The following is a 55,055-nucleotide window of genomic DNA, read 5'->3' as shown; positions in this document are numbered from 1 at the left end:
CCGCCCCATAGCAGCCCGAGCGCGGGGACGGCAACCGTCACGAAGCCGAGCGCGACGGCCGTCGCGTCGAGCACGGACGCGAACCAAAGACTCCAGCCGAAAAAGAAAGCGAACGAGAGCGCGCCGAGGCCGCCGACGAGCCACGGCACTGTCGCGTCGGTCGGTCGCCGGACGGCGCCGCCGTTCATGGCAGTCTCGTCGATGTTGGCGTGATGTGCTCCCCCATACAGGGTAGCAACGGCTTTCCGTGATAATGGGTGTAACGGCCAGCGATCGACGCGAGAGTTCGCAGTCGTCCATTCGGCCGCGAGGCCAGCTTTTATCCCGCACGGCGACAGGCTACCGGTATGGGACCGGATATCGGCGACGTTCACGAGGTGACGGCCGGCGACTGTACGGACTGTTACTACATCGACACCGGCATGTACGACACGCCGGAGTACGGCGCGGCCTTCATCATCGACGACGAGCGACCCGCAATCGTCGAGACGGGACTCGGAACCAACCACGAGTTGCTCCTCGAGGCCCTCGACGACCTCGGGATCGAGCGAGAGGACCTCGAGGTTATCGCGGTGACCCACATCCACCTCGATCACGCCGGCGGAGCGGGCTTTCTCGCCGAGGCCTGTCCGAACGCGGACGTCTACGTCCCGGCGGCCGGTGCGGGGCTGCTCATCGATCCCGAGCGGCTGGTAGCCGGGACGAAAGCCGCCGTCGGCGAGCAGTGGGAGTACTACGTCGAGCCGCGGCCGCTCGACGAGGAGCGCGTCGTCGAGATCGAAGACGGCGACGTCGTCGACCTCGGCGACCACGAACTGCGCGTCCACGCGGCGCCGGGCCACGCGTTCCACCAGGTCGTCTTCGAGGATCCGGCGAACGACGCCGTCTTCACCGGCGACGCGGCGGGGATCTGGGTGCCAAGCACCGAAGAGATCCGGGAGACGTCGCCGCCGTCGGACTTCCACCTCGAGCAGTGTCTCGAGGACTGTGAAACGCTGCGATCGATCGACCCGGACGTGCTCTGCTACACGCACTTCGGCCCGCGGGAGGTCGGCGACGACCTCGACCGCGCGCTCGAGGAGTACGAGACCGTCCTCAGCGAGTGGGTCGATGCCGTCGAGACGAAGCGGGCGGAACTCGCGGACGACGACGCCGTGATCGAGCACTTCGCGACCTCGAGCGAGATGGTCGACGTCTGGGGCGAGGAGAAGGCTACCGCTGAGGCGGCGATGAACACGCGGGGCGTTCTGGGCTACCTCGACGGGCGCGACTGATCGTCGGCAACGGCTCGGTCGCCGAATAGCGGGTGAATCGCGGTTCTGACGGTCACCGAGTTCGGTTCTGCCAGTTATCGAGTGCGGTCGGACCGCGCCGCTGCCGATCGAACTGTACGAACGTTCGCTTCGTTCCGCATCTCCGATCGATGTCCACGTTCGGTGCCGCTTCCCGACGCAATTGTGTCGATTGTTACCATAAACCTCCGAACAGTGGGAAAACGACTCGGCTATTTTCGCCATAATGACCGATTTCGGGCGAGACAGATCCGTTGAGCCGTCCCGCGGAACGTAAATAAACGCAACTACAGATGAGTTCCGTTTCATCACGTTTTATCGCACGGGAGGTACTGTCACACGCATATGAACTGGCGGGATGCCGAACGAGAGTACGAGGACGAGGTAATCGGGGAGACGACGCTCGCGCGAATGTTCGAGGAGTCCGCCGAACGGAACGCGAACCGTCCGGCGCAAAAATACAAGGGCGGGATCTACGACCGATCCCTGACCGACTCGGTGCTCCCGGCCGCGACGCCCGGCGAGTTCCGGACCATCTCCTACACCGAGATGCGCGACATCGTCCGCAAGCTCTCGGCGGGTTTTCACGACCTCGGCGTCGAGCAGGGGGACCGCGTGGGAATCTTCGCCGACACCCGGATGGAGTGGGCCCAGTCGGACTTCGCCCTGCTCGGTGCCGGGGCCGCCGTCACGACGGTCTACACGAGTTCCTCGCCGAATCAGGTCGAGTACCTGCTCGACGACCCCGGCGCGTCCGCCGTCGTCGTTGAGAACGAGGAACTGCTCGAGAACGTCCTCGAGGTCGAGGACGAACTCGACCTCGACTTTATCGTTTCGATGGACGAGATTTCGGGGTATGACGACCGCGACGACGTCTACACCTTGGACGAGGTCTACGACCGCGGCGAGGAGACGTTCGACCTCGAGGCCTATCAGGAGCGCGTCGACGCGCCCGAGCTGGACGATCTGGCGAGTCTGATCTACACCAGCGGGACGACGGGCCAGCCGAAAGGCGTCCAACTGACCCACTGGAACTTCCGGTCGAACGTGAACGCGGTGCGCAAGCGGTTCGCGCCGCGGCCGGACAAACCCGACGACGTGCCGGCGCTCGACGAGGAGTCGCAGGCGGTCTCCTACCTGCCGCTGGCGCACGTCTTCGAGCGGACGGCGGGTCACTTCGTCCTCTTCGCGACGGGCGCCTGCGTCGCCTACGCGGAGAGTTCGGAGACGCTGCAGGAGGACTTCAGCCTCGTTCAGCCGACGACGGCGACGAGCGTTCCGCGGGTGTACGAGAAGATCTACGACGCGATCCGCGAGCAGGCCAGCGAGTCGTCGGTCAAAGAGCGGATCTTCGAGTGGGCGACGGACGTCGGCGTCGAGTACCAGCGGGCCGACTCGCCGGGTCCGATCCTGAACGCCAAGCGGTCGCTCGCGGACAAACTGGTGTTCTCGACGGTTCGGGAGGCGCTCGGCGGCGAGATCGAACTGCTGATCAGCGGCGGCGGCAGCCTCTCGCCGGAGCTCTGCCAGCTCTACCACGCGATGGGGCTGCCCATCTACGAGGGGTACGGCCTGACCGAGACCTCGCCGGTCGTCACGACGAACCCGCCGGAGGCGGTGAAGATCGGAACGATCGGCCCGGCACTTCCGGGGGTCGACCTGCAGATCGACGAGACCGTCGTCGATCAGGAGACGTTCGACGACGACCCCGGCGAGGTCGGCGAACTCCTCGTCAAAGGGCCGAACGTCACGCAGGGCTACTGGAACAAGCCCGGCGCGACCGAGGGTGCGTTCACCGAGGACGAGGACGGCGACCGGTGGTTCCGCACCGGCGACATCGTCCACATGCGCCCCGACGACTACATCGAGTTCCGCGACCGCGCGAAACAGATCATCGTCCTCTCGACCGGGAAGAACGTCGCGCCCGGCCCGCTCGAGGACGGCTTCGCGGCGAGCGAGATCATCGAGCAGGCGATGGTCGTCGGCGACGGCGAGAAGTTCATCGGCGCGTTGCTGGTGCCGAACACGGAACACGTTCGGGAGTGGGCCGAGGAGGAAGGCATCGACCTGCCCGACGACCCAGAAGCGATGTGCGACGACGAGCGCGTTCGGGAGTACGTCCAGCAGGAGGTCGACCGGGTCAACGAAAACTTCGAGAAACACGAGACGATCAAGCAGTTCGAACTCGTGCCACGGGAGTTCACCGAGGAGAACAAGATGCTGACGCCGTCGATGAAGAAGAAACGGCGGGTGATCTTGGACGAGTTCGAGGACCGTGTCGACCGGATCTACGCGGACGACTAGACGGTCGGTTGACCGACTCGTATCCCTCACTGGGACGCGCGTCGGGGTCGATCGCGGGCCCAGTTCGATCACCGGCGAACGAACGAAACGCTCGTCCGGTCCGCCGTTACCGATTCTCTTCTCGCCCGTCTCGATACCCGTCTTCGAAAAACCGTTGCAACGCCAGCGTCGTTCCGGCGTACGATGCGGCCACGACACCGAGGAGGAACACGACGGCGGCGACCACCGTAAAACTCAACAGTACTTGGACGACCATATTTCACGCTCACAAACTACTGTCAAAAACGTGACGGTCGTCCGACTCCTCTGCCGGCAGTGGTTCCTCGAGCGGTGCTTCGACGAAATCGGAGTCGGGCCTCGCCGGTCGTCCGTCGCGATTGACCGACGATTCGGATGCAAAAACGTCGGCTCTCACGCCGATTAGAGCACAACCCAGACCACGGCGAAGAGGATCAACACGCCCGTGATGTCACAGACGTTCGTGACGACGGGGATCGTCGTGTCGTCGGGATCGTAGCCGAGTTTGTAGGAGCCGTAGACCGACAGCGTGCTGACGACGACGACCCAGCCCGCGAGCAACATCCCGCTGACGATCGTAATGAACAGGAGCGTGCCGAGACCGAGCGTCCCGCCGAGCGCGCGACCGATCCCCCACGAGGCGATGCCGAGCAGGACGAAGACGGTCGCCGCCAGCCCGAAGACGGCCCCGATGTTCGCCCGGATATCGGGGTTTGCCGGCGAGAACTCGAGCGTCCCCAGGTGCATCTGCGTCGAGAGGCGCGAGCACATGATCGAGCCCAGGTTCCCCGCGGTCCCGATCATCACCGGCACCAACACGAGCAAGGAGGGGTTCTCGAGCAACTGGTCTTCGAACGTCTCGAGGACGGTGCCCGAGACCATCTGCAGGATCGAGAGCGCGATCAGGAGGGGGACGAGCGTCGAGACGATGTTGCCGACGGTCCAGTCGGCCAGCAGGTCGTCCTCCAAGTCCTCTCCGTGGAGGATATCGCTGCCGGCGCTCAGCAGGTCACCGCCCCCGTCAGCGCGCAACGGGTCGCCGTCACCGTCGCTGGAACTCACAGGACCACCCCGGCGACGGCGATACCGACGAGCAGGAAGGCGACGCCGAAGACGTCACCCACGGTCGTCACGACGGGACCGATGACGTTGTCCGGGTCGAGTCCTCGGCGATAGCCCTTGAAGATCACGGTGAGCAACACCCCGAGCATCGCGAACGCGCTCAGCAGTGCGGCGACGGACAGGATGATGACGAGTTCGATCAGGCTGCCGCCCCGGCCGAGCGCGAGTAAGATGGCCCACGCCAGCACCGCGATGAAGACGGAGACGATCATCCCGTTCAGAAACGAGGCGACGATCGCGTTGCGCAGGCGCTCGTTCCACTCGAAGCGGGGATCGATCAGCCCCTGGTGGAGCCCGCTCGAGAGGCGCGCTCCGAGGGAGCCGTAGACGCCACCGCGCGTCGCGAGAAATGCGGGGAGCAAGAGTAAAATTCCGGGGACGCTCTCGATCCCGTCGCGCATGGTTTCGGTGCCGAGCAGCGTGCCGGCGAACAGTCCTGCCACGAGACTGACGAGAATGACCGGTAACGCCTGTCTGTAGACGTCGGCGGCGGAGTCGTGGCCTACCATCTGTCCGTACGTGACGCTGCGGTACATTAGTTTTCGCGATTGTATCTGCACGAGTGAGGAAGTATCGTTTTACTCCGTACACTTGCCGTCGAGTCCGTCTCAGCGGTTTCCGAACTCGTTCGAATCGATACGGACGACTACGGCGGAGGTTCGTTTGCGGCCGTCCCGTCGGCTGCCGACGTCGAACGTTCGATTCGGCTCCCCGGTCGTTCAGTTCGGCTGGCGTCTCGACGGCGAGGTATCCGTTTGAGTGGCTGTCAGCGATCGCCGATCACTCGATTGCGCAGCCGAACGACGATCGGACGTTCACCGAAGCGAACGATGTACCGACTCCCGCCGCGATACAGCGGTTACAGGAGCACTGCCTGGGCCAGTCCGAGGAAGACGAAAAAGCCCAGCACGTCGGTCGCGGTGGTGATGAAAATCGTCGCGGAGGTGGCTGGATCGTAGCCGAGCCGATCGAGCAACAGCGGGGTAATCGCCCCGAAGAAGCCCGCGATCACCAGGTTTGCAACCATCGAGATACCGATAACGGCGCCGAGCAGGACGCCGAACTCGCCGAAGGAGAACGCGATCGCGATGACGGCGACGAGCGCACCCGTAATGAGTCCGTTCGCGGCGCCGGCGATGACTTCGTTGGCGACGACGCGCTTGCCGGTCTTGAGCGACACCTGGTCCAGAGAGATCCCCCGGACGGTGACTGCCATCGCCTGCGTTCCGGCGTTGCCTCCCATTCCGGCGACGACCGGCATGTAGGCGGCCAGGATCGCCACGGCGGCGATCGTCGACTCGAACAGCCCGACGACCGCGGCGGCCATAAACGCCGTTCCGAGGTTGAGGATCAGCCATTTGTATCGCCGCCGAACCTTTTCCGCCGGCCCGTCGAGGACGCTCTCCTCCTCGGCGACGCCGGTGAACTCGTAGAGGGTTTCGCCGGCGGCCTCCTCGATCATCATCAGCAGGTCGGCGGCGTGGATGACGCCGAGAATATCCTCGTCCTCGTCGAGCACTGCGACGTTCCGCTCGCGGTTCTGTCGGAACACCTCGAGGACGTCTTCGTCGTCTCGGTCGTACCGGATGTGTGGCGTCTCCTGGACGTAGTCTGCGATCGTCTCCGTCTCTCGGTCGGCCACCGAGAGCGCCGCCCCCGGGAGTTCACCCAGGAGTTCGTCTTCGTCGGTGACGAAAATCGTCGGCACCTGTCCCGTTCGATCCTCGAAGCGTCGAACGCGCTCGACCACTGCGGGGAAATCTCGGGTTTTGTCGACGGTGACGTAATCGAGGCTCATCAGCCCGGCCGCGCTCTCGGGGTTGAACGACAGCAGAAAGTCGATCTTCTCGCGGCGCCCGCTATCGAGCGTCGCGAGGACGGCCTCGCGGGTCTCCTCGTCGGCGTATCCGAGGACGTCGGTCACCTCGTCCGGATCGAGCCGATCGACGAAGCTCTCCAGCTCCGAACGGGTCAGCTCCGCAACGAGCGGTTCCCGCACGCTCTCCGGCAGCGCGAAGAACACGTCGCGCCACTCGTCCCGTGGTAACGATATAAACGGATCCGACGGATCCGGAGACATCGCGATCGTTTCCTGTACGTCCCGTAGCTGACTGCTCATACGCTGGGACTATAGAGCGGGTACTAAACGATACCGGAGCCGGTACTGGATTTCGTCCCCGCGCGTCGGCTTTCGGCTCCCGGCCGGTTCATCGAGTCCGTGTCCCAATCCTGATTAGTCAGCCCCCCAGATCAAGAGTCATGCGCGAAATCTCCTACGAGCCCCGGAACGTCCGGGAAACGCTCGTCGAACTCAAAGACTCCTCGGAGCTCGCGGTCGATCTCGCCTACTCCGCCGTGCGCTACGACGACGCCGACCTCGCCGACGAAGTCGTCGAACTCGAGGCCCGGGTGAACTACCTGCAGTACCACAGCCGGATCGCCCTGATGCTCGCCGCGAAACGCGCCGAGGAGGCCGAGCGCCTCGTCGGGCTCTTCCAAGTGGCCTCGAGCGCCGTCCGGATCACCGAGGCCGCCGGTGACGTCGCCCGGATCGTCCTCGAGGAGGACGGCGTTCCGGCCGCGTTCGAACACGCCTTCCCGGACGCCGACGAACGACTCGTTCGGGCGACCGTCGGCGAGGAGTCGGCGTTCGCCGGCAGTCGCCTCCGCGAACTCGAGCTCGACCTCGAGGAGGGCGTCCGACTCATCGCGATCCGACGCGACGGCGAGTGGTCGTTCTCGCCCGAGGGCGACGACCGGCTGCAGGCGGACGACGTCATCGTCGGTCGCGGTCCCCGTGACGGGATCGAGTCGGTCTATCGACGGGCGACCGGCGAGGCGTTTCCGGCCCCGACCGAGCCGCCGGAGACGACCGACGACCTCGAGCGTGCGGCCGACGCGGTCGTCGAACTCAAGGACATGGCCGAACTTGCGGTCGGGCTGGCCTACGGTGCAGCCCGATTCGACAGCGACGAACTCGCGCGGGAGGTCATCTCGCTCGAGGAGCAGTCCGACGCGCGGAAGGCCGACCTCGAGACGTGGGTCATCGAGACCGGCGGCGACTGGAACGCCGACGAACTCCGCGGGCTGCTCCACCTCGCTGCCGCCTCGGAGGCGATCTGTGACGCCGCCGTCGACATCGCCGAGGTCGTCCTGCGGGACGTCGAACTGCCGCCCGTGTTCGGCGCGGCGCTCGAGGACAGCGAGGAGGTCATCGCGGCCGTGACCGTCGTCGCCGAAAGCGATCTGGACGGGACGACGATCGCCGACCTCGAGTTCGAGGAGGGCGCGGGCGTCGTCGTCCTCGCGATCCGTCGGGGTGACGACAACGCGTGGACGTTCGATCCGACCGGGGAGCTGGTCTGTGCAGCCGGCGACTCGCTGCTCGTTCGCGGCCCGCCCGTCGGCGTCGATCACCTGCGCAAACTCGCCGGTAACGGAGACGGACTCGAGTGATCGTCGTCGATCGTCACGCTACCGTCCGTTTCTGGGCTTTCTCTCGCGTGAATCTGTTCTCGCTGCCGTCCGATCCCCCTCGCCGCGCAGTCTGGGGCGTGCTCCACAAAGGATATAATCGCCTCCGAACGTGCTCGCGTATGGACTTTCCCCGTCCGTTCCCCCTCCAAACGACCGCTGCGGCCCTCTTCCCCGGTACGACCGTCCACTACTCCTACCGAACCGGCGACTCGCTCGCAACCGTCATCGAGCGCACCGAGCGCTTCGTGACGTTCGTCGGCGCGGAGTGCGACGGCCGGTTCACCCACGAGCAGATCGATCGCTTGATCGACGACGGGCGGCTCGAGGTCGTGCTGGACGACGAGCTGCACGTTCCGGACCACGAGCTTCCGAAACTGCAGTCGACGGAGTAGGGTTCTCGAGCGATTCGCGTGCTCGCTCGTTTCTCGTACGATCCTCGGGTGGACGTGAGGGTGTCATAGAACTGGCCGCATACCTTCCCTGCAATTACGGAGAATCAAGGAGAAAGCCCCGCCCTTTAGGGCGGGGATGAATCCGACAATTGACGACACGAACCACCAGCGACGGCACGGCTGGATATTCCACGCTGCCCGAATGCCCAGTTATAAGTAGGTTTGTCTACATAGGTTATGTATGGCGAAACAGGTCGTTACCCGCACCTATACTGCTTCCATTCGGAACCAGTCACGGGTGCAAGACGACCTTGATTCGCTCGGGTTCGCCGCCTCGAAGCTCTGGAACGTCGGACGGTGGACGTGCAGTCGCGTCTGGGATGAAATCGGCCACATTCCCAGTCACGCAGAACTCACCGCGTACCTCAAAAACCACGAACGCTACGATGACCTGCATTCTCAGTCAAGTCAGCGAGTCCTTCAAGAACTCGCTGAGGGGTTCAACGGCTGGTACGGCAAACGGCGCACCGGAGACACGGACGCGAACCCGCCCGGCTACCGCAAACACGGCGACGACCACCCACGTTCCACGGTCACATTCAAAGCCGCTGGCTTCAAACTCGATACCCAGTACAACCGCGTTCGACTCTCCAAAGGGTCGAACCTCAAGGACTACTGGTCGGACTTCATCCTCTGTGAATACCAGACTCCCCCCGACGTTGACCTCTCAACCGTAGAGGGGGTTCAACAAGTCAGGGTCGTTTGGACAGGGGATGAGTGGGAACTGCACTTTGTGTGCAAAGTCAAAATCGAAGTGTCCGAAGCACCCGGTGAGAACACTGTGGGTGTTGATCTCGGTATCAACAACTTCGCCGCACTCGCCTACGAAGACGGCCACGCCGAGCTGTATCCGCTCAACTGCCTGAAGCAAGACGACTACTACTTCAGCAAGCGGATCGCACGGTGTGGCGACTCGAACTCCGAGCAGGCCACCCGGTTGAACCAGAAGAAGTCTCGGCGGCGCACCCACTACTTCCACACCCTCTCGAAACACATCGTCCAGAGATGTGTTGAGGAGGAAGTCGGGACAATCGTGATCGGCGACCTCTCCGGCATCCGCGAGGATGAGGAGAACGGTGAGGCGAAGAACTGGGGGACACACGGCAACCTCGACTTGCACTCGTGGGCGTTCGACCGGTTCACCGACCTGCTCGAATACAAGGCTGAGATGGAAGGCATCACGGTCGAAGAAGTGTCCGAGGAGAACACGTCGAAGTCGTGTTCCTGCTGTGGTCGCAGGCGTGACGCGAACCGTGTTGAACGCGGGTTGTACGTCTGCGATAAATGCGGGACGGTAGCGAACGCGGACGTGAATGGTGCGGAGAACATTCGACAGAAAGTATCTCCGAGTCCCGCCACGGATGGCGGTGATAGGAGTAACGGCTGGTTGGCACAGCCGTCGACGTTCCTGTTTGACAAGGAAACTGGTGCATTCGCGCCTCAAGATCAGGTCACGTCGTAAACCACAATATCCCAACGCGGGAATCCTCGTCCTCGAAAACGCTTCGCGTTTTCGGGTGCAACGAGACGCTTTGCGTCTCGTCATGCCCCTTCAGGGCGGGGAGGATGTCAACCGGTGAACGGTAAGTACAGGGGCTTCTTTGAACACACGAAAAGCAACATTGTGATGTGCCTCGAATATACATTCTATCTAATGACATCACTTCTAATTGCAGGGGGGCAAGTTCTTCGCCCCGATATGACAGTCTCTCAAGCAGATGTACTAATTGATCAAGATAGCGGTTTAATTGACAAGATTGGCTCTGGTCTTACAGCAGAGAACACTCTCCAGGCCTCCAACTCGCTAGTGACTCCTGGTTTTGTTAACGGCCATTCTCATGTTCCAATGGTATTGCTTCGAGGGTATGCAGATGATAAGCCACTGGACCGCTGGCTTGAAGAGGATATTTGGCCAGCTGAAAGCACAATGACCGCAGACGATGTTCATACCGGAGCAAAACTCGGCTTGTTAGAAATGATCAAGTCTGGAACAACTGGTTTTGCGGACATGTACTTTCATGTGCCCGAAATTGTTAATGCGGTTGATCAAGCTGGAGTGCGAGCCCTATTGGGACACGGAATTGTAACGACTGGGAAGGACGATAATAATGCATTAGCAGATGTCGAAAAAAGCCTTGAGTTCGCACAACAGTATGATGGTGCGGCAGAAGGGCGAATCTCAACTGCGTTTATGCCACATTCGTTGGTCACTGTGGGAAGTGAATACCTTGAGGAGTTCGTCCCTCGGGTCCGTGAAGCAGGTATTCCAATTCACTATCATGCTAATGAGACTCTGAACGAAGTCACACCGATAGTAAATGAGCATGGTATTCGCCCACTTGATTATGCCGCAGATCACGGGATGTTGGAACCACAAGATTTTGTCGCCCATGGAGTACATGTTGATGAGCAGGAGATCACCCTCTTAGCTGAGGCAGGAACAAGTGTGATCCATTGTCCGGCTTCTAATATGAAGTTGGCCAGCGGTATGGCTCCGATCCAGCGTATGATGGATGCAGGAGTGACGGTCGGTCTTGGAACAGATGGTGCAGCTGCAAACAATGACCTATCGTTATTAGATGAGGGTCGTGATGCTGCAATGCTCGGTAAAATTGCTGCTAATGACGCGAGCGCCGTTCCGGCAGAGATGGTAGTTCAAATGATGACTCAAGGGAGTGCTTCAGCACTTGGCTTTCATTCAGGAATGATTGAAGAGGGAGAACCAGCTGATTTAGCCGTCATTGATCTTGAGAAGCCACACTTGACGCCTCGGCACGATTTAGTAAGCCATCTAGCTTACGCAGCAGTTGGGGGCGATGTGAGGCATACAATCTGTAATGGACGAATCCTTATGCGTGACCGTGAAGTACTAACTCTCGAAGAGGAATCGATTGTAGAGCAAGCACAACAGACTGCAGATTCATTAGTCTCTCGCGTTTCAAACTGATGTTCAGTACACACGTGTAGTGAACGTTGCTCGTGACGGAATCGATCAGTCCTCGCCGGGAATGATGTCGCCCAGCGAGCCGCCGATCGCCATCGCGGTGAAGACCACGGACACCTGACAGAGGTTGACCCACGGTTCGTCCCAGGTGACTCGGCCCCACAGCGTCATCATCGCCGTTGCCGTCACGAACGCGATGCCCAGAACCCACACCGGTCGGCGCGGCACGAAGCCGAAGTAGGGGTTGTGGATCTGCACCTCGCGGAAGTCGGCGACGTAGAGGATGCCGACGACCAGCGAGACCGCGAGTGCGATGTTGACGGCGAAAAACGCCGGGGTCGTCGCGAGGAACTCGCCGATGTCGATGACGCCGTCCTCGACGAGCATCGGGAGTCCGATGATGACGCTGCCGACGAACGCCTCTGCCTTGTCTTTCCCGGTGAACTGCGTGATCACCCGGTTGACCATCCCATTGTGTGAGAGTCGGTCGGCCAGCCGCATCGTTCGCCGGACTTCCGTTCGCTCGTCGGGGTCGTCGACCGTCTCCGCTAAGGTCTCGAGTTGTTCGTAGAGATCGTCCAGCGTTGGGTCGTCGGGTTGACCCTCCGATCGTGACATTGTCGAGTGCTCACACCAGGACGGCTAAAGTTCGTCGGACTGTGCGTCCGCGTGACGGATGGGTAACCGGTTTCGGGCGAGACGGTCCCCCCATCGAACCGATATCGGGCGAGGTGGACCCCTGTCGATCACCGATCGTGACCTTGCGCCCGGGTAACAGGAACCGGTACCATTTTGCAGTCAGGGAGGGCATGATCCTGTATATGAAACACGTACAGGGGCCGCTGTGTACGGTCGATGTTGGAGCACGAACGAGCGAGACCGAGGACATCGACGACGTCCTCGAGGAGTTCCTCGGCGGGCGTGCGCTCAGCACGAAACTGGCACACGACCGCGTTCCGTTCGACGTCGACCCGCTGGGGGCCGACAACCGCCTCTACTTCGCGACGGGGCCGCTCCAGCACTCGACGATGAGCTTCACCGGCCGAATGTCGGCGACGAGCGTCTCGCCGCTCACCGACGGCCTGCTCTCCTCGAACGCGGGCGGGTTCCTCTCGCGGAACTTCACCGGGACGGGTTACAGCGCCGTCGAGATCACCGGCGCGAGCGACGACCTCGTTATCGTCCACGTCACCGACGAGGGCGTCGAGTTCGAGGAGGTGCCGGATCTCGAGGAGGCCACCGTCCCCGAGACCTGCGACTACATCGAGGAGGAACACGGCCTCGAGAACGAACACACGGTCGTCATCGGGCCCGGCGGAGAGAACCAGGTCCGCTTCGCCTCGATCATGACCTCGAAGGAGCGCGCGTTCGGCCGCGGTGGACTGGGTGCCGTCCTCGGCGCGAAGAACGTCAAGGCGATCACCTTCGACGGCGACTCGACTCACGAGATCGAGATCCCGCCGGTCCAGATGGAGATTCACGGCGAGGCCGCCCAGGCCGAGCACCCGATGAAGGAGTCGGGGACGACCTCCGTCACCGAGTACGCGAACATGGTCGAGGCGCTGCCGACCCGCTACTTCTCGGAGCTCTCGTTCGAGGGCGCCGCCGGGATCGGCGGCGACGCGGTCGCCGAAAAGAAGTACAAGAAGGGGACCTGTTCGGCCTGCGCGTTCGCCTGCAAACTCCCCACGAAAGACGAGGAGTCGGGCGTCGTCACCGAAGGACCGGAGTACGAGACCGTCATGGCCTTCGGTTCGAACTCGGGGATCGACGACGTCGTCGACGTGATGAAGTCGAATAAGCTCTGTGACGAACTCGGGCTGGACACGATTTCGGCCGGCGACGCCGTTGCGGCCTACCTCGCAAGCGAAGACGAGTTCGGCAACGCCGACCTCATCCACGAGACGGTCGAGAAAATCGCCTACCGAGAGGGAATCGGCGACACGCTCGCCGAGGGAATCGACGAGTTCCACGACGAACTCGGCGTCGAGAACTGGACCGTCAAGGGGATGGAGTTCCCCGCCCACGACGGCCGTACGCTGAACGGGCAGGGGCTCGCCTTCGCCACCTCGAACCGCGGCGCCGACCACATGTACGCCGAGTTCTACCCCTACGAGTACCCGCTCGTCGACGCCGACGACGCCTTCGACAAGGACGGGCTCGACGGCAAGCCGCCGAAGGTGATCGAACTCGAGAACGTCAACGTGATCAAAGACAGCGGCGTCCTCTGTAAGTTCTCGCGGGACTTCGTGACGCCCGAGCGCCTCGAGACGCTGCTCGACGCCGACTACGAGGACCTGCTCGAACTCGGCGGCGAGGTCGTCAGCCTCGAGCGCCACTTCAACAACCAGCGCGGCTTCGACCGCGGCGACGATGCGCTGCCCTACGAGATCCCCGACTTCGATCAGGGCCTCGAGGAGTACTACGCGGAACGCGGCTGGAACGACGACGGCACTGTTCCGGACGGTCAGTTCGGCGGCGACGCAACCGCGCCGGCCGACGACTGAGCGTCACAATCTCGGCGTCGGTCTCGACGCCGACGCGGTCGTCGTTCGTTTTTTCGACTCGCGCGTTCGGCTCGATCACTCCGCGGCTGGGCCAGCGGTCGGTGCGTGCGCCGTGCCGGTCCAGGCCCACGTTGCGCCGATCGTCACCGAGAGCGCAGCCGCCAGCCCGACGGCGACCCACAGTCCCCGGCCGATTCCGTACCACTCCGCGAAGACGCCCACGACGGCGGGGGCGATCGCGATTCCGGCGTACGTCGCGCCGGCGGTCAGTGCGGTGAGCGGCCCGCTGTACTCCGGTGCGGCCTCGACGGCGTACGCCGACAACGTCGGGAATCCACTGGAGAGTCCCGCACCGGCGACGAAGACGGCGAGAAATAGCAGCGGGCCGGTGATCCCGGAAAACGCGAGCGCGAGCGCCGGGATCGCGGGCAGCGTCGCCGCGAACAGCAACGCCAGATAGGGAACGCGCTCGACGGCGACCGTGTAGCCGGCCCGTGCGGGAACGTACGCCAGCAGGTACGCCGACAGCAGCAGGTTGGCCGTCCCCGTCCCGTAGAAGCCGCTCGCGTAGTAGGCGAGCCAGGTGAACACGATCCCCTCGACGCTTCCGACGAGGAACATTCCGATACAGGCACCGACGACGGCGGGTCGCCGAAGCAGGGTGCAGAGCGCGTCTCGAGAGATCGATCGTTCGGCGTCCATCGCGGGGAGGTCGACGCGGCCTGCGACGGCGACGACCGGCACGAAACAGCAGGCGATGACGAGGAAGACGACCCGCCAGTCGGCGACGGCGAGCACCGCGCTGACGAGTTGCGGGCCGAGGACCGCACCGATCGCCCAGACGAGCGCGTAGGCGGTGAAAATTCGCCCACGTCGGGCGGTGTGCAGGTGGCTCAACACGACCCGATCGAGTCCGCGAAACACCCCGGCCGCCGCCCCCTGTGCGAGTAGCGCGACAAGGAAGAGCGCGTATAGCGGCGCACCGGCCATCAGAACGAGTGCGACGCAGACGCCGGTCACGCCGAGCAGTAGGGTCCACCGCATCCGGAGTCGGCCGGCGAGGACGCCGGTCGCGACGACGGCGACGACGAAGCCGACCGTTCCGGCGGGTGCGACCAGCCCGAGTGCGGCCTCCGAGACGCCGAAACTCGACTCGAGGCTCGCGAGGAGCGGTCCGCGAGCCTGCATCGCCATCGCGTCGCCGAAGACGAACAGAAATATCGCTGCCGTCCAGATGCGGGCCCGGTCCATATTTTCTCTGCCGTCCCGCGAATAATGACGCTGGTTATCTCGACCGGCGCGCCTCGACCATCTTGCCGACGCGCGATCGGGTCGTCGTCCCGATCAGTGGGCGGCCGGAACGTCGACGAACGGGTGTCCTCGCCGCCCGCATCGCCGGCTCGAGTCGTACCGCTGGACCACCGGACCGGGGCCAAACTGTGAAGCCGGTTCGCGGTGTAGGTGTCGCTATCTGTGTCATGTCTATTCAAACCACACATTCGTCCGCCGGGGACCGGTTCGACTCCATCGTCGAAGTGCTGGCGAAAGCCAACGAGCCGAAGACGGGGGACGAACTGGCCGAAATCGCGGCCGAGTCGGACGCCGAACGGGTCGCCGCCAAACGGGCGCTGGCCGGGATGCGTCTCGAGACGCTCCGTGAGAACCCGGTCGTGCCGGCCGACGAGGACGAAGTAACGCGAGTTATCCAGGAGGCCGTCCGCGAGCCGATCTACGAGGAAATACAGGAGTGGACTGTCGCCGACCTCCGGGAGTTCCTCGTCGCCAGCGAGACGGGCGACCGTGAGATCGCGGCGATCCGACCCGGACTCACCAGCGAGATGATCGCGGCGGTGACGAAGCTCATGTCGAACATGGACCTCGTGCTCGTCACCTCGAAGATGGAGGTGACAGCTCGCTGCAACACGACCGTCGGCGAGGCCGGAACCCTCTCCTTTCGACTCCAGCCCAACGACCCCGCGGACGATATCGACAATATCATCGACGCGACTCGCGAGGGGCTGGCCTACGGCGCCGGCGACGCCGTGATCGGCATCAACCCGGTCACGGACACCGTCGAGACGACGACGCGGATCCTCGAGGCGACCCACGAGTTCATCGAGGAATGGGACGTCCCGACGCAGAACTGCTGTCTCTCCCACCTCACCACGCAGATAGACGCGATTCGGGAGGGTGCTCCGGCCGACCTCGTTTTCCAGAGTCTCGCCGGAACGGAGACTGGCAACGACGAATTCGGTGTCGATGTCGAACTGCTCGACGAAGCCCACGACCTCGCCCAGCGCCGTTGTACGTCCTCGGGACCGAACGTGATGTACTTCGAGACGGGACAGGGGGCGGAGCTCTCGGGCGACGCCCACCACGACGTCGATCAGCTGACCCTCGAGGCTCGCTGTTACGGACTCGCGAAGCGCTACGACCCGTTCCTCGTCAACACCGTGGTCGGCTTCATCGGTCCCGAGTACCTCTACGACGGCCAGCAGGTCATCCGCGCGGGATTGGAGGACGTGTTCATGGGCCAACTGCACGGCATCTCGATGGGGATCGACGCCTGCTACACGAACCACATCCAGGCCGACCAGAACGACATCGAGAACCTCGCCGTCCTGCTCGCGGCGGCGGGGACGAACTACTTCATCACGGTACCGATGGGCGACGACGTGATGCTCAACTACCAGTCGAACAGCTACCACGACGCCGCCGCGCTCTGGGAGATTTTCGACCTCGAGCCGACGGCGCCGTTCCGGGACTGGCTCGCCGAGATGGGGCTCTGGGCGAACGGGCGACTGACCGACCGCGCGGGCGATCCGACGATCTTCACGTAATCATGGCATCCGACTCCAATCGCACCCACGACGCCGACTCGACCGGCGAATCCGAGCAGGTAGACGACCGACGCGACGAGACGCTCCAGCGCATCGTCGACCGAACCCCCACGCGACTGGGCGTCGGCCGCGCCGGGCCGCGACCGACGACGGCGTCGCTCCTCGAGTTCCGCGCGGATCACGGCCTCGCACGCGACGCCGTTCACTCGCGGGTCGACGAGGGGCTCGTCGACGACCTCGAGTTGGTAACGCTCCGAACGCGGGTCGCGGACACGAACCAGTATCTGGCCCGTCCGGATCTCGGCCGGGAACTCGCCGACGAGAGCCTCGAGACGCTGCGAACCGAGTGCGAGCACGCGCCCGACGTCCAGCTCATCGTCAGCGACGGGCTCTCCTCGACGGCCGTCGAGGCGAACGTCCCGGAGCTGTTGGCGGTCCTGCGGGACGGCCTCGCCGACCGCGGTATCGACGTCGGGACGCCGGTCTTCGTCGAGTACGGCCGCGTCGACGTGATGGACGCCATCGGCGAGGAACTCGAGGCCGACTGCTGTCTCAATCTCGTCGGGGAACGCCCCGGTCTCAGAACCGCCGAAAGCCTGAGCGCGTACCTCGTTTACGGTCCGGAGCGCGGACTGCCGACGGCGAAGAAGTCGGTCATTTCGAACATCCACGACGGCGGCCTGCCGCCGGTCGAGGCCGGCGCCGAACTCGTCGACCTGGTAGCCGAGATGCTCGAGCGGGAGGCCAGCGGGATCGACCTCCGCGACGACGACCGTGAGTTCACGACGTAGCGGGGGCGGTCGCCGTGGCTGACGCCAGGCGAACGCTCACCAGCATCGGCATCGACGTGGGAACGACCACGACGCACGCGATCGTCAGCCGCCTGCGCGTCGAGACCCCGCCGGGCGGCGCTTCCACTCCCAAAATTACGGATCGCGAGGTCGTTCACCGGGGGACGGTTCGAGAAACCCCGCTGCTCGATTCGGAGACCATCGACGTCGATCGCGTCGCCGCGTTCATCGACCGCGAGCTCGAGGCCGCGGGCGTGACGGCCGCCGAGATCGACACCGGCGCGGTCATCGTCACCGGCGAGACCGCCCGCCGGGCGAACGCCGAACCGCTCGTCCACCGACTGGCCGCCGACAGCGGCCAGTTCGTCGCCGCGGTGGCCGGCGCGTCGCTCGAGGCCGTCCTCGCGGGTCGGGGCTCCGGTGCGGCGGCTCGCGCTGCGGAGACCGGCGGACTCGTCGCCAACGTCGACGTCGGCGGCGGGACGACGAACGTCGCGATCTTCGACGGGAGCGACGCCGCGGGGGACGGGACCGGCGCCGAAAGCGACGGCGTCGCGGTCAGGGAGACCCGCTGTCTCGACGTCGGCGGTCGACTCGTTACGTTCGACGATCGGCGACGCGTCGTCTCCGCCTCGCCGCCCGCTCAGACGCTCGTCGAGGCGTTCGAGTTGCCGATTGCGACGGGTGAGTCACCGCCTGCGGACGCGCTGGAGGACCTCGCGGCCGCGATGGCGGATCGGGTCGTCGATCTGTGCGCGGGACCGCCGTTCGACGACCTTACTCGCACCCTCGCGATCGGTCCCCTTCCCGACGAGTCGCTCGAGTTCGACGGCGTCGTCTTCAGCGGCGGCGTCGGTCGGCTCGTCGCCTCGCCGCCGGACGACCCGTTTGCCTACGGCGATCTCGGCGGTTCGCTGGCCGCTGCACTTGCAGACCACGCGGTCGTTCGATCGTGGCCGGTACTCGAGCCCGCGGAGGACATTCGGGCAACCGTCGTCGGCGCCGGGACCGAGACGACGACGCTCAGCGGCCGGACCGTCTCGCTCGAGCCCTCGACGTTACCCCTGCGAAACGTGCCGGTTGTGGCGGTTCCGGGGGTTTCGGAGTGTTCGGGTGCGGCGCTCGAGCGGCGCTTCGAGGCGGGCGTTTCACGGCTCCTCGAGCGCCACGATCCCGACGAGGTGGACGCGGTCGCGCTCTTGATCGACGACGTCGGGCCGCTCACGTACGACCGACTGCGAGCGGTCGGCGGCGCGCTCGTGCCCGCGCTCGAGGCGCTTTCGCCGTCGCTCCCGGTAGTCGTGGTCACGCGACAGAACTGCGCGAAGGTGCTCGGGCAGGTACTCCGCAGGCGAACGGAACGATCCCTCCTCGTTCTCGACGAACTCGTCGTCGGCGACGGCGACTACCTCGACGTCGGCGAGCCAATGTCGGGCGGCGAGAGTGTCCCCGTCGTGGTGAAGACGCTGGCGTTCGGGGAGTAGTCCCTGCTGTTATCGATTCTCTCGCGTCTCCTCTTCGTCGGGTTGGGTTCCCCAGCCCTCCCCGGTGTCGCCCCACTCTTCGTCGCTCGTCTCGTCCCAATCGTTCGGTTCCTCCCAGTCGTCGGTACCGCCCCAGTCGGCGTCGTCCGGGTCCGGTCTGTCGTCTCCGCGGGATCGCAGCGGCGCGTCGTCGGCTCTCGAGGGGTGGATGTTGTAGTTGTGTCCTCGGTAGGGGTCCTCCTCGGGCTTATAATCGAGTTCGCTGCGCTCGAAGAGGTAGATGAAGAAGCCAAAGATAGGGATACAGAAGGTGATCGCCGCCCACTTCTTCGGGGGCTCGAGGCCGACCTTCTCGGAATCGTAGTAGACGAAGGCGGTGAGGGCGAGGTGCCAGGCGAGCGGGATTCCGATGATCGCCGCCAGCAGGAGGTTACTCATACGCGTTCTTCGGGTTCTGGCTATCTAAATTCCCGGCCAAACTGGGGGTTCGGGCCCGGTTCGTCGTGAGGACTCGAGTCGCCGTTACCAGTAACTGGTAAGATGGACTCGTTCTATAGAACGCTGATGAATCAGTTCTCGAGGAATTTATTCAGTTCACTGAACTCGTCGGGTGAGAGAATAATCTCGGTATCAAACGCATCGAACCGTTCGAAGTCGCTGTCGATAGTCAATACGGTGTTCACCCCTTCGTCGATCGCCACCTGCGCATAGTAGCCGTCCCATCCACCCACGTTCGCCTCACCCGCACGAGAAAACCCACCCCGAACGACGGTTTCGGGCATCTCGTCGTACCACCGGATTCGTTTCGCGTCCATAAAATTCTGTAACAGTCGAGACGCGTCTGCATTTGACCGCCCGTAGTACGTCGTCAGGACGGTATGCGCTCCGAACAGCGCGGGATACGGAACGACGGCAGCTATGTCGCCAGTGATAGCGTCTCGGACGTACGAGAGCGCACTCTCGCGAACGGGTGTCTCCGTGTGTGCGAGGGCAATCACTCCAACGTCGAAAAGATACGGGCCACCAGCGTCACTCATCGCTGTTTGTCTCCGCGCCTCGCCGAACAGCAGTTCGATGCTTCTGGGCGATCGGGTCGACCTCGTTATCGAGCGGTGTCGACTGTCCGCGGTCCGACGGTGTGTCCTCGAGGAGTTGTTCCATGCGTTCGATAATCCGTTCGGGGTCGTCTTCGGGCTCAACGATCGCTTTATCGCCCTCTTTGCGAATCTCGACTTCCGTACCGGGAGTGAGACCGAGACGCTCTCGCACCTCCTGTGGGAGGACGATTCGCCCTTTCGAATCCACCGTCACCATAATCCCACGTAGAGTGGGACCAAGTATATCGGTTTCGGTGAGACTACTTCTTCTCGCCCTCGATCTAGCGAGAGAAGCTGATTCCGCATCTCCTGTCGAACTGTTGTCTCGGCTGCTTTGCTCACTTCGTTCGCACGCAGCCTCGCAAAACCTGGACCAAAAAACCAAGATTAACCGTCTTAGTTGACGTCGAACTCGATCGCCGCACCCTGCCCGAAGCCGACACAGAGCGTCGCGAGACCGAGGCCGCCGCCGCGCTTCTGGAGTTCGTGAATCAGCGTGACGGGGAGGCGCGCACCGGAGGCACCTAACGGGTGGCCGATGGCGATAGCGCCGCCGTTGACGTTGAAGATCTCGGGATCGATGCCGAGTTCGTCGCGCGAGTAGACCGACTGGCTCGCGAACGCCTCGTTGAGTTCGACCAGATCGTACTCGTCGATGTCGCGGCCGTTGCGCTCGAGCAGCCCCTCGGTCGCCGGCACCGGGCCGATTCCCATGACGGTCGGGTCGACGCCGGCGACGTTGTTCATGCCGACTTCGGCCATGATCTCGAGGTCGTGCTCCTCGGCGAACGCCTCGCTCGTGACGAGCAGCGCGGAGGCGCCGTCGGAGATCTGGGAGGCGTTGCCGGGCGTGACGGTGCCGTCGGATTTGAAGACGGTCGGCAGCTCGGCGAGCTTCTCGGCGGTCGTTCCCGGGCGGATACCCTCGTCTTCGGAGACGGTGCCGTCCTCGGTCTCGATCGGGACGATCTCGTCGTCGAAGCGGCCTTCCTCGGTCGCTTCCTCGGCGTTCTGTTGGCTGCGGGCGGCGTACTCGTCCTGTTCCTCGCGGCTGACGCCGTACTCCTCGGCGACCTTTTCGGCGGTCATCCCCATCTGGAGCTCGCCGATATTGTACATCTCGGCGAGTCGCGGGTGGACTTCCATCGTGTTCTCGCCCATCGGAACACGGGACATGCTCTCGACGCCGCCGGCGATGACGGCGTCGCGGTTACCCGCTGCGATGGCGTCGGAAGCGGAGATAACCGCCTGCATGGAGGAGGCACACCAGCGGTTGATCGTCGTCGCCGGAACGCCCTCGCCGAGTTCCGAGAGGAGGGCGATGACGCGGGCGACGTTGTTGTCCTGTTCGCCGCGCTGCTGGGCGCAGCCCCACATCAGGTCGTCGACCTCCTCGCCGGAGAGACCAGTCTCGGCGAGGATCTCGTCGATCAGCGGCACCGAGAGGTCCTCGCTGCGGACGTCGGCGTACACGCCGTCTTCTTTCCCCTGCGGAGTTCGTACTGCCTTCACCACGACTGGTGTCTGTGACATATCGTAGCGAACATCCCTCACGAACTTAAATCCGGTAGAACTCCTGTACACACATCAACTGTTTACGATGCCGACGAGCCTCCTCGACGCGGATTTGAAACTTGAGTCTCTCGCCGGCGGGATACACGCTCGAGAACAATGCTTATCCCGAGTTGCTCGCAATACGCGGCCATGGACGACGACGGACTGAACGCCGCTCGAGTCGACGCCGAACGCGAGTCGGCGTCCGACGCCGATCACGACGCCGAATCGCCCTCCGAATCGGAGTCTCGCTCCGAGACGCGCGAAACGGATCCCGACGCCGAAGGTGACACCCTCGACACCGACGACGGTGTCGAAGAGTCGAGTAGCGACGGCCCGATGCCGAACGTCCCGGACCCCGAACCGGCGGAATCCGACGTCCCGGAGGATGTCCAGAAGTACGCCCGCTTTACGAAGATGGACGGCGCGCAGTACGACCGGGTCAACGAGTTCCTGCGCGACAGAACCTACATCACCGCCCGCGAGTGGGCCATCGCCCGCCTCTGTTCGGACTTCCGCACCGAGACCGGCGTCGAGATGACCAAGATCGGCGAGAACCTGCCCGAACTCGTCCCCTTCATGACCGACACCTACACGCCGCAGGCGGTCAACCAGGCCCGATCCTCCTTCGAGGACAAGGTCCGGACCGCCGGCGCGACCTTCCTCTACGGTGCGATGTGTGACTTCTTCACCGCCGAGGAGCTCGACGACGTCATGTACGAGTCGACCGAGGTCGCGAAGTTCTTGCTGGAAGTCGAGGGCGTCGACCTCTCCGTCGAGGACGAACTCGAGGCGGAAGAACGAATCTCGAGTGTCATGCGCGAAGTTCGCGCGGCCAGCGAGGAGCTGCGGGAGCAGGAAGACGAGGAGTAATCGGCACCGTTCACGCCTCGATATCGCTGATAACGGAGTGGCTGTCTACTGTTGTTCGTGTGCAAACAGTCAACCACGGCAGTAAGCTGGCCGTTCTCGTCGTGTATACTGACCGTCTCGATGTCCATTATTCGGCTTGTTCACCCTGCACGTGCCGAACGGATTTTGGATGCTGTCGTCTGTAGCCCACCGGTACCGAATATCGACTGAACGGGCGAAGTAGTCATTGCACTATGATTGTTCTGCGCTCAACAACTATTCGCGTGGTAACCTGACAGCGATTCGTATATTCGTAGCGAATTCGATACAATTAGCGACGATCACCCAGCGGAGAGTGGATGTCTACGAATACTACGGACGCGGAGAACCGCGCGGCTGAAGACGCAACTGAACACGAATCGAGCGAGAAGACGACCAACACCAACGTCACCCGACGTCGGACGCTGCAGCTTGGCAGCCTCCTCGGTGCCGGCGGTCTGCTCGGCGTGGCCGGGCTCGGAGCCGACACTGCGGCTGCGAGCTGTAACCGTCCGGATTCGATCGTCCACCTCGACTACGACGACTACGGTAGCTGGGAGGAACTCTACCGCGTGTCGAACGGCGACCCCGACAACATGACGATCGTTTCCGACCCGACGGCGTCCGGAGAGAGTGCTTTGCAACTCCGGGTCAACGAAAACGACCACTGGGGCGTGAGTACACACTACGACTTCGAGGGCGGACTGTTCGAACTCAACGGGCGCGTCAACTTCGCGCTCAACACCAACTGGACGATGGGCGGCCGCAACGCACCCTCGAACTGTCGGCTCTGGAACTGCGCAATCGCCCGCGGTGAAGGGAGTGCCGGCGGCGGGACCCCCGACGGAACGAACGGCTGGAGTAATCGTATGTACGTGACCGATAGAGGCACTGATCCGAACGGTCCGTTCCGCCTCCTCTCGAACACGTACCACATGGGGAACGGCGACGGTACCGGGGATCACAATTACCTCCTCGACGGCGAGGAATATGCGCGGGGATCGCCCGCGATCGAACCCGGCGTGTGGTACGAGTTCGAGTACTACGTGTGCGCGAATACGGTCACCGACGGCGAGGCGAACGCCGACGGTATCGTGCGATACTGGCTCGACGACGAACTCATCTTCGAACGTGAGGACTTCAGGTTCACAACGGACCACGCCGATAACATCATCGACACGAACGGTCCGGTCGGCCACTACGGCGGGCGATACACCGCGCCACAAAATCTCTACGCGTACTACGACGACCACTCGATGGCGCTCAACGGTGAGTTCGAGTTCGATTCGTGCTGAACAGTTCCGGCTAGCCGGAATAGTTGCCGGCCGAGCGGGAGCCGTTCCTCACTGACTCCACTCCCGGACGTCGGATTCCTCGAGGAACAGCGACGGATCGTCGTGCGAGAAGCTGACCCAACCGTCGTCGGCCGGCGCGTCGGTCGTCACGTGAAGGAGGAGCTCCTCCGCCCGCAGCGCCGTCTCGAAGACGGCTCTCGAGTCGTCGAGATCGTATTTCAGGGGGACGAACACGGCCGTCTCCGTCTCGTCGTCGCGCTCGACCGCGAGGGCGATCCGCGGATCGGTGTCGTTCTCTGGCGGCCGGTAGTAGACGTCCGCCGTCGTGACGGTGACCTCGCTGCTCTCGATGAGCCGCTCGAGGAACTCGTACTCGTCGGGCGACACCTCCACGTCGAACCCGGTCCGTTCCTCGGCGTCGACCGGCGAAACGGCGTCGGGTTCCAGGACGATCGCGTCCCAGCCGTTCTCCTGGTACTCCTCGGCGATGGCCGTCGCGTCCTCGAGGACGGCCGTCCACTGCGAGTCGGCTGCGTCCGTTGTCATCGCGCTTCCTCCACGGTTGGTCGGACTCGAGTCATACTCGACTCCGACGGCACCGAGAGGAAAAACCTTGTCTCATCGCCACGATGCCGGGCCGTCGATAGCCGTCAGTCGCCCAATATTGCCCGCTGAAGCCCGGTATTGGCCGCCGCTCGATCGACTCAGTCGCTTTCGAGGTCGGGTACGGTGTCGATCGTCACGGTCGATCGCTCGTCGCCGACGAGGGCGTCTTCGAGGGCTGACCGAACAATCGACGGCTCGGATGGCCCGCCCGCCGCCGCGACGGAGCCGACCGTTTCGGGATCGAACGGCACCGCGAGCGCGTCGTAGACCGACTCGAGGACGGCCGCGAGCCCCTCGCGGTTCGAGACGAGGACGCAGCCGGCGACCACGGCGGCGTTCTGGCGGACGCGCTGGGCGATGCCGACGACCTTGCGCCGGCGGCCGTCCGCTCCCTCGAGCGACAGCGAGTGCGTCCCGGGACAGAACGAGTCGTCGGGTTCGCCGCGGGTCGGCTCGAGCGAGTCGGTGTCGGACTCGAGGCCTCGAAGCGCCTCCTCGACGGCGGCCGTGGCACGCTTGTACCGATCGTCGGTCCCGCGACGAAAGTCCGCGACCGGTTCCGCGCGGGCGAACGCGAGCGCCGCCTCGCCGTCGTACGCCACCGCTCGGCCGCCGACGTCGCGATCGACGGGTGGGAAGCCACGCTCACGAGCACGCTCGCGGGCCAGTTCGTAGCCCTCGAGTCGCTGGTCCCGACGCCCGAACGCGACCTGTCGGTGGGGTGTCCAGACGCGAACTGCCGGCTCGCCGTCGGCGGCCGTCGAGAGCAGACGCCGGCTGACGTCGCGGTCGGTCTCGATCGTCGCCGCGCGGCCGCGAAGGACTCGCATCGATACGCGGTTGGTCCCGACGGACCTAAACGCTCCCGCTGCGCAGACGGTACTGACAACTGATGGCCGTGACGCTCCCCGAGGCGCTGCTTGGGCAGTACCAGCGCTTCTCGCTGTACAACTCGCCGTACCCCGCCCACGACGAGGGCTGTGCGATCGATTGCTACCCCGGCACGCTTCGAGACGGCCGCACGACCGACGCGCCGAGTCCGGTCTCCGGAACCGTCCTCGAGACCAGAGCCGTCCGCGCGCCGCCGAAGCCCTACGCGCCCGAGCACGACTATCTGATTCTGGTCGACTGCGACGGCCCCGGCGACCTCGCTGGACTGACGGCCCGTATCCTTCACGTCGAGCCGTCGGTCGAGGCCGGAGAACACGTCGAACGAGGGGAGTCGCTGGGAACGCTCGTCCGCGCGGGCTTTTTCGCCCCCTGGGTCGACAACCACCTCCACGTCGGCGTTCGGGGTCCCGACCAGAACCCACATCGGGCGTCGGGATCGCTCCCGCTCGAGGTGGGCGTCGAGATTCGGCCGCTCGAGTGGGACGGCACCGGAACGGTGGTTGCGACCGGCGAGACCTACGCCGTGCTCGATGCGCCGACGCATCCTAACCCGGGCGAGGAGTTCGCCGGGGTCCGTGTCGACGACGGTGGTGTGATCGACGGGGGGCTACCGCACTACGACGGCGGTGGCGTCCACGGCCGAGACGAGGCGCTCGAGCGCGAGGTGACTGCCGTCAGTCCGACGCCGATTACCCTGAACGGCGACCGAGTCGGCGTCGCTCGAGGTCACACGATCGACTGGGACGATGTCATCGTCACGGCGAACGGCGAGCCGATTACCGGGCTCTCGCTGTTCTGCGCTCAAGACGCCGACTTCGGGATGAAGCTGATCTGCCCGGATACGGAGCTCGAGGTCGGTGAGGCGGTTCGAGTGCGGGTTCGCTCGAGCGCCGATGTCTGATTCTCCGTTCGAGTTTGCGCGTCGGTCGCTGCAGTTCGTTCCCTCGATCACTTCGTGGGCATGCTTGCCGGTGACGTGTTCGTCGTGAATGCGATGAAAGTGAGCGTTCTGCGTCGCTGGCAGCAGTGATTTCCACGTCCTCCCCAGCCGATTCGCTCATTTCATTCGCTCATCCACAGGAAGACGCGAGCGTCTTCCCCGCTGTCACTCACTTCGTTCGCGACAACCTCGAACGACTACGAGCCGCGTCTCACTCTCTGTTCGCCGCGGCTCAGCGTGCGCCACCGCACGCGGGTCGTCAGTTCCAGCGGTATGTACGTAACCTATCTCGAGCGCTGCACGCCGTCCACTCCTACTTCGTTCGCGGTCGCTCTCGGTGGGCGTCTTTCGCCTCGAGATAGGCTTGATCCTCCCGAACGCGCTCCCAGTAGCGCTCGAAGACGAGCGCGGCGTCCCGTTTCTCCGGGTCGGCCCAGCGCTGGGGCTCGCGCTCCTCGCCACTCGCGGACGCTGTCCGCTCGTCATCCGAGGCGCTACGCGCCTCGCTCCCGTCCTCGTACTTCTTCCCGCCGGGATACTTCGCGTAGCGCATCGCCCGCGTGTACCCCATCTGGAGGTACTTTCGGGCCATGTCCATCCCGGGAAAGTCGTCGTCCTCGAGGTAACGTTCGTACCGCTCGTAGATCGCCTCGGCGGACTCGCGAGCCGCCGCCTCGTCTTTGTACGACCACAGTGGGAGGAGTTCGCTCTTGTACGGTTCGATCTTGAACACGCCCTGCTCGCCGCGGCCGATTTCGTACTGGTCGGGGTGTGCTCGAAAGTCGACGTCGTACTCGGGGTCGGTGTCGGACACTGAGATCACCACGAGACCTGCGAGGCAGGCTCGTTCTCGTCTACAGAGCGATAAACGGGTGAGGTCACTGCTTGCGACCGGCGGTATGAACAGTTGTCAACGGGCAAACCCTGAAACGCAGGCGTAAAGAGCGTCGGTCTGGGAGCAACGGACATGACCGAGGACATGCGGGCGATGATGGAGGAGTTCGACGACCTCGAGAGTCTGATTCAGTACTTTATCGACGAAAACCAGGAGTTCCTCTCGTGGATCGGGACGCGCGTGGACGACGTCGGCGACGGCACGATGACGCTCGCGCTTCCCTACGACGAGAAGCTGAGCAACACGCGCCCGAACGCGCCGTCGGACGAGCGCGCGGATCTCCACGGCGGCGTCGCCGCGACGCTGATCGACACCGTCGGCGGGCTCGCGCTCCGGACGGAGATGGACGAGCCGTTCGGCGCCCGGATCGCGACGATCAACCTGAACGTCAACTACCTTCGGCCCGCGGTCGGCGACCTCTCGGCGACGGCGAACGTCGTCCGTCTCGGCGGCAGCGTCGGCGTCAGCGAGATTACGGTCGAGAGCACGACGCCGGACGGCGAGACGAAGGAGGTCGCGACCGGTCAGGGCGCGTATCGGGTGTTTCGGCCCGAGTAGAGCCGTCCTCGATTTTCCTCGAGGCCGTGGTTCATCACCGATCAGCGGTTGCTGCCCTCCGGCTGTTGTAGCCGTCTGTCGACCGCGCGCGGTCGCCCTCGGACCGGGATCGACGCTCCAACCGGCCTAACCGGCGTTCGTATCGGAGAGAATGTTGATGAACTCAACTGTACTAGTAGCCCCATCTCTACTTTATCCCGAACCGGTTCGTGCCCTTTTCCACTTCTCAGGAATCGCTGCCCCAGCTATAACCCGCTGTTTCCGAGGGCCAACTGTGACGGGGAGTCGATCGACGCGTCGAACCGCGTTGGCGACTCCGACTGCCACGTCACGCCGGCACAGCGTGGTAACCAGCACGCGGCCTCGGGCCGCACCGCAGATCCAGACCGATGACACAAACACACGACTCCGACGACGGACCGACAGACACGACCCACTCGACCGACGTCGATCTCGAGATCGACGCCGCGTCGGAACGCGATCCGCTGTTCGCGCGGATCCCGCGGCGCGACTTCATGAAAGCGGGCATGGCCGCCGGCGCGGTCGGTGCGATGGGGTCGCTAGCCGGCTGTACGGGTATCCTCGACCGCGACGGCTCGGTTTCCATCGACGACGTCGACACCGACGTGGCGCCCGGCGACCTCGACGAGTACTACGCGTTCCTCTCCGGCGGCCACTCCGGCGAGGTCCGCGTCTACGGCGTGCCGTCGATGCGCCAGCTCATGCGCATTCCGGTGTTCTCGAAGGAGAGCGCACGCGGCTACGGCTACGACGACGAGACCAGGGAGTTGCTCGAGGAATCGGGCGGCTACACCTGGGGTGACGTCCACCACCCCCGCGTGAGCCAGACGGACAACGAGTACGACGGCCGGTGGCTGTTCGTCAACGACAAGGCCAACGGTCGGCTGGCGCGGATCGATCTGACGTACTTCGAGACCGACGCCATCGTCGACCTGCCGAACCAGCAGGGGACACACGGTGCCTGCGCGCTGATGCCCGACACGAAGTACATCTTCGGCGTCGGCGAGTTCCGGGTGCCGATGCCGAACGACGGCCGCGACCTCGACGACCCCGAAGAGTACACGTCCGTACTGTCGGCGGTCGACCCCGAGACGATGAACCCCGTCTTCGACGTGCTCGTCGACGGCAACATGGACAACGCCGACTCCGGAAAGGACGGCCGGTGGTTCTTCGGGACCTGTTACAACAGCGAGGAGGCGGTCACCGAGAGCGAGATGACGCGGTCGGACACCGACTACGTGCAGGCGTTCGACATCCCCGCAATCGAGGACGCCGTCGAGAACGGCGACTACGAAGAGATCGACGGCGTCCCGGTCGTCGACGGGACGAAAGACAGTTCGCTCAACGGCGGCGACAGCCCGATCGTCCACTACATCGACGTTCCCTCGAACCCCCACGGCGTGACTGTCACGCCCGACGGCAGCTACGCGATCGCGTCCGGGAAACTCGACAACACCTGCTCGGTGATCGATATCGCTCGACTCGACGAGGTGGACGATCTAACGGACGCGATCGTCGGCCAGCCCGAACTCGGGATGGGGCCGCTGCACACCCGCTACGACGACCGCGGCCACGCCTACACGTCGCTGTTCATCGACTCGCAGGTCGTCAAGTGGGACATCGAACGAGCGGTCGACTCCGAGCCGGGATCCGACGAGGCGGTCGTCGACCGGATCGACGTTCACTACAGCCCCGGCCACCTGAACACGTCTCAGTCGTACACCGCGGACCCGCGCGGGGATTGGCTGATCTCGCTGAACAAACACTCGATGGACCGGTTCCTCCCGGTCGGCCCAACGTTCCCCGTCAACGACCAGCTGATCTACATCGGCGACGACGAGGAGGGGATGCAGCTGGTCAAAGACACCCCCGGTCACCCCGAACCTCACGACGCAACGATCGTCCACCGGGACAATATCGAGCCCGCGTCGATCTACGACCCCGACGACCTCGAGCTGGACCCGATCGGACTCGACGAGACCGGCATCGAGCGCGAGGACGGTCGCGTCCACGTCAAGATGTACAACCAGCGAAACCACTTCGGCCACGATACGGTCACGGTCGAGGAGGGTGACGAGGTCACCATCACGACGACGAACATCGAGAGCGCCGAGAACATCGTCCACTCGCTGGCGATCCCGCAGTACGACATCAACGTCAAGACCGCCCCGCAGGAGACGCGCGAGGTGACGTTCACGGCCGACAAGCCCGGCGTCTACTGGATGTACTGTGCGTACTTCTGCAGCGCACTGCACCTTGAGATGCGCTCGCGGCTGCTCGTCGAACCGACGGAGGACTGAGTCGCGATGGCCCGGCTTCGACGAGCGGTCGAACTGCGGCGGCTCCTCCCCGTGGTAGCGGCCGGGCTGTTGCTGATCGCCATCGCGTTCCCGATGTGGCGAATCACGCTGTCCGCGCCGCAGTACGCCGGCCGAGTGCTCCCGGTCGAACTCTACGCCTACCCGCGGCTGGGCGGGGAGTACGCGGAGGTACAGCTACTCAACCACTACGTCGGGTTCTACTTCCCCGACCCGGTCTACGTCGAGCCGAACTACGAGGTTCACGAGAACGCGATCGCGGTTCCGGAGTGGTCGCTCGGCCCGCTCCCGTTCGTCCTCGCGGCCATCGGGAGCGTGTTCGTCGCGCTGGCCCCGACCGCGGAGGCGCTCGCCCGCCGGCTGCGTTACCACCTGATGGCGACGGTTGTTCTCTTCGCGGGGACGCTCGCCGTCGTCCAGTACCGACTGCACCAGGCCGGTCACGCGCTCGACCCGAACGCCCCGCTTCGGGGTGTCGAGGGCTTCACGCCGCCGGTAATCGGACCCTACGAGATCGCCAACATCAGCGGCTACGCGTGGCTCGGCTCCGGCGGCTACCTGACGCTGACGGCCGTCGCCCTGCTCGCCGTCGCCTACCTCCTGCGGGACACGGACGCGACCGTTCGTGACGTGCCCGCGCTGGTCCGCTCGAGCGGCGAGCGGGCTCGAGCGTACCTCCGCCGTCGACGCGGCGGGGACGACGGCGCACAGCGGGACAGCAGTGACGGCGAGAAACGGGAAATCGACCGTCCGACCGCGGCCGAGCCGACCCGAGCCGAGACGGCCGACGACGAGCAGGTCCGAGCCGAGACGGCCGACGACGAGCGGTTCCGAACCGAGACGACCGACCGACCGCCGATCTCGAGAACCGAAAACGATCGACTCGAAACCGAGGGGCACCGATCATGAGTCCACAGCTAACAGAGGGCTGGTTCGCCGCGCTCGCAGCGGCGATGTTGATCGCCTCGCTCGCCGGAGCGGGGTTCGCCGCGAGCGCCGACACCGGGTCGGCGTCGGACGCCGTCGCCGTCACGCCCGACGTGCCGGATCCCCACGGCGTCGAGGAACCCGACGAGCCGGGCGTCGCCACGGTCGACGGCGAGGCGTTCGATTCGCTCCAGAGCGCCGTCGACGCCGCCGACCCTGGTGAGACGATCGTTCTCGAGGGGCGGTTCGACGAGCACGTCGTCCTCGAGACCCCCGAGCTGACGCTCGAGGCGACCGATCCCGACGCCGCGGTACTCGACGGCGGCGGCGAGGGGACGGTCCTCGAGATCGGCGCGGAAAACGCGACCGTCGACGGGCTCTGGATTCGCGACTCCGGTCTGGACCGGAGCGGCGAGCACGCCGGCGTTCGCGTCGCCGAAACGGCGGCGGGAGCGACCGTTTCGGACGTCCGAATCACCGACGTCTCCCACGGCGTCTGGATCGACGGGGCTACCGGAGTCACCGTCGAAGACTCCGTGATCGCCGGCCACGCGGACGTCACCCCGCGCACCGATCGCGGAAACGGCATCCACCTCTGGGAGGCCGACGACGCCCTCCTGCGGAACAACGCGATCACGGAGACCCGCGACGGGATCTTCTACCAGTGGGCCGAGAACGTCGTCACCGAGGACAACGTCCTGTGGAACGTCCGCTACGGCGTCCACTACATGTACTCGGACGACAACCGGCTCGAGGGTAACGTCGCCTTCGACAACGACGTCGGCTTCGCCCTGATGGTCTCGGCGGGGCTCGAGATCGTCGACAACGCGGCGATAAACAACCGCGGCTCGAGCGCCCACGGGATCCTGGTCAAGGACATCGACAGGAGCGAGATCCGAGGGAACGACGTCGTCGGCAACGGCAACGGGTTCTACGTCTACAACGCCCAGAACAACGAACTCACGGACAACCTCGTGCTGGGGAACGACCTCGGCATCTCCGTCACGGCGGGGACGAGCGGGGAACTGGTCGCCGGAAACAGCTTCGTCGACAACGACCTGCAGGCGTACGCCTCCGAGAACGTGCAGGTCGCCTGGAACGAGTCCGAACGGGGCAACTACTGGTCGGACGCCAGCGTCGTCGATCTGGACGGCGACGGCTCCAGCGAGATCCGCCATCAGCCCGCCGGCGCGGTCGAGCGACTCGTCCACGAACAACCACAGGCGGCGGTCTTCGCCGACAGCCCGGCGTTCGACGCGGTTCGGCTCGCCGAGAGCTCGTTCCCGGTCCTCGAGACCGGCGGCGTCGTCGACCACCGACCGCTCGCGGAGCCGCCCCACGACGACTGGAGGGACTACTATGCAACTCACGATCACTGACGTACACAAGCGATACGGCGACGTCGTCGCCCTCGACGGCACCTCCTTCGAGGTTCCCTCGGGGTCGACGTTCGGCGTCCTCGGGACGAACGGCGCGGGAAAGACGACGCTGTTCGAACTGCTCGTCGGTCACGACCGACCCGACAGCGGCACGATCGAGGTCGGCGGACTCGACGTCGAGCGGGCGGGCCACCGCGTCCGCGAGCGCGTCGGGTTCCTGCCCGAACACACGGGATTTCCGGCGGCGCTGACGGGTCGGGAAGTCCTCTCGATCCACGCCCGCATCCGCGGACTCGAGGATCGACACGCGCGCACCGAGGACTGCCTCGAGATCGTCGGCCTGACGGACGCGGCCGACCGCGCCGTGGAGGGCTACTCGAACGGGATGGGGCGTCGACTCGGTCTCGCGGCCACGCTGCTCGCGGAGCCGCCGGTGCTCGTCCTCGACGAGCCGACGGCCGGTCTCGATCCTCGTGGCGTCGCCGCGTTCCACCGGATCATCGAACGAATCGACCGCGAAACCGACGCCACGGTCGTCCTCTCCTCGCACGTGCTGAGCGAGGTCGAACGCCTCTGTGACGAAGTCGTCGTCCTGCAGGACGGAACACTCCGCGCCGCGGGAGCCGTCGACGACCTGCGATCGAACGACGGTCGCGTGACCGTCGCCGTCCGCCCCGCGAGCGAGGGCGATCATCCCACGCTGCTGGCGGCCGTTCGACGCTACGGTGACGTTACCGACACCGATGGCGCACTCGAGGTCGCCTGCGACCGCGAGGCGGCGTTCGACCTCGTCGCCGCGCTTGGAGAATCCCATCGAGAGCTCGTCGATCGGTTCGAGGTTCGAGAGCCAGGACTCGAGGCCGCGTTCCACGAGGCGCTCGAAGACGAGGACGGTGACGTCCCTGCGGAGACCGCCACCACGGAGGAGATCCCATCATGACCCACGACCACCGACGAGACGATCGCCGATCCGCACCGCCCGACCGAGAGCTGGAACCCGACGGCGGTTACGAGACTGACCCCGTCTCGAGCGTGGATTACGCGCCAGAGTCCGGCACCTCGCTCCAGCAGGTGCTCGTCATCGCGACGACGGAGTACCGGTTGGCGCTGCGGAGCCGCTGGGCGATCGCGATCGCGGCAATCTTCGCGGCGTTCGCCCTCGGGCTGACGACGTTCAGCGGCTCGGCGGTCAGTCCCGCCGGCTTCGAACGCGTCGTGGCGAGCCTCGCGGTGCTCGCCGTCTATCTCGTCCCGCTGGTCGCGCTCGCGTTCAGCTACGACGCGATCGTCGGCCGCGAGGAGAGCGGCTGGCTCCACGCCCTGTTCGCTCTCCCCGTCTCGCGGTCGTGGATCGTCCTCGGGGCCGCCCTCGGTCGCGCGGCCGTTCTCGCGAGCGCGACGGTCGTCGGTTTCGGACTCGCGGGGGGAGCGCTCTTACTCGAGTACGGGTTCGACGGCTTCGAGGCCTACGTCGGCTTCCTGCTCGGCGCGGTCGGCCTCGGCCTCGTCTTCCTCGCGCTCGGCGTCCTGCTGTCGACGCTGGCGCGGGAGAAGACCCACGCGCTCGGCTTCGCGCTGCTCGCGTGGGCCTGGTTCGTGCTGGTTCACGACCTCCTCGCACTTGGCGTAGTCGCGGCGTTTCGGCTGCCCGACGCGGCCATCTCGGCGATGGTCCTCTCGAATCCGACGGGCGTCTTCCGGGCGCTCGTCCTCGGCGCGCTCGGCGCCGGCGGCGACGCCGGATTCGCCGCCGTGCTCGCCGAGGCGGGACTGTCGACGGGCGTGCTCGTCGCCGCGCTGGTCCTCTGGATCGCCGTACCGATCGCGCTCGCGGCCGTAGCCGTCAGGAGGCGACGGCTATGACCGCCGCGAACTCGATAGCGAGACCTCACCCTACTCGGCGACGGATCCTGCTCAGCACAGGCACCCTGGCGACCGCCGCGCTCGCGGGCTGTCTCGGGTCCGGCGGGCCGGACGACGAGGCCGCCGAGCCCGTCGACCTCACCGAGGGCCAGGAGTGCGACGTCTGCGGGATGACGATCGCCGACCACTTCGGCCCCGCCGGGCAGGTGTTCTACGCCGACGGCGAACCCGAGGATCGAGACGGCCCGGCCCGGTTCGACAGCGTCGCGGAACTCCTCGTCTTCCACGCGGAACGCGAGGCTCGAGGCTGGGAGAAACGAGCTACGTTCGTTACGGACTACTCGAGCGTCGAGTACGATCTTCTCGAGGGCGACGATCGACTGCACATCTCGACGCACGCGGCCGCCGAAGACTTCGCGGACGCGACGGAACTCCACTACGTCGCCGACAGCGAGGTCCACGGGGCGATGGGCGAGGATTTCCTGCCGTTTTCGGATCGAGAAGAGGCCGAGGCGTTCGCCGAGGAGTACGGCGGTGAGGTGCTCGGATGGGGTGAACTATCGTAGCCACTGCAAGTCGGTGCACACCTGGCCGTACAGCGGTCGTGCGGTCAGCGTGTAAATCGTTGCAGTTGTTCGTATAACGGGGCGGACCTAACTCTCGAGACCGGGCGTTTCATCGGCTAACTCGTCGCGATTCCGGCTCCGCGCACTGACCCAGAAGCGTCCGTAGAGGTAACAGCCGATCGCCGCGACGAGGAGGAAGTAGCCGTAGATCACCGTTTCGACGAGTGGAGGGACCGACTCGAGCATCGATTTTCCGTACAGTCTCGCCGTCGATACTGTTGTACCTGAACTGCGACACGCTTCTTAGGCGGTCGCGGTCAGTTACGTGTTCGAGACCATCCAATATCGCACGCCGAGGTAGATCATGACGATGCCGAACGTGACTGCGAACAGCGGCGAGCCGTCCATCGCCGCGTAGATCAGCGCGACCGCGTTCAGCGCGATCCCGACGACGTACATCGTCTGCATTCGTCGCTCGTTCATGCGGTCTCACCCGCGTCGTCAGCGAGGCGTTCGAGCACCCCGTCTCGAGGTCGCCGAGAGCGTCTCATACCACGCTCTTGGGACGGGGGGTAGAAAACGCTCTCACTTCGGGTCGATCGGTGACCGATAGCCAGATCGACCGTCGGTCGTGGCGTCAGTCGTCGTCGAATGCGAGGGCGTCGCTGTCGACGACCTCGCCGAACAGCCAGTCGGCGTGGTCGATGGCGTACGCCTTGTGGTCGTCCTCGATCGCACCGATGCAGTCTTCGACCATGAGCGGCCGAAAGTCCCGAAGCCCGGCGCTGCCGCCGGTGTGAAGCACGCAGACGTTCGCGAGGGTGCCACAGATGACGAGATCGTCGATACCGCGGGCGTTCAGCCAGCCCTCGAGTTCCGTGTTGTAGAATGCGTCGTAGGTGTGTTTCTCGACGACGTGGTCCGCCGCTTCGACGGGGAGTTCGTCGACGATCTCGGCCTCCCACGATCCCTCGAGGACGTGTTCGCCCCACTGCTCGAACTCGTCGTAGTAGTGGGCGTCGTCGAACTGTTCGGGCGGGTGGACGTCTCGCGTGTAGACCACCGCGGCGTCGGCCCCGGCGGCCCGCTCGACGAGGTCGGCGATGGGCTCGATGACGGTCTCGCTGCCCGGCGCGTACAGCGAGCCGTCGGGGTGACAGAAGCCGTTTTGCATGTCCACGACCACGACCGCGGTGTCGTTTGGCTCGAGGTGCATCACTACCGTTTCGTACGAACTCGCGACCAAAAACGTTCGTGACGGAACGTCGTCGGGGACGCTATCTCGCAGGGAGAGCCGACGAGTACGGCACCAACCAGCGGCCTTTTTACACTCCTCTCCCTACTGCCTGTCAACTTGTCCAAATGACGGCCACACTGACGCGAACGCGGTTCCTCGCTGCCCTGGTCGCGGTGTCGATGCTCGCACTGCTGTTCGTCGCGGCCAGCGGCGCGGTTCCGCTGTTGCCCGCGGGCGACTCCGCCGACCGGCCCGACGATCCCTCCACCGAAGACACCGTCGGCTACGTCGAGGGCTACTGGCACGACGACGAACTAGACGTCGACGACCGTGACGACGCCGCCATCGAAGACGAGGACGAACTCGAGTCGGTGATCTACCGATCGATGGCGCGCGTCGAGGAGATCCGCGGACTGACGTTCGAGGACGACGTTCCGGTCGACGTCATCTCCCGCGAGGAGTTCCAGGACGACCACGAGGAACTGTTCGTCGAACTCTCCGCGGACGAACGGGTCCAACAGAACGTCACCTACGAGGCGCTGTTCATGGTCGACAGCGAGACCGACGCGGAGGCGGCACTCGAGGCCATGTACGGCGATAGCGTCGGCGGCTACTACGACCCAGGTGCCAACGAAATCGTCCTCGTCTCGGACAGTCCGGAGTCGCCCGAGGTGGACGAGGTGATCCTCGGCCACGAACTGCTTCACGCCTTACAGGATCAGCACTTCGATCTCTCGGGGTACGACCGTGAGACCATCGATCAGGATAACGCGAAGAACGGCCTGATCGAGGGCGACGCCGTGACGGTGGAGATGGAGTACGACCGCAACTGCGGAGTCGAGTGGGACTGCCTCCCCGAGACTGAGGTCCAGCCGACTCAGCCGAGCGACGTCAACTGGGGACTCTACACATTGCTGTACCATCCCTACGACGAGGGGCCGACGTACGTCGACTTCCTGCTCGAGGCCGACGACGGCTGGTCGGCAGTCGATGCGGCCTACGACGACCCGCCACAGCATTCAGCCGAGGTAATTCACCCCGACGAAGACCGTGAACTGGCCGACGTCAGCGTCGCGGACGAGTCCGACGAGGCCTGGGAACCGTTCGAGGTCGACGGTGAGGTCGCGACCGAGACGGTGGGCGAAGCGGGAATGGTCGCGATGTTCGGCGGGAACGCGCTCGATCCGAACCAGCCGTCGGTGATCGAGAACGAGGACTTCCTCACCCCCGATCTCCGCATCGACTATGATCAGCCGTACACGGACGGCTGGGCGGGCGACCAACTCGTCACCTACGTCGATTCGGCCGCGGCGGCGAACGGAACGCCCGCGACCGAGGAGACCGGCTTCGTCTGGCAGACCGAGTGGACCTCGAGCGAGGACGCCGACCAGTTCGCCGACGGCTACGGCGAGTTGCTCGAGCTCAATGGTGCCGAATCTGTCGACGGCGAGGCTCTCTACGAGATCGATGACGCCTATCCCGGCGCGTACGCCGTTCAGACGGACGGCGAGACGGTGACGATCGTTCGCGCGCCGTCGGTCGACGACTTAGACGCCGTCGCGGCGGGCGTCACCGCGGACGCGGACGACGCGGAGGACGGGGACACGAATGACGCCGAATCCGGCGAACCGAGTGAACTGAACGAGACGGCGGACGAGGATGACGGGGCGGCGTCCGACGACTCCATTCCCGGATTCGCCGCCCCCGGTGCGGTGATCGCCATTACGGTCGCCGTGCTCGTGGCACGGCTCCGGAACTGAGCGCCACGGGTAGTCGACGGCTGCATTCGAGTCGCGACGAGCGATGAACCTATGACCTCGCCGTCGAAAGAGGGGATCGATGCAACGGGGCCACCTCGGACTCCTCGCGGTCGTCTCTCTTCTCGTGCTCTCGGGCTGTGCCCTCCCCGACTCACCGGATCGGTTCGATACCGACCGAGAGCTCGGCTACGTCGGCGGCTACGCGCACGACGACGCTTTCGAGTTCGACGACGCGGACGCGCTCACCGAGCGCCAGCTCGAGGCCGTCAAGTACCGCTCGATGGCCCGGATCGAGGTCGTTCGCGGGCTGCAGTTCGAACACGACGTCAGGCTCGAGGTGATCTCCAGAGACGAGTATCGCAGCCAGCGCGGCGCCCCCCGATCGGCGTCGCCGTTCGTCAACGAGGTCTGGCGCGGCGCGTTCATCGTCGACGGCGAGACGGACGTCAGTCGGGCGATGAACACCCTCTACGGCGGGGCCGTCCAGGGCTACTACACGAACGACCGGATCGTCATCATCACGGACGACACGAACGAGATTCGGATCAACCGTAACACGCTGGTCCACGAACTGGTCCACGCGCTCCAGGACCAGCAGTTCGGCCTCGACCGGAGCGGCCAGTCGATCGACGAACAGCGAGCCGAGATCGGGCTCACCGAGGGTGAGGCGAACTACATTCCGTACCTGTATGACCAGCGCTGCGGCGAGGAGTGGCAGTGTCTGGCCGAGTACGAGCGGCCCCCGGCCACGAACCTCGGCGAGACCCCGTTCAACGCCGGGCTCTTTCTCTCGATCTACGCGCCGTACTCGGAGGGCCCGCCGTTCGTCGACCACCTCCGAGATCGGGGGGGCTGGGCCGCCGTCGACGACGCCTACGACGACCGTCCGGCGAGTACGAGCCAGCTGATCCACCCCGAAAAATATCCGGACGATCGGCCGGTCGATGTCGAAGTGCCGGACCGCTCGAGCGACGACTGGGAGCCGTTCACCCGCGGGAGCGAGCCCCGCACGGAGACGGTCGGCGAGGCGACGCTGTTCGCCGCCCTCTGGACCAACGACGTCGTCGACCGGTGGCTCACCGACGGGGCGACGGAGCTCTCGCCGTACAACTACTCCTACCCGGCGACCGACGGCTGGACCGGCGACACCGTGCAGGTCTACCACGACGCGGACGACGAGGACCGCACCGGACACGTCTGGAAACTCGCCTGGGAGAGCGACGACGACGCCGCCGAGTTCGCCGACGCCTACCGAGCGCTCCTCGAGAACCGGGGGGCGACGGCGGTCGAAGGTACGGACGACGTCTACCGAATCGAAGACGGCGAGGCGTTCGCTGGCGCCTACCGCGTGACCGTCGACGGGGATCTCGTCGAACTCGTCGGCGCGCCGACGGTCGACGATCTCGAGGCGATTCACGGGTCGGGAACCGCCTCTGCGACGCTCGAGCGCCCGGTCACGGCGCCAGCGACGGCGACGAATGTCTCGGGGTCGATTGTCGCTGCGCGACCGTAACGCAACTGTGGGACCGATCGACGCGGAGCGGTGGGCTCTCGAGGAACGCGGAGTTCGGTGTATTCAAGCGGCGGTGCCGATAACATCCGGTTCGTGAACCGATATCGGAACGGCGGCCTGTTTCTCACCCTCTGTCTCATCTGGGGAACGACGTTCGTCGCGATCAGCGCCGGGCTGTTGCACTTTCCCCCGGTGCTCTTCGCCGCGTTTCGATACGATCTCGCCGCGGTACTCCTCCTCGCGTACGTCTATGTCACGGCGGACGTCTGGCGTCCGCGGGGGCGAACCGAGTGGACCGAGGTCGCCATCGGTGCGGTGTTTCTCATCGCCGCGTATCACGCCTTTCTCTTCGCCGGCCAACAGTACACGACGGCCGCGACGGCCGCGATCATCGTGAGTCTCACACCGATTCTCTCGGCCGGCTTCTCGCGGGTGTTCGTCCCGGAGTATTCGCTGACCCCGGTCGGCATCGTCGGCCTCCTCTGCGGTGTGGCCGGCGTGGTCGTCATCGCCCGTCCCGATCCGGGGAATTTGCTGTCGTCGGACGTGGTCGCGACGGCTCTCATCTTCTGTGCCGCGTCGGCGATGGCGCTCGGAAGCGTCCTTTCGCGCCGAATCGAGTCGTCGCTTCCCACGCTCACGATGCAGGCGTGGGCGATGCTCGGCGGGGCGATGCTCATGCACGCGGTGAGCGCGTCGATGGGCGAACCGATCAACGTCGGCGCGTGGACGAACCCGCAGGCGATCGGCTCGCTGGCGTTTCTGGTGATCGTCTCGAGCGTGCTCGGCTTCTTCCTGTACTTCACCCTGCTCGAAGCGCTCGGTCCGGTCGAACTCAACATGGTTTCGTACGTCGCACCGGCCATCGCTGCGGTCGTCGGCTGGCTCTACCTCGGCGAAACGATCTACCTTTCGACCGTCCTCGGATTCGCCCTCATCGCCGTCGGATTCGTCCTCACGAAGCGGCGGTTTATCGCACGGGAGCTTTCGGCGCTAAAAGCCGAATTGGCGGCCGAGTAACGTCCGCCGGAACCAGAACCGCACGTTTGAGGGAGCCGAAACGGACGCGCTCGCGGCTCCGGCCGCAGACGAATGACATCCTCCCCGGCGTAAACGCCGCGGTTTCCCGACCGCAGTTGGGATATTAGGGTTTGCAGTCCACGACCTGTTCTCGCGGGGCGAAACGGCCCTCGCTACGGTCGAACAGGCGGACTGCTGGCTGTGCCATCCAGCCGTTATCCCTATCTCCCCCATCACAGGCGAGACTCGGGAGTACCTTTTCGCGGATGTTCTCAGCGCCGTTGATGTCGGCGTTTGATACCGTGCCGCACGACTCGCAGATGTATAGGCCGCGCTCAACGCGCTGACTGTTGTCCTCGGTGCCACACGCCGAACACGTCTTCGACGTGTCGCGTTCGGAGACGCGCTCAACGTCGATTCCTTCGGCTTCGGCCTTGTATTCGAGCATCGACGTGAAGCGGTCGAACGCCCACCCGTGTAAGTCGAGATTGCCGTGGTCGCCCCAGTCTTTGCCGTCGCGGATACCGCCGAGGTCACCCACGACGATGGTTCCGACGCCTCGGTTGACACACTCGGTAACGATGTCTTTCGACAGCGCGTGCAAGAAGTGCATCCGGCGGTCGGTCCGCTTGCGGTTAAGGCGGTCTGCCTCGGTCGAGGACGAATCGTCGCACTCGGCGCACTTCTTGGCGAACCAGTATTCGTCCTCTTTGAGTGCCCCGCCGGGATAAAGAACACCTTCGCCACCGAACGACACGGCGGCGATATTCGAGATACCGAGGTCGATACCCGCCGTTCCATTGCCGGATGGGTCAGGGTCGATTTCGTGGCGACAGACGAAGTGAAGTCGCCACTCGCCACGGTCGTACACGGCCCGGACCTGTTGAACGTTCTCAATGGCCGCGTCGGGGTCGGCCTCGTACTCGCAAAGGATGAAGTCCGACCACGACTCTTTGAGGTTGCGGCCTTTCGAGAGACGGATGCGACCGTTCTCGGGGTCGTGTTTGAACCCGTCTTCTTTGAACGTGACCGTCGAACGTGGATGGGTGTCGTTGTGCTTGCGGTATGCTGGCGGGTTCGCGTTTTGGTTCCCGTTCTGCCGATGGCCATACCACGATTTGAACGCTTCAGCGAGTTCTTGGATAACTCGCTGACTGGACTGTGCGTTGAGGTCCGCGTAGCGTTCGTGTGTCTTGAGGTACGAGGAGAGTTCGGCGTGGCCGGGAATACGGCCCGTTTCGCTCCAGATGCGGTCGCACGTCCACCGTGCAACGCTCACAAGAGCGAAGCTCTTGTGCAGCCCATCAGAAATCTTCGATTTCTGAGGACGTTCCAGAGTTTCGAGGCAGCGAACCCGATCGAATCGAGGTCGTCTTGCACCTGTCGCTGGTTGCGGATAGACGCGATGTGGGTGCGGACGACCCGCTTCGCCATACGTAGCCTATGTCGGCGAACGTACGTATAGGCTGGCCGTCCGTAGTGAAAGTGAATATCCGGCCCAGTCATTGTCGCTGGTTGCGTCATCGAGTGACGCGATTCACGCCCGTTGAGCAAACCGAAGGTTTGCGAGGCCCATCAGAAATCTCTGATTTCTGAGGACGCCGTAAACGGCGGGACTCTTTCGCTGTTTCAGGTAGCTTTTTTGTCCGCCCCGGAAAGTCGTCGGTATGACAAACCCGTTCGGAACCGTCCCAGCGGAGGCGATTCTCGAGGGTCGCGCCACCGACGCCTACTTCGAGCGCACCCGGGACACCCTCGAGCACGCGGGGAAGAACCCCCACGTCGTCGCCGAGGTGACGGCCGATCAGTTCCCCACCGGCGCCTTCGAGGTGTTCACCGGCGTCGCCGACGTCGCGACGCTCTTCGAGGGCCGCGACGTGGATATCGACGCGCTGCCCGACGGCCAACTGTTCGACGGCGGCCCCGTAATGCGAATCGAAGGCTCCTACCTCGAGTTCGCCGAACTCGAGACCTCGCTGCTCGGCTTTCTGTCCCAGCCCAGCGGGTTCGCGACGGGCGCACTCGAGGTTCGGCGGGCGGCGCCCGACTCGCTCGTCCTCTCGTTCGGCGCGCGTCACGTCCACCCCTCGATCGCGGCGACGGTCGAGCGCGCCGCGTTGCTCGCCGGACTCGACGGCTTCTCGCACGTCGCCGCGGGCGATATTCTGGGTCGCGAAGCCGGCGGGACGATGCCCCACGCGCTCATGTTCTGTTTCGGCGAGGGCAACCAGGCCGAGGCGTGGACGGCGTTCGACGAGGCCGTCGGCGAGGACGTCCCGCGGATCGCGCTGACCGACACCTTCTGGGACGAAAAGAGCGAGAGCCTGCTGGCCGCCGAGACGCTCGGAGACGATCTCGAGGGCGTTCGACTCGATACCACGGGCTCGAGACGCGGCGACTTCCGACACATCGTCCGCGAGATCCGCTGGGAACTCGACGCGCGCGGCCACGAGGACGTCGATATCTTCTGTAGCGGCGGGCTCACCCCCGAGTCGATCCGCAATCTTCGGGATATTGCGGACGGCTTCGGCGTCGGCAGCCACATCACGGGCGCCGACTCGGTCGACTTCAGCCTCGATATCGTCTCCCTCGAGGGGGAGCCGGTCTCCAAGCGGGGCAAGCTCTCTGGCGTGAAGGAGGTGTACCGAACGTCGGCGGGGGGCCACCACGTCGCGCTCGCCGACCGCGAGGGACCCGAGGACGGAGAGCCCCTGCTCGAGCCGCTCGTTCGCGACGGCGAAGTGGTTCGGGAGTTCGACCTCGAGGCGGCGAGCGAACGGTGTCTGGCCGACGCGGAGCGAGTCGGCTTTGACGAATCAACGGATTGAACTCTCTGCCGTCGGCAGACGCGGTATGGAGTCTGCAGCGACGCGGCGCCGTCTCGCAACGCGATCGTGAACCTGTTGACGCTCAAATTGGTCGGAATTGGTCTCTTTGCAGCCGTCGTCAACTGGTCCGCCATGATGGTCTCGGGTCCGCTCGGCTCGGTCCGGATCGGTCTCTTCGCACTCGGCAACGTCGTCGTCTGTTGGCTCGTCGTCGACGCCGTCTTCGCCGCCCTCGACCAGTTGCTCGAGTCGAAACTCCACGAGCGGGAGTAACCCACTCCCGGTCACAGCGCCGCGGTGGGTGGGAGTCTCGTTCAGTTCAGATCCGCTCGCTCGAACCGCCAGTAGCCGATCGCGAGCGGGATCACGATCCAGCACAGCAGGACGACGGCGGCAAACCAGTCGCTGAGGTAGAACGGCAACTCGCCGCTCACGCGGTTCGAGACCAGGAGTGCGTTCGGGTTCTCCATCGTCTCCTCGGGAATGTCCTCGACCATGGTCTGCCAGCCGAGCATCGGCCAGATGAACTGGTCGGCCAGTTCGCTCGAGACCGCGCGGTAGGCCTCGAGCGGGTTCAGCTGCAGGAGGAAGAAGTACCACTCGGGGGCCTCGAGTCCCGGCAGTTCGCCCTCGAGGAGGTAGTGGACGGCCGTGACGGCCGGGTGCCAGACGAGCGTGAAGACGACGTAGCTCCCGATCGCGCCGCCCATCGCCTGCATCCTCGAGGACGCCATCGCCGAGACGCCGACCGCGATGGCGGTAAAGGCCATCCCGAGGAGGATCGTCAGCGCCGAGAACCAGAGGAAGGTCCCGATCGGCACGTCGTCGAACAGCGCGAGCGCGATCACGATGGCAACGAGACAAGCCACGATCGATGCGACGGCGATGACGGCCAGCCGGCTCAGGAATTTGCCGGCGAACACGTCCCAGCGGCTGTGGGAGAGGCCGAACAGCACCCGCAGGCTGCCCGACTGTCGCTCGCCGACGACGGCCATGTAGCCGACGAGCAGGGCCAGAATCGGGATGAGGAGGAGTCCGCCGATGTTGGCGACGACGCCGATGACCTCCGTTGGTTCGGTATCCGAGAGGTTGTCGGTCGCGGCGCCGACCGCGATGATTCCCATCAGGAAGACGAAGACGCCCATCACCGCCCAGATCATCCGCGAGCGAATCGCGTCCTCGAAGTCCTTTCGGGCCAACAGCGTGGTGCTCATCGACCCACCTCCTTCTCTGCCACACCACCGTCGGCCGCCGTTCGCTGCGCGACCGTCGAGTCGTCGGCCCCCGTCGCCCGCTCGTGGTCTGACGCCGCGTCGACGCCGGTGAACGCAGAAAAGAGGTCCTCGAGCGTCGCCTCTTCGATCTCGAAGTCGACGATCGGCGTTCCGGACTCGACGAGGCGGTGGATCGTGCGGGCCTTGGCGGCCGGGTCGGCGTACGTTATCCGGAGCCGACCGTTCTCTTCGGCCGTCACCTCGCTTACGCCGTCGATATCGACGAGTCCGGTGCGGTCAACTGCGGGCTCTCCTGCGACGTCGACGACGAGACTCGAGCCCACGCCCGAGCGCTCGCGCAGTCCGGCGATGGTGTCGACGGTGACCAGTTCGCCGCCGTCGAGGATGCCCACGCGGTCACAGACCGCCGACACCTGCCCGAGGATGTGACTCGAGAAGAAGACGGTCGTCCCGTCGGCGGCCTCCTCGCGGATGATCTCCTGAAAGATCCGGATTCCGTGGGGATCGAGGCCGCTCGAGGGCTCGTCCAGCACGAGGAGGTCGGGGTCGCCGACGAGCGCCATCGCCATCGCGAGTCGCTGTTTCATCCCCTTCGAGTAGTCGCCGACCGGCCGCTCGGCGTCGGCAAGGTCCAGCCCGACGCGTTCCAGCAGCGCCTCCGGTGACTCGGTTCCGCCCTTCGAGTCGAGGGCGAACTCGAGGTGTCGGGAGCCCGAGGAGCGCTCCCAGAGGTCGAAGCCGTCGGGGAGGATGCCGACGCGGTCGCGAACGGCGTCGGTCTCCTCGTGGGTGTCGTAGCCGAGCACCGTCGCCGACCCCTCGGTCGGCCGGATGAAGTCGAGCAGGAGGTCGATCGTCGTCGTCTTCCCCGCGCCGTTCGGCCCGAGAAAGCCGAAGACCTCGCCCGCCTCGACGGTCAACTCGAGGGCCTCGAGGGCCGTTTCCTCGCCGTAGCGTTTCGTCAGCCCGGTCGTTTTGATCGCGGCCATCGTCACACCACCCCCGTGGACCGTCGGCGGTCGTCGTTCCAGTCCGCTCGCTCGGTTCGATGGCTCTGGCCCGCTCGCTGCGGTGCCGTGCCGTCCGTCAGTCGGGTTTCGGAATCGGTGTCGGTCTGCGTGTCTCCCATCGCGTTTCGACCGTCGACCGGGAGCATCCTATAAGCAGATTCACAGTTGTCGGGCCGGCAGTCGTGGCGAACAGTTATATACTGGTTCCGCCGGGCGGGCGGTTAGCTGGCGGTGCGCTCGCGCATGTACTCGAGTGCGTCCCGTCCGGCCGTTCCCAGAAACAGTCTGCTGACCTGCCCGTTGAGCCACGCGAACGCGTTCAACAGCGCGAGCGAAGCCACCAGAACGACGACTCCGACGACCGAAACCGCCAGCGCCTCGGGGAGCGTCGTCGCCTCCCACTCGGCGATCGTGATGGCGAACTCGACCCCAACGAGCAGTTCGTTCCACGGGAGTTCCAGCGACGGCGTGAGATGGATCGGTTCGCCCCCATTGATCAGGCCCACCTGCACGTTCGGCTGGTCGTAGTACAGCGGCGTCAGGAGCAGGGCGATGGCAGTAGTGAGCAACGTCGTCAGCAGCACGAACGAGACGATGCCGACGACGAACTTGAGAAAGAGGTAACAGATCGCCGCGTACGTCTCGAGACCGAAGACGAGCAGTCGAGCGCCGTCGATCCCGTCCTCGCCGTCGAGAAACGGGTAGCCGGGCGAGTCGATCTCGATCGACAGTAGATGTCGGGTCGTCGCGCGCTCGAAGGCCGCGAAGACGTGGCTCGCGGCGAGCACGAGGAGCAAGATCGGTAGGCCGACCGCGATAATCAGCAGCCCGAACCCGAGCGAGAAGCCGGTCACCAGAAAGACGAAGTAGATGATGCCGAGCGGAAACGCGAGGAGCAGGTACAAGAGGTTCAGATAGGTCTGCGGACGAAACGGACTGAGTGCTGCGGTCCGCATCGTCCGCCCGACGCCGTCGATGCGGATGGATCCCGCTCGAAGACTCACAGCAAAACTCTCGTCGACCACCTAAGATAAATCTTGGTGGGGCCTCGAACCCGGGCGTGGCGTGCCGTGCCGTGACCGCCGTCTATGCGAACGCCGTCGCGAACGTCCCGTAGATCCGAACGATTATTGCCTTTCGAGCGGGAGTCCAGAGGGACGTGTCGGACCGGCAACTGGAACCCGTCGACGGCCTGCAGTCCGCTACCGGCAGGACTCGCGGCTCCGTCGCGACGAACGTGCGACTCGAGCGCCGTTCGGACTCGTCCGACGCCGTCGACACTCGAGGGAGGGACCAGCGATGACGACCGTCGTCGACGCCGACACCGAGGAGCTACTCGCCCTGCTCGAGGACGAGTACGCGCGGACGATCATCCTCGAGACCTACCGCGACGCACAGTCCGTCGAGGCGCTGAGCGACGCCTGCGACGCCGATCCCTCGACCGTCTACCGCCGTATCGATCGCCTCCAGGAGCGCGACCTCCTGGCGGACCAGCAACGACTCGACCCGAACGGCCACCACTACAAGGTCTACGTCGCCCGCCTCGAGCACGTCGCGATCGACGTGACCGACGACGGTTTCGACGTGACGGTCGACTATCGCGAGGAAGACGCCGCGGACACCTTCACGCGGCTCTACGAGGAGTTCTCCGGATGATCGGGCCGATCACCACACCGACGAGCGGGCTCGAGGCGGCGCGCCGAGTCGCGACGGTCGATGATTCGGTCGGGTCCGAGTTGGCGACGTGGATTGGGTCACTCGAGCCCTCGCTACTCGCCTCGCTGCCGCTGCAGGTGGACGTCGAGGGCGGCTCGATGCCCGTCGTGCTCGCCGCCGTCGTGACGTTTTTCGTGGCGACCGTCCTCGCCGTCCTCGTCACCTACCGGTTCGTCGAGGGCTACCGGCGGACGCGGGCGCGTCCGATCCTGCTGCTCGCCGTCGGGATGTTCCTGCTTGCGCCGGCTCCGATGTTCGTCCGACTGCTCGCGGGGAACCTCGAGGCCGTGCCGCTTGCGGCCCAGTTGCTGCTCACGACGCTCTCAGAGTTGTGTGGCCTGTTGGTCATCCTCTACGCCGTCTACACCACCTGACCATGCTCGAATCCATCACCGCAGTCGCGTCCGCCCTCACCGCAGTCGTGGGGCTGTTCGTCGCCCACCTCGCCTACCGGGGCTACCGGCGGAACGACAGCCCGACGATGCGCGCGCTCGCGATCGGGATCGTCTGTATCGCGGTGATTCCGTACCTGATCCTCTACCTCTTCGATCCCGTCCTCGGGCTCACCGACGCCCAGAGTCTCCTCGCGATCACGCTCTTTCACACCGCCGGACTGCTCGCCATTTACCGGACGTTCGATCGGTGACCGGAAGCGGTCGACGGTCGACGGTCGACAGCGGGAGGTGCGATTTACCCCAGTATATAATCGTTGTGCAGGGTTGGCGATCCGCCAACTCGCTCTCTCGTTATAGGGTTCGCCGGCCCGTCGTCTCGAGCGAGGCCAATGACCTACGCAACACTGACCGCTCGAGACAGCACTGACGGACCGGACGACCGACCGCTGCGCTGGTTCTTCGGGGTCCCGTTTCGCGCGCGGACCTACCTGAACCTCTGTTATCTGCTGCTCGCGTTCCCCCTCGGAATCGTCTATTTCACCGCCGTCACGATCGGGTTCTCGCTCGGGTTCGGATTACTCGTGACGCTCGTGGGGCTCCCGCTGCTCGTCCTGACGCTGATCGGCACGACGGTGCTCGCGGCGTTCGACGCGCGGCTGACGAGCCACCTCGTCGGCGTCAACGCGCCGCTGCCCGAATCGCTGCGCGCCGAGAATCCCCGCAGTCTCTCGCGAGCCGAGGACGGCGTCCTCGACGCCCTCGCGGCGCTGGTGACCGCGCCGACGACCTGGACCAGTCTGGTGCTAGTGGTCGCCAAATTCGTCTACGGTATCCTCGCGTTCACCGTGATCGTCACCGCGGGCTCTCTCGTGCTGGCCGCGCTCGCCGCACCGCTGGTGTACGCGGACCCGACGATTACCTACACCGTCGGCGCGTACGATGTCGAGACGCTGCCGGCGGCGCTCGTCGTCTCCGCGGCTGGCGTTCTCGGCGGCTTCCTCGCCATGCACCTCTGGAACGGATTGGCGATCGCCGGCGGTCGACTGTCAGCCGCGCTGCTCGAGGTCGGGCCGTCGAAACCAACGCGGTAGCAGGAGCAGTGTAGAACGGGACGGCACGCTGCAGCGGTCTTCGCCGGCGTCGGCGAGCCGAACAGTACGCTTCGTCGCGTCGTCGGTTAGAGTTCCTCGATGCTGCCGTCGGCGTCGCGCTCGCGGAACACCTGCCCTTCGAACAGCGTGACGATGACGTCGTCGTCCTGCCAGGCCTTCGGTGCCAGCCCCGCCTTTCGGCTGGTTCGATCGAGGTACTCCTCGGCGCTCCACCGGTTCTCGACGGGGACTGTCGGATAGAGCCAGCCGCTCTCGCCGCCGCCGTCGACGGCGACGCCGTGGGTTCCCAACTCGAGATCGGCCAGCGGATCGTCGGTCAGGACGACGTTCCGGACGGCACAGACCGAGACAGTGAGATTCGGAAGCTCTGAGGGGGTTACTTCGGAGCCACAGGAATCCTCGCTCGCGGCTTCGATCGCCGCGTCGACGATAACGTGGCCGAGTTGCTCGCCCGAGCGATAGCCACCGGCACAGCCGCGCAGGCTGCCCCGCCCGCGGGTGGACTCGAGGCGGACGAACGCGCCGGTTCGTTCGTAGAAGGCCTCGCGCATGCTACCCGGCTGTTCTCGTTGCCCGTGTTGTACGAAAGATTCGACGGACTCGCGCGCGAGTTCGACCGCGCGTGCACCGTCTTCGTAGGAGAGGTTGACGCCCTGTCGCTGGGACATACAGATATACATGGGAATTGTTCTCCTAAAACGCTTCCATTCGAATCGAACGGTGAGCCGTCGCGTCGACCGGGGGACTTATTCGGCCGCCGGTCGTACGATAACTGGGAGAGAGAGCCTGGCTGCCGCGATAGCTGTCCCGGAGACGGGGCAGCTATCTGACGTTGCCCGTCCCTCCGGGACGCGCAACGCTCTAACGTGATCCATCCCTTCGGGATGCATCACGCTCGCGAGGAAAGTCCCCCCACCTGTTCGGGCAGGTGACCGGGCGCAAGTCCGGAGCGGGAGACCGCTGGCTCTGGAACAGAAACGACACGTCTCGGCCCGACCGATGATGCGCGCGAACCCGACCGAGAGGAAGGGGAGCTAACCCGCAGAGGATTGCGGTTGATACCCCGTGGTTCAAATCCGCGGATCGTGTACGCGGTTCGGAGCGCCTCCGGCGCGAGACCCGCGATGTCACGATCGACCGCACCCAGACGGCCGAGGAGCGATGGAACGGCGAACCCTCACCGGTGCAAGTCCGTGCCGTGGTAGCCCGAACGCCCCGCGGCCTCGCCGCGGACGGCGCGGACGCTCAGCCGAATGCCGGGACGAACAGAAGGGGGCTTACTCCTCTCACCCAATTTCGAACCCGTGAGCGGCAGCGCCGGATCGCTCTCCAATCGCTCCGGCACGGACCCAGACGGACGTCGCCTGTCGCAGCGTCCCGTGACTCACCGCCACCCGATTCGACACGGTGCTCCGTCGCCGCCGTGAAAATGGTGGATTACAGCCTCGCTGTGGCCCTCAGAAGTCGTTTACGATCTGGGGAACGCAGCCGATATCGGGCCGCATGAACTCGCAGTGACCATCGACCTGTGCAGTCACGTCGCGGTCGTAGTAGCTGTCTGGCGTCGAACCGGAACTGAACCAGCCGCCGCAGTCGGCGCCTTCACAGCCGACGCCGCTGCCCCACGTCTGGAGGCCGTACAGCGTACAGACCGTGTCGTCGTCCTCGGAGTGGTAGTTGTAGACGACGTGAGCCGAGTGAGTGATGCCGTCGGCGTACTTGCCGTCGTCACAGACGGTGTCATCGTTGACGGCCGCTCCGAGCAACGCGACGGTGTCGATGACCTCGTCACCGCCGAGCGCGTTTAACGTCGCAAGGCTCACCCGTCCACCCAGCGAGTGCCCCGTCAGCCGGATCGTCGTCGACGGGTTCGCTGCGCGGTAGTCCCGGAGCCAGTCGGCCAGCCGCTGGCCCGCCGTGTCGGCGTTGCTCTCGGCGCCCCAGAAGTTGGCCGTATCGGCGTCCCACGTGGCCGCCACGACGGGTGCATCGTAGCCGTTCTGTCCCAACGCGGTCTCATAGGTGTAGGCCTGGTTCTCGCTGGACTTCATCCCGTTCCAGCCGTGAACGTAGATGCAGATCTCGTCGACGCCGTGCGGGATATTCGACTCCGATGGGGCACCCGTCAGGTCGACCTCCGGATAGTCGGCTGGCGCCTCGACCGGCCAGTCCGTGCAGTCCTTTACCTCGCCAGCGGATACCGACGTGCTCGCCGCCCCAACACCGACGGCCCCCACGGCCGCCGACGACGTCGCCCTGAGCAGGCACCGGCGATTGAGGTCACTTTTGTTCTCGGTCCATCTCTCTTGACCCATGTTACCGCCTCCCTTGTCATTTTCTGTCATGACGGGGCATACCAATTTCAACGTGTTATAAAAATCTGTTGGTGTGTACTTGGCAATACAAACTACTGTTCGGCAAAGATGGACGCTGTCGGTCGGATATGCGTGACCGCAACGTGAGGCAGTGGCGAGACGCACGTCCTGCCACGCGCCACCTAACAGTTCCAGAACTATATCGGCGACCGGCGTGACCTGTCGGTACCGATGCCAACGCGACACCCGCCGACTGGCCCCTTCACCCCCGTCGCCGGACCCGTAACCACGTGGCTGCCGTCTCGGTCGGTGGGTCTCTCGCGCTCCGTCAGTTGGAGTCCCAGCCCTCGACGATCCGTGGCACGCAGCCCACCTCGGGCTTCGTGTAATCGCAGTGGTCGTCGACCTCGTCGGTGACGTCCACGTCGGTGTAGTTATCCGGCACGGAGCCGCTGTCGTCGGTGATCCAGCCGCCGTCGCAGTCGGAACCGGCACAGCCGAGGCCGCTCGAGAACGACTGGAGATCGTAGCCGTAACAGACGCTGTCGTCGTTCTCCGAGTGGTAGTTGGAGACCGTCTCGGCGTTGGCGTCGATGCCGTAGGCGTACTCCCCGTCCGTACAGACCGAATCATCGTCCGCGGCGGCGCCGACCAGCGCGACGGTGTCGACCGTCGCGTCGCCGTCGAGGGCCGTGAGCGTCTCGAGGCAGAGCCGTCCGCCGAGCGAGTGGCCGACCAGCCTGACCGTCCGCTCCTCGAGATTGGCTCGCTCGGATGTGAGCCACGACGCGAGCCGCTGTCCCGCCGTCTCGGTCCTGCTCTCGGCGCGCCAGTAGTTTCGGGTGTCAGCCTCCCACGAGGCCGCGACGACCGGCGCGTCGTAGCCGGTTTCTTCGAGCGCCTGCTCGAGCGTGTAGGCCTGGTCGGTGCTGGTCTCGAGACCGAGCCAGCCGTGGACGGAGACGACGAGTTCGGACTCGTCCTCGAGGGACTCGAAGTTCGCCGCCGACGGATTGGAACTGGTGAGGTCGATCTCCGGGTACTCCGCCGGCGCGTCTAGCCACTCGTCGCAGCCCGAGAAGCCGCTCGCGGCGGCCGAGCCGGAGGCGCCGGCGAGACCGGCCCCACCGACTGCGGTGGCCGCCGTCGTCCGGAGGACTCGCCGTCGGCTGACGGTCGTCGATTCACCTTGTGTGTCGTTCGATTCGCCCGTCGTGTCCGCGTGATTGTCACTCATGTGTCCCACCGAGTACACCGCTTTCGGTGGTTCTCGGGGATGGAGACGGGTACCGCCCCGGCCGGCATGTTCCAGTCGGGCGCGGTCGTGGTAGACGTCCGTAACACGAAGTCAGTTCGCTGCTCTTGAGCGTTCAGTCCGGGATACAGGCCCCGAGGACCTCGATTCTTTAGTTGCGATCGGTTACGTCCACTCACCGGGGAGATTGTGGGGATTGGTGGTCAGCAGTCGGAGCAGCGGACGAATTTCGCCGAATTTCGCTCCGCGTTCGACTGTGTGCCTGTTCGAATTCCACTCGATGAATTGAGCTTCTTCCAGTAGTGGAAGGTGGCGATGTCGGAGTTCGAGTGTGGCATCCTCTAACTGCTGATCCTCATCGACGACCTCTTCGGGAACACAAACGCCAGTATCGTTGCGAGATTCCAATAATTTCGTGAGTAGCTGACGTCGTTGTTTGTTTGATAAGATCTGAAAGGCCAGATCAAGCATTATAGGCTTTTTCCTTCCGGAAGGGTATAACTGTGCTGTGAGGTGCGAGGCCGGCGGACACGAGATTCATTCCCTCACATATTCGGGAATTGTGATCTGTCTGCGATCCCCTCACTGCGCTCAGCGTTGTTGCGGCGGTGAAAACGTCCTGACGGAGTCTTACGCGAACGAAGTGAGCGTAAGGCACGTCAGGACCGAACACGGGAGCGGACGCTGAGCAATGCGAAGCGTCCGCGATAAGTGAGCGTCCTGACGGAGATTTGAACTCCGGTCCCTGGCTCCGCAAGCCAAGAGGATAGTCCACTACCCTACCAGGACTCATCTCTTCGTAACCCCGTGTACACTAAAGCCCTTTCGAAAGAGACCGGCAGACGGCCGCCGACTGGCGGATTCATGCGTGGCTGCGTCTCCCACGATCGGCCTCGGAGACGGTCCCTCGAGCCGCGATTTTATATACGAAGCCGGGACCAGCAGGGGTATGCGCTCGGACGCGAGGACAGGCCGGTTCGAGAGGAAGGATCGAACGCCACTGGATCGATCCGGACCCAGTCGAAACCCCGGTCGACGACGCCGAATGAACAACGCTTATGCGCGACCTACGCATGCACGAACCTAGAATGAGCGACATCGAGGGCGTGTACGAAGACCTCGAGGCCGACGTTTCTCTCGAGAAGTTTCGCGAGGCCGTCGAGGCGAAAGTCGAGCAGATGGGGGGTCTCGCGGACGAGGAGACGGCGGCGATGCTCGTCGCTCACGAGATCGGCGAGAGCGAGGTCGGCGGCATCGCCGACATCGAACCCGGTATGGAAGACGTGAAGTTCATCGCCAAGGTCACCAGCATCGGCGAGGTGCGAACCTTCGAACGCGACGGCGAGGACGAGGACGGCCGCGTCGTCAACGTCGAAGTCGCCGACGAGACCGGCTCCGTACGGGCCGCTTTCTGGGACCAGCACGCCGAAGCGGCGATCGAGGAACTCGAGGAGGGCCAGGTGCTGCGCGTCAAGGGCCGCCCGAAGGAGGGCTTCTCGGGTGTCGAAATTAGCGTCGACGACGTCCAGCCCGATCCGGACGCGGAGGTCGACGTGCAGGTCGCCGATACGCACACCGTCGAGGCGCTCTCGCTCGGGCTCTCGAACGTCAACCTCGTCGGACTCGTGTTGGACACCGACAGCGTTCGCACGTTCGACCGCGACGACGGCTCCGAGGGGAAGGTCTCGAACCTCGTTCTCGGCGACTCGACCGGTCGCGTGCGCGTGACGCTGTGGGACGAGCAGGCCGACACCGCGACGGCAATCGACCCCGGCACGACCGTCGAAGTGATCGACGGCTACGTCAAGGATCGCGACGGGACTCTCGAACTCCACGTCGGCAACCGCGGTGCCGTCGAGGAGGTCGACGAGGAAGTCGAGTACGTCCCCGAGAGCACGCCGATCGAGGAGCTCGAGATCGACCAAATGGTCGACATCGCGGGCGTCGTCCGCTCGGCTGATCCGAAACGCACCTTCGACCGCGACGACGGTTCCGAGGGGCAGGTTCGAAACATTCGCGTCCAGGACGCGACCGGCGACATCCGCGTGGCGATGTGGGGTGAGAAGGCCGATATCGACATCGGTCCGGGCGACGAGGTCGCCCTCGGCGACGTGGAGATCCAGGACGGGTGGCAGGACGATCTCGAGGCCTCCGCGGGCTGGCAGTCGACGATCACGGTGCTCGAGTCCGACTCCGCCGGTGCCGGCGACGCAGCCGACGAGTCGGACGGCTCGAGCGACGCGAACGCTGGACTGTCGGCGTTCGCCGGTGGCGACGATGAGGGTGACGATGCAGCCGATATAGAGGCGGACGACCCCGATGCAGACGACTCGAGCGACGCAGCTGCCGAGTCGGACGACCCGACCGACGGCGAGGAACTCGAGTTCACCGGGGTCGTCGTGCAGGCCGGCGATCCGGTCGTACTGGACGACGGCGAGTCGACGATGAGCGTCTCGACCGACGTCGACGTGGGTCTCGGCGAGGAGGTAACCGCCCGAGGGGTCGTCCGCGACGGGCGCCTCGAGGCAAACGACGTGTTCTGACGCCGCGAGCAACCTCATCGAGCGGCTAGGAAAAGCGTTAAGGGAGTTAGCTTCGCCTATCATGGTATGAACGTCGAACTCCCG

56 protein-coding genes, 1 tRNA gene, 1 other RNA gene and 1 pseudogene (2 of these 59 cut by a window edge) are annotated in these 55,055 nt (G+C 64.8%); 32 read left to right on the top strand and 27 right to left on the bottom strand.

The genetic code is table 11. The features are described 5' to 3' along the window. Positions 1-188, bottom strand: the beginning of a protein-coding gene (locus ACSFDB_RS16405) for an ATP-binding protein (protein ID WP_440771999.1). It extends 1,051 nt beyond the left edge of the window; only the first 188 of its 1,239 coding nucleotides appear in the window; its start codon is at positions 186-188; the stop codon falls past the left edge of the window. Between the two features lie 159 nt (positions 189-347). On the opposite strand from ACSFDB_RS16405, the gene ACSFDB_RS16400 reads away from it, so the two are divergent. Next, entirely contained in the window at positions 348-1,274 is a 927-nt protein-coding gene (locus ACSFDB_RS16400) for an MBL fold metallo-hydrolase (RefSeq protein ID WP_440771998.1), read from the top strand. 363 nt (positions 1,275-1,637) lie between these two features. Further along, complete coding sequence (locus ACSFDB_RS16395) at positions 1,638-3,596, top strand: AMP-dependent synthetase/ligase (protein WP_440771997.1); 1,959 nt, start codon at positions 1,638-1,640, stop codon at positions 3,594-3,596. Positions 3,597-3,702: 106 nt separating this feature from the next. Here ACSFDB_RS16395 and ACSFDB_RS16390 read toward each other — a convergent pair whose 3' ends face one another. The 4 genes from ACSFDB_RS16390 to ACSFDB_RS16375 all read right to left on the bottom strand — a co-directional run bounded on the left by ACSFDB_RS16390 (position 3,703) and on the right by ACSFDB_RS16375 (position 6,855). After that, positions 3,703-3,852, bottom strand: a complete 150-nt coding sequence (locus ACSFDB_RS16390; protein ID WP_440771996.1) for a hypothetical protein — start codon at positions 3,850-3,852, stop codon at positions 3,703-3,705. A 164-nt stretch (positions 3,853-4,016) separates the two neighbouring features. Further along, positions 4,017-4,619 carry a magnesium transporter gene (locus ACSFDB_RS16385; RefSeq protein ID WP_440772253.1) on the bottom strand — a complete coding sequence of 201 codons (603 nt, stop codon included), beginning with the start codon at positions 4,617-4,619 and terminating at the stop codon, positions 4,017-4,019. Between the two features lie 53 nt (positions 4,620-4,672). Then, positions 4,673-5,245 (bottom strand): magnesium transporter, encoded by a 573-nt coding sequence (locus ACSFDB_RS16380; RefSeq protein WP_440771995.1) that lies wholly within the window; start codon positions 5,243-5,245, stop codon positions 4,673-4,675. Between the two features lie 350 nt (positions 5,246-5,595). Then, positions 5,596-6,855, bottom strand: a complete 1,260-nt coding sequence (locus ACSFDB_RS16375) for a magnesium transporter (protein WP_440771994.1) — start codon at positions 6,853-6,855, stop codon at positions 5,596-5,598. A 140-nt stretch (positions 6,856-6,995) separates the two neighbouring features. Between ACSFDB_RS16375 and ACSFDB_RS16370 the strand changes: the two genes are divergently transcribed. From ACSFDB_RS16370 to ACSFDB_RS16355, 4 genes are all read left to right on the top strand, one after another. Continuing rightward, entirely contained in the window at positions 6,996-8,192 is a 1,197-nt protein-coding gene (locus ACSFDB_RS16370) for a potassium channel family protein (RefSeq protein WP_440771993.1), read from the top strand. Positions 8,193-8,332: 140 nt separating this feature from the next. Next, a complete protein-coding gene (locus ACSFDB_RS16365) occupies positions 8,333-8,605 on the top strand; it encodes a hypothetical protein (RefSeq protein ID WP_440771992.1) in 273 nt (90 codons plus the stop codon). A gap of 241 nt (positions 8,606-8,846) precedes the next feature. After that, positions 8,847-10,127 carry an RNA-guided endonuclease InsQ/TnpB family protein gene (locus ACSFDB_RS16360; protein ID WP_440771991.1) on the top strand — a complete coding sequence of 427 codons (1,281 nt, stop codon included), beginning with the start codon at positions 8,847-8,849 and terminating at the stop codon, positions 10,125-10,127. Between the two features lie 192 nt (positions 10,128-10,319). Continuing rightward, positions 10,320-11,612: an amidohydrolase gene (locus tag ACSFDB_RS16355; protein WP_440772252.1), complete on the top strand. Its 1,293-nt coding sequence runs from the start codon at positions 10,320-10,322 to the stop codon at positions 11,610-11,612. Positions 11,613-11,657: 45 nt separating this feature from the next. Here ACSFDB_RS16355 and ACSFDB_RS16350 read toward each other — a convergent pair whose 3' ends face one another. Further along, positions 11,658-12,227, bottom strand: coding sequence for a DUF2391 family protein (locus tag ACSFDB_RS16350; protein WP_440771990.1), 570 nt, complete (start codon positions 12,225-12,227; stop codon positions 11,658-11,660). 203 nt (positions 12,228-12,430) lie between these two features. Here ACSFDB_RS16350 and ACSFDB_RS16345 point away from each other — a divergent pair, with 203 nt between their 5' ends. Beyond that, a complete protein-coding gene (locus tag ACSFDB_RS16345; protein WP_440771989.1) occupies positions 12,431-14,116 on the top strand; it encodes an aldehyde ferredoxin oxidoreductase family protein in 1,686 nt (561 codons plus the stop codon). 75 nt (positions 14,117-14,191) lie between these two features. Here the strand turns inward: ACSFDB_RS16345 and ACSFDB_RS16340 are convergent, their stop codons facing one another. Next, positions 14,192-15,367: an MFS transporter gene (locus tag ACSFDB_RS16340; protein WP_440771988.1), complete on the bottom strand. Its 1,176-nt coding sequence runs from the start codon at positions 15,365-15,367 to the stop codon at positions 14,192-14,194. A 227-nt stretch (positions 15,368-15,594) separates the two neighbouring features. Between ACSFDB_RS16340 and ACSFDB_RS16335 the strand changes: the two genes are divergently transcribed. The 3 genes from ACSFDB_RS16335 to ACSFDB_RS16325 are packed head-to-tail and all read left to right on the top strand — an operon-like array spanning position 15,595 to position 19,231. After that, positions 15,595-16,956 carry an ethanolamine ammonia-lyase subunit EutB gene (locus tag ACSFDB_RS16335; RefSeq protein WP_440771987.1) on the top strand — a complete coding sequence of 454 codons (1,362 nt, stop codon included), beginning with the start codon at positions 15,595-15,597 and terminating at the stop codon, positions 16,954-16,956. Positions 16,957-16,958: 2 nt separating this feature from the next. Further along, positions 16,959-17,747 (top strand): ethanolamine ammonia-lyase subunit EutC, encoded by a 789-nt coding sequence (gene eutC, locus ACSFDB_RS16330; protein WP_440771986.1) that lies wholly within the window; start codon positions 16,959-16,961, stop codon positions 17,745-17,747. Between the two features lie 14 nt (positions 17,748-17,761). After that, positions 17,762-19,231, top strand: coding sequence for an ethanolamine ammonia-lyase reactivating factor EutA (locus ACSFDB_RS16325; protein WP_440771985.1), 1,470 nt, complete (start codon positions 17,762-17,764; stop codon positions 19,229-19,231). 9 nt (positions 19,232-19,240) lie between these two features. On the opposite strand, the gene ACSFDB_RS16320 is transcribed toward ACSFDB_RS16325, so the two are convergent. From ACSFDB_RS16320 to ACSFDB_RS16305, 4 genes are all read right to left on the bottom strand, one after another. Further along, entirely contained in the window at positions 19,241-19,669 is a 429-nt protein-coding gene (locus ACSFDB_RS16320) for a hypothetical protein (RefSeq protein ID WP_440771984.1), read from the bottom strand. A 131-nt stretch (positions 19,670-19,800) separates the two neighbouring features. Beyond that, positions 19,801-20,268, bottom strand: a complete 468-nt coding sequence (locus ACSFDB_RS16315; RefSeq protein ID WP_440771983.1) for a type II toxin-antitoxin system VapC family toxin — start codon at positions 20,266-20,268, stop codon at positions 19,801-19,803. Then, complete coding sequence (locus ACSFDB_RS16310; RefSeq protein WP_440771982.1) at positions 20,261-20,545, bottom strand: AbrB/MazE/SpoVT family DNA-binding domain-containing protein; 285 nt, start codon at positions 20,543-20,545, stop codon at positions 20,261-20,263. The genes ACSFDB_RS16315 and ACSFDB_RS16310 overlap by 8 nt, the downstream gene beginning before the upstream one ends. Positions 20,546-20,724: 179 nt before the next feature. Continuing rightward, entirely contained in the window at positions 20,725-21,861 is a 1,137-nt protein-coding gene (locus ACSFDB_RS16305; RefSeq protein ID WP_440771981.1) for a thiolase family protein, read from the bottom strand. A 171-nt stretch (positions 21,862-22,032) separates the two neighbouring features. Here ACSFDB_RS16305 and ACSFDB_RS16300 point away from each other — a divergent pair, with 171 nt between their 5' ends. Next, positions 22,033-22,755 carry a DUF5806 family protein gene (locus ACSFDB_RS16300; RefSeq protein ID WP_440771980.1) on the top strand — a complete coding sequence of 241 codons (723 nt, stop codon included), beginning with the start codon at positions 22,033-22,035 and terminating at the stop codon, positions 22,753-22,755. Between the two features lie 338 nt (positions 22,756-23,093). Further along, entirely contained in the window at positions 23,094-24,068 is a 975-nt protein-coding gene (locus ACSFDB_RS16295; RefSeq protein WP_440771979.1) for a hypothetical protein, read from the top strand. A gap of 48 nt (positions 24,069-24,116) precedes the next feature. Here the strand turns inward: ACSFDB_RS16295 and ACSFDB_RS16290 are convergent, their stop codons facing one another. Then, positions 24,117-24,614 (bottom strand): DUF7529 family protein, encoded by a 498-nt coding sequence (locus tag ACSFDB_RS16290; RefSeq protein ID WP_440771978.1) that lies wholly within the window; start codon positions 24,612-24,614, stop codon positions 24,117-24,119. A 158-nt stretch (positions 24,615-24,772) separates the two neighbouring features. After that, on the bottom strand, positions 24,773-25,504 hold the full coding sequence (locus ACSFDB_RS16285; RefSeq protein WP_440771977.1) for a lipoyl protein ligase domain-containing protein: 732 nt from the start codon (positions 25,502-25,504) through the stop codon (positions 24,773-24,775). Positions 25,505-25,566: 62 nt separating this feature from the next. Here ACSFDB_RS16285 and ACSFDB_RS16280 point away from each other — a divergent pair, with 62 nt between their 5' ends. Continuing rightward, positions 25,567-26,466: a DUF8155 domain-containing protein gene (locus tag ACSFDB_RS16280; protein WP_440771976.1), complete on the top strand. Its 900-nt coding sequence runs from the start codon at positions 25,567-25,569 to the stop codon at positions 26,464-26,466. Between the two features lie 352 nt (positions 26,467-26,818). Here ACSFDB_RS16280 and ACSFDB_RS16275 read toward each other — a convergent pair whose 3' ends face one another. Beyond that, positions 26,819-27,319, bottom strand: coding sequence for a DUF4385 domain-containing protein (locus tag ACSFDB_RS16275; RefSeq protein ID WP_440771975.1), 501 nt, complete (start codon positions 27,317-27,319; stop codon positions 26,819-26,821). 153 nt (positions 27,320-27,472) lie between these two features. On the opposite strand from ACSFDB_RS16275, the gene ACSFDB_RS16270 reads away from it, so the two are divergent. The 7 genes from ACSFDB_RS16270 to ACSFDB_RS16240 all read left to right on the top strand — a co-directional run bounded on the left by ACSFDB_RS16270 (position 27,473) and on the right by ACSFDB_RS16240 (position 35,032). Beyond that, positions 27,473-27,958 (top strand): PaaI family thioesterase, encoded by a 486-nt coding sequence (locus ACSFDB_RS16270; RefSeq protein ID WP_440771974.1) that lies wholly within the window; start codon positions 27,473-27,475, stop codon positions 27,956-27,958. Between the two features lie 389 nt (positions 27,959-28,347). Then, positions 28,348-30,279, top strand: a complete 1,932-nt coding sequence (nosZ, locus tag ACSFDB_RS16265; protein WP_440771973.1) for a TAT-dependent nitrous-oxide reductase — start codon at positions 28,348-28,350, stop codon at positions 30,277-30,279. A 6-nt stretch (positions 30,280-30,285) separates the two neighbouring features. After that, the gene (locus ACSFDB_RS16260; protein WP_440771972.1) at positions 30,286-31,206 is read left to right on the top strand and encodes a hypothetical protein; all 921 of its coding nucleotides are present in this window, start codon (positions 30,286-30,288) and stop codon (positions 31,204-31,206) included. After that, a complete protein-coding gene (gene nosD, locus ACSFDB_RS16255; RefSeq protein ID WP_440771971.1) occupies positions 31,203-32,603 on the top strand; it encodes a nitrous oxide reductase family maturation protein NosD in 1,401 nt (466 codons plus the stop codon). Before ACSFDB_RS16260 ends, nosD begins: the two co-directional genes overlap by 4 nt. Then, positions 32,584-33,543 (top strand): ABC transporter ATP-binding protein, encoded by a 960-nt coding sequence (locus tag ACSFDB_RS16250; protein ID WP_440771970.1) that lies wholly within the window; start codon positions 32,584-32,586, stop codon positions 33,541-33,543. The genes nosD and ACSFDB_RS16250 overlap by 20 nt, the downstream gene beginning before the upstream one ends. Beyond that, the gene (locus ACSFDB_RS16245) at positions 33,540-34,466 is read left to right on the top strand and encodes an ABC transporter permease (RefSeq protein WP_440771969.1); all 927 of its coding nucleotides are present in this window, start codon (positions 33,540-33,542) and stop codon (positions 34,464-34,466) included. The genes ACSFDB_RS16250 and ACSFDB_RS16245 overlap by 4 nt, the downstream gene beginning before the upstream one ends. Next, complete coding sequence (locus ACSFDB_RS16240; RefSeq protein ID WP_440771968.1) at positions 34,463-35,032, top strand: nitrous oxide reductase accessory protein NosL; 570 nt, start codon at positions 34,463-34,465, stop codon at positions 35,030-35,032. Before ACSFDB_RS16245 ends, ACSFDB_RS16240 begins: the two co-directional genes overlap by 4 nt. Positions 35,033-35,119: 87 nt before the next feature. Here the strand turns inward: ACSFDB_RS16240 and ACSFDB_RS16235 are convergent, their stop codons facing one another. From ACSFDB_RS16235 to ACSFDB_RS16225, 3 genes are all read right to left on the bottom strand, one after another. Further along, entirely contained in the window at positions 35,120-35,278 is a 159-nt protein-coding gene (locus ACSFDB_RS16235; RefSeq protein WP_440771967.1) for a hypothetical protein, read from the bottom strand. A 75-nt stretch (positions 35,279-35,353) separates the two neighbouring features. Then, entirely contained in the window at positions 35,354-35,515 is a 162-nt protein-coding gene (locus ACSFDB_RS16230; RefSeq protein WP_440771966.1) for a hypothetical protein, read from the bottom strand. 154 nt (positions 35,516-35,669) lie between these two features. After that, a complete protein-coding gene (locus ACSFDB_RS16225; protein WP_440771965.1) occupies positions 35,670-36,248 on the bottom strand; it encodes a cysteine hydrolase family protein in 579 nt (192 codons plus the stop codon). A 146-nt stretch (positions 36,249-36,394) separates the two neighbouring features. Between ACSFDB_RS16225 and ACSFDB_RS16220 the strand changes: the two genes are divergently transcribed. The 3 genes from ACSFDB_RS16220 to ACSFDB_RS16210 all read left to right on the top strand — a co-directional run bounded on the left by ACSFDB_RS16220 (position 36,395) and on the right by ACSFDB_RS16210 (position 40,562). After that, on the top strand, positions 36,395-38,029 hold the full coding sequence (locus tag ACSFDB_RS16220; protein WP_440771964.1) for an Hvo_1808 family surface protein: 1,635 nt from the start codon (positions 36,395-36,397) through the stop codon (positions 38,027-38,029). 79 nt (positions 38,030-38,108) lie between these two features. Next, the gene (locus tag ACSFDB_RS16215) at positions 38,109-39,542 is read left to right on the top strand and encodes an Hvo_1808 family surface protein (protein ID WP_440771963.1); all 1,434 of its coding nucleotides are present in this window, start codon (positions 38,109-38,111) and stop codon (positions 39,540-39,542) included. 93 nt (positions 39,543-39,635) lie between these two features. Then, the gene (locus ACSFDB_RS16210) at positions 39,636-40,562 is read left to right on the top strand and encodes a DMT family transporter (RefSeq protein ID WP_440771962.1); all 927 of its coding nucleotides are present in this window, start codon (positions 39,636-39,638) and stop codon (positions 40,560-40,562) included. 124 nt (positions 40,563-40,686) lie between these two features. On the opposite strand, the pseudogene ACSFDB_RS16205 reads toward ACSFDB_RS16210, so the two are convergent. Then, a pseudogene (locus ACSFDB_RS16205) lies at positions 40,687-41,996 on the bottom strand (RNA-guided endonuclease InsQ/TnpB family protein). A 233-nt stretch (positions 41,997-42,229) separates the two neighbouring features. Between ACSFDB_RS16205 and ACSFDB_RS16200 the strand changes: the two are divergent. Further along, entirely contained in the window at positions 42,230-43,390 is a 1,161-nt protein-coding gene (locus ACSFDB_RS16200) for a nicotinate phosphoribosyltransferase (protein WP_440771961.1), read from the top strand. A 66-nt stretch (positions 43,391-43,456) separates the two neighbouring features. Further along, entirely contained in the window at positions 43,457-43,663 is a 207-nt protein-coding gene (locus tag ACSFDB_RS16195; RefSeq protein ID WP_440771960.1) for a hypothetical protein, read from the top strand. A gap of 41 nt (positions 43,664-43,704) precedes the next feature. Here the strand turns inward: ACSFDB_RS16195 and ACSFDB_RS16190 are convergent, their stop codons facing one another. The 4 genes from ACSFDB_RS16190 to ACSFDB_RS16175 all read right to left on the bottom strand — a co-directional run bounded on the left by ACSFDB_RS16190 (position 43,705) and on the right by ACSFDB_RS16175 (position 46,639). Further along, on the bottom strand, positions 43,705-44,604 hold the full coding sequence (locus ACSFDB_RS16190) for an ABC transporter permease (protein WP_440771959.1): 900 nt from the start codon (positions 44,602-44,604) through the stop codon (positions 43,705-43,707). Continuing rightward, entirely contained in the window at positions 44,601-45,614 is a 1,014-nt protein-coding gene (locus tag ACSFDB_RS16185) for an ABC transporter ATP-binding protein (protein ID WP_440771958.1), read from the bottom strand. The genes ACSFDB_RS16190 and ACSFDB_RS16185 overlap by 4 nt, the downstream gene beginning before the upstream one ends. Before the next feature lie 2 nt (positions 45,615-45,616). Then, positions 45,617-45,754, bottom strand: a complete 138-nt coding sequence (locus tag ACSFDB_RS16180; protein ID WP_440771957.1) for a hypothetical protein — start codon at positions 45,752-45,754, stop codon at positions 45,617-45,619. Between the two features lie 102 nt (positions 45,755-45,856). Then, entirely contained in the window at positions 45,857-46,639 is a 783-nt protein-coding gene (locus tag ACSFDB_RS16175; protein ID WP_440771956.1) for a sensor domain-containing protein, read from the bottom strand. Positions 46,640-46,934: 295 nt separating this feature from the next. On the opposite strand from ACSFDB_RS16175, the gene ACSFDB_RS16170 reads away from it, so the two are divergent. The 4 genes from ACSFDB_RS16170 to ACSFDB_RS16155 all read left to right on the top strand — a co-directional run bounded on the left by ACSFDB_RS16170 (position 46,935) and on the right by ACSFDB_RS16155 (position 48,837). Next, entirely contained in the window at positions 46,935-47,291 is a 357-nt protein-coding gene (locus tag ACSFDB_RS16170; RefSeq protein ID WP_440766880.1) for a helix-turn-helix domain-containing protein, read from the top strand. Then, a complete protein-coding gene (locus ACSFDB_RS16165) occupies positions 47,288-47,725 on the top strand; it encodes a DUF7521 family protein (RefSeq protein ID WP_440771955.1) in 438 nt (145 codons plus the stop codon). Before ACSFDB_RS16170 ends, ACSFDB_RS16165 begins: the two co-directional genes overlap by 4 nt. 2 nt (positions 47,726-47,727) lie before the next feature. Then, on the top strand, positions 47,728-47,997 hold the full coding sequence (locus ACSFDB_RS16160) for a DUF7521 family protein (RefSeq protein ID WP_440771954.1): 270 nt from the start codon (positions 47,728-47,730) through the stop codon (positions 47,995-47,997). A gap of 138 nt (positions 47,998-48,135) precedes the next feature. Beyond that, entirely contained in the window at positions 48,136-48,837 is a 702-nt protein-coding gene (locus ACSFDB_RS16155; protein ID WP_440771953.1) for a sensor domain-containing protein, read from the top strand. 86 nt (positions 48,838-48,923) lie between these two features. On the opposite strand, the gene ACSFDB_RS16150 is transcribed toward ACSFDB_RS16155, so the two are convergent. Beyond that, positions 48,924-49,526: a TIGR00296 family protein gene (locus ACSFDB_RS16150; RefSeq protein ID WP_440771952.1), complete on the bottom strand. Its 603-nt coding sequence runs from the start codon at positions 49,524-49,526 to the stop codon at positions 48,924-48,926. Between the two features lie 213 nt (positions 49,527-49,739). Between ACSFDB_RS16150 and rnpB the strand changes: the two genes are divergently transcribed. Then, positions 49,740-50,150, top strand: an RNA gene (gene rnpB / locus ACSFDB_RS16145) — RNase P RNA component. A gap of 165 nt (positions 50,151-50,315) precedes the next feature. On the opposite strand, the gene ACSFDB_RS16140 is transcribed toward rnpB, so the two are convergent. From ACSFDB_RS16140 to ACSFDB_RS16125, 4 genes are all read right to left on the bottom strand, one after another. Beyond that, the gene (locus tag ACSFDB_RS16140) at positions 50,316-51,203 is read right to left on the bottom strand and encodes an esterase/lipase family protein (RefSeq protein ID WP_440771951.1); all 888 of its coding nucleotides are present in this window, start codon (positions 51,201-51,203) and stop codon (positions 50,316-50,318) included. A gap of 298 nt (positions 51,204-51,501) precedes the next feature. Then, on the bottom strand, positions 51,502-52,410 hold the full coding sequence (locus ACSFDB_RS16135; protein WP_440771950.1) for an esterase/lipase family protein: 909 nt from the start codon (positions 52,408-52,410) through the stop codon (positions 51,502-51,504). A 183-nt stretch (positions 52,411-52,593) separates the two neighbouring features. Next, complete coding sequence (locus tag ACSFDB_RS16130; protein WP_440771949.1) at positions 52,594-52,899, bottom strand: DUF7344 domain-containing protein; 306 nt, start codon at positions 52,897-52,899, stop codon at positions 52,594-52,596. Positions 52,900-53,144: 245 nt separating this feature from the next. Next, a tRNA-Arg gene (locus ACSFDB_RS16125) sits at positions 53,145-53,217 on the bottom strand. A gap of 299 nt (positions 53,218-53,516) precedes the next feature. On the opposite strand from ACSFDB_RS16125, the gene ACSFDB_RS16120 reads away from it, so the two are divergent. Both ACSFDB_RS16120 and ACSFDB_RS16115 read left to right on the top strand, forming a co-directional pair. Then, positions 53,517-54,971, top strand: coding sequence for a single-stranded DNA binding protein (locus ACSFDB_RS16120; protein ID WP_440771948.1), 1,455 nt, complete (start codon positions 53,517-53,519; stop codon positions 54,969-54,971). A 66-nt stretch (positions 54,972-55,037) separates the two neighbouring features. Further along, on the top strand, positions 55,038-55,055 hold the 5' portion of the coding sequence (locus tag ACSFDB_RS16115) for a histone (RefSeq protein ID WP_090308838.1). 414 nt of this gene lie beyond the right edge of the window; the window shows 18 of its 432 coding nt (coding positions 1-18); the start codon lies at positions 55,038-55,040; the stop codon falls past the right edge of the window.

This window comes from Natronorubrum amylolyticum, from assembly GCF_052040145.1.
Lineage (GTDB): Archaea > Halobacteriota > Halobacteria > Halobacteriales > Natrialbaceae > Natronorubrum.
Note: the sequence above shows the minus strand (reverse complement) of the source record. Positions and strands in the feature narration are given on the sequence as shown.

What these genes read in the sequence shown, in the direction of transcription:
- ACSFDB_RS16400 (WP_440771998.1), top strand. Translation starts at nt 348, where the DNA reads ATGGGACCGGATATCGGCGACGTTCACGAGGTGACGGCCGGCGACTGT.
- ACSFDB_RS16395 (WP_440771997.1), top strand. Translation starts at nt 1,638, where the DNA reads ATGAACTGGCGGGATGCCGAACGAGAGTACGAGGACGAGGTAATCGGG.
- ACSFDB_RS16390 (WP_440771996.1), bottom strand. Translation starts at nt 3,852, where the DNA reads ATGGTCGTCCAAGTACTGTTGAGTTTTACGGTGGTCGCCGCCGTCGTG.
- ACSFDB_RS16380 (WP_440771995.1), bottom strand. Translation starts at nt 5,245, where the DNA reads ATGGTAGGCCACGACTCCGCCGCCGACGTCTACAGACAGGCGTTACCG.
- ACSFDB_RS16375 (WP_440771994.1), bottom strand. Translation starts at nt 6,855, where the DNA reads ATGAGCAGTCAGCTACGGGACGTACAGGAAACGATCGCGATGTCTCCG.
- ACSFDB_RS16370 (WP_440771993.1), top strand. Translation starts at nt 6,996, where the DNA reads ATGCGCGAAATCTCCTACGAGCCCCGGAACGTCCGGGAAACGCTCGTC.
- ACSFDB_RS16365 (WP_440771992.1), top strand. Translation starts at nt 8,333, where the DNA reads ATGGACTTTCCCCGTCCGTTCCCCCTCCAAACGACCGCTGCGGCCCTC.
- ACSFDB_RS16360 (WP_440771991.1), top strand. Translation starts at nt 8,847, where the DNA reads ATGGCGAAACAGGTCGTTACCCGCACCTATACTGCTTCCATTCGGAAC.
- ACSFDB_RS16355 (WP_440772252.1), top strand. Translation starts at nt 10,320, where the DNA reads ATGACATCACTTCTAATTGCAGGGGGGCAAGTTCTTCGCCCCGATATG.
- ACSFDB_RS16350 (WP_440771990.1), bottom strand. Translation starts at nt 12,227, where the DNA reads ATGTCACGATCGGAGGGTCAACCCGACGACCCAACGCTGGACGATCTC.
- ACSFDB_RS16345 (WP_440771989.1), top strand. Translation starts at nt 12,431, where the DNA reads ATGAAACACGTACAGGGGCCGCTGTGTACGGTCGATGTTGGAGCACGA.
- ACSFDB_RS16340 (WP_440771988.1), bottom strand. Translation starts at nt 15,367, where the DNA reads ATGGACCGGGCCCGCATCTGGACGGCAGCGATATTTCTGTTCGTCTTC.
- ACSFDB_RS16335 (WP_440771987.1), top strand. Translation starts at nt 15,595, where the DNA reads ATGTCTATTCAAACCACACATTCGTCCGCCGGGGACCGGTTCGACTCC.
- eutC (WP_440771986.1), top strand. Translation starts at nt 16,959, where the DNA reads ATGGCATCCGACTCCAATCGCACCCACGACGCCGACTCGACCGGCGAA.
- ACSFDB_RS16320 (WP_440771984.1), bottom strand. Translation starts at nt 19,669, where the DNA reads ATGAGTAACCTCCTGCTGGCGGCGATCATCGGAATCCCGCTCGCCTGG.
- ACSFDB_RS16315 (WP_440771983.1), bottom strand. Translation starts at nt 20,268, where the DNA reads ATGAGTGACGCTGGTGGCCCGTATCTTTTCGACGTTGGAGTGATTGCC.
- ACSFDB_RS16310 (WP_440771982.1), bottom strand. Translation starts at nt 20,545, where the DNA reads ATGGTGACGGTGGATTCGAAAGGGCGAATCGTCCTCCCACAGGAGGTG.
- ACSFDB_RS16305 (WP_440771981.1), bottom strand. Translation starts at nt 21,861, where the DNA reads ATGTCACAGACACCAGTCGTGGTGAAGGCAGTACGAACTCCGCAGGGG.
- ACSFDB_RS16300 (WP_440771980.1), top strand. Translation starts at nt 22,033, where the DNA reads ATGGACGACGACGGACTGAACGCCGCTCGAGTCGACGCCGAACGCGAG.
- ACSFDB_RS16295 (WP_440771979.1), top strand. Translation starts at nt 23,094, where the DNA reads ATGTCTACGAATACTACGGACGCGGAGAACCGCGCGGCTGAAGACGCA.
- ACSFDB_RS16290 (WP_440771978.1), bottom strand. Translation starts at nt 24,614, where the DNA reads ATGACAACGGACGCAGCCGACTCGCAGTGGACGGCCGTCCTCGAGGAC.
- ACSFDB_RS16285 (WP_440771977.1), bottom strand. Translation starts at nt 25,504, where the DNA reads ATGCGAGTCCTTCGCGGCCGCGCGGCGACGATCGAGACCGACCGCGAC.
- ACSFDB_RS16280 (WP_440771976.1), top strand. Translation starts at nt 25,567, where the DNA reads ATGGCCGTGACGCTCCCCGAGGCGCTGCTTGGGCAGTACCAGCGCTTC.
- ACSFDB_RS16270 (WP_440771974.1), top strand. Translation starts at nt 27,473, where the DNA reads ATGACCGAGGACATGCGGGCGATGATGGAGGAGTTCGACGACCTCGAG.
- nosZ (WP_440771973.1), top strand. Translation starts at nt 28,348, where the DNA reads ATGACACAAACACACGACTCCGACGACGGACCGACAGACACGACCCAC.
- ACSFDB_RS16260 (WP_440771972.1), top strand. Translation starts at nt 30,286, where the DNA reads ATGGCCCGGCTTCGACGAGCGGTCGAACTGCGGCGGCTCCTCCCCGTG.
- nosD (WP_440771971.1), top strand. Translation starts at nt 31,203, where the DNA reads ATGAGTCCACAGCTAACAGAGGGCTGGTTCGCCGCGCTCGCAGCGGCG.
- ACSFDB_RS16250 (WP_440771970.1), top strand. Translation starts at nt 32,584, where the DNA reads ATGCAACTCACGATCACTGACGTACACAAGCGATACGGCGACGTCGTC.
- ACSFDB_RS16245 (WP_440771969.1), top strand. Translation starts at nt 33,540, where the DNA reads ATGACCCACGACCACCGACGAGACGATCGCCGATCCGCACCGCCCGAC.
- ACSFDB_RS16240 (WP_440771968.1), top strand. Translation starts at nt 34,463, where the DNA reads ATGACCGCCGCGAACTCGATAGCGAGACCTCACCCTACTCGGCGACGG.
- ACSFDB_RS16235 (WP_440771967.1), bottom strand. Translation starts at nt 35,278, where the DNA reads ATGCTCGAGTCGGTCCCTCCACTCGTCGAAACGGTGATCTACGGCTAC.
- ACSFDB_RS16230 (WP_440771966.1), bottom strand. Translation starts at nt 35,515, where the DNA reads ATGAACGAGCGACGAATGCAGACGATGTACGTCGTCGGGATCGCGCTG.
- ACSFDB_RS16225 (WP_440771965.1), bottom strand. Translation starts at nt 36,248, where the DNA reads ATGCACCTCGAGCCAAACGACACCGCGGTCGTGGTCGTGGACATGCAA.
- ACSFDB_RS16220 (WP_440771964.1), top strand. Translation starts at nt 36,395, where the DNA reads ATGACGGCCACACTGACGCGAACGCGGTTCCTCGCTGCCCTGGTCGCG.
- ACSFDB_RS16215 (WP_440771963.1), top strand. Translation starts at nt 38,109, where the DNA reads ATGCAACGGGGCCACCTCGGACTCCTCGCGGTCGTCTCTCTTCTCGTG.
- ACSFDB_RS16200 (WP_440771961.1), top strand. Translation starts at nt 42,230, where the DNA reads ATGACAAACCCGTTCGGAACCGTCCCAGCGGAGGCGATTCTCGAGGGT.
- ACSFDB_RS16190 (WP_440771959.1), bottom strand. Translation starts at nt 44,604, where the DNA reads ATGAGCACCACGCTGTTGGCCCGAAAGGACTTCGAGGACGCGATTCGC.
- ACSFDB_RS16185 (WP_440771958.1), bottom strand. Translation starts at nt 45,614, where the DNA reads ATGGCCGCGATCAAAACGACCGGGCTGACGAAACGCTACGGCGAGGAA.
- ACSFDB_RS16180 (WP_440771957.1), bottom strand. Translation starts at nt 45,754, where the DNA reads ATGGGAGACACGCAGACCGACACCGATTCCGAAACCCGACTGACGGAC.
- ACSFDB_RS16170 (WP_440766880.1), top strand. Translation starts at nt 46,935, where the DNA reads ATGACGACCGTCGTCGACGCCGACACCGAGGAGCTACTCGCCCTGCTC.
- ACSFDB_RS16165 (WP_440771955.1), top strand. Translation starts at nt 47,288, where the DNA reads ATGATCGGGCCGATCACCACACCGACGAGCGGGCTCGAGGCGGCGCGC.
- ACSFDB_RS16160 (WP_440771954.1), top strand. Translation starts at nt 47,728, where the DNA reads ATGCTCGAATCCATCACCGCAGTCGCGTCCGCCCTCACCGCAGTCGTG.
- ACSFDB_RS16155 (WP_440771953.1), top strand. Translation starts at nt 48,136, where the DNA reads ATGACCTACGCAACACTGACCGCTCGAGACAGCACTGACGGACCGGAC.
- ACSFDB_RS16150 (WP_440771952.1), bottom strand. Translation starts at nt 49,526, where the DNA reads ATGTCCCAGCGACAGGGCGTCAACCTCTCCTACGAAGACGGTGCACGC.
- ACSFDB_RS16140 (WP_440771951.1), bottom strand. Translation starts at nt 51,203, where the DNA reads ATGACAGAAAATGACAAGGGAGGCGGTAACATGGGTCAAGAGAGATGG.
- ACSFDB_RS16135 (WP_440771950.1), bottom strand. Translation starts at nt 52,410, where the DNA reads ATGAGTGACAATCACGCGGACACGACGGGCGAATCGAACGACACACAA.
- ACSFDB_RS16130 (WP_440771949.1), bottom strand. Translation starts at nt 52,899, where the DNA reads ATGCTTGATCTGGCCTTTCAGATCTTATCAAACAAACAACGACGTCAG.
- ACSFDB_RS16120 (WP_440771948.1), top strand. Translation starts at nt 53,517, where the DNA reads ATGAGCGACATCGAGGGCGTGTACGAAGACCTCGAGGCCGACGTTTCT.